We start from the raw sequence: 56,041 nt of genomic DNA on the forward strand, positions 1-56,041 counted from the left end.
TGGTAGTGTGGGGTCTCCCCATGCGAGAGTAGGGAACTGCCAGGCATCAAATAAGAAGAACCCCAGCCTCACGGCTGGGGTTTTTTGCTTTCTGCGCGAAAAAAACACCCAATAAAATGGCAAGTAGCGCTTAAACAGCCTTTTTCTGCGCTAACCACTGCAAGACAAACTCCGCAACTTTCTCAATATCATTAAGATCCAGCACCGGTACAGACAGCGCCAGCTCAACATCGCTCGCAACCGCGATCGTATGTTCATCTATCGTTAACTCATCAATGTCATGCCCACAATCTGCGCGCCAGAGCAGGATCTTAGGCACCGGTTCATGCTTAAAGCCTTCGACAAGCACCAGATCCAGCTTTGTCGCATCCATCCTGCTGACCAGCCAGTTAAGATCCAGCTCAGTTTCATCAGGGGTTTCCGTCATTAATGCCCATCGTTGGCTGCTGGCGACCAGCGTCTGTGCTGCGCCTGCCTTACGTAACTCATAACTATCCTTGCCCGGCGTATCAACATCCATATCATGATGAGTATGCTTGATTAAGCCGGGACGAATGCCTCGTGCGCACAGCGCCGGAATCAGCTTTTTCAACAGTGTCGTCTTACCCGTTCCGCTCCAGGCCGCCACCGCAAGTAATGGTATCATCATCTCTCCTGCCAACGCGCCAGATCGTCAGGCGTATTCACATTGGCGAATGCCGCGCGCCGATCGCTGAAATCTATCGCATGCCCGCCTGCTTCACGCATAAACATCATTACCCTGCGTTCACCTTGTGCCAGCCACGCTTCCAGCTGCGATGAAAGGTCCTGATGAAGCAGAGCAATCACTGGGTGGTCGCGTTCGCCATCATGTACCCACACTGCCGGAGCCTGACCGCGGCCGGCCAGTAAACGCGATAAGAGATCGTCCGGAATATAGGGCGTATCACAGGGACAAAAGAGGAACCATTCGGCTTCGCACTGTTGCAAAGCAGCCAACATCCCTGCAAGCGGGCCCGGGAAGTCACGTAGAGTGTCCTCAATGACCGGCAGGCCGCTGAGGCGATAGGTATCAAGATTGCGGTTGGCGCTGATTGCCACGCTCTTAACCTGGGATGCTAATCGCCCGACGACATGTTGCCAGAGCGGTTTACCGTTAAGCTCCAGCAACCCTTTGTCTTTGCCCGCCATACGCGCGGCTTTGCCGCCAGCCAGCACGACGCCGAGTACTGCACTGCTATCCTTCACCAGTAACGCCTCTTTTATTGTGGGATTGACCCTGCTAACGTGTCGGAACACAAAATAAGGAGCAGATACATGAAATGTAAACGCCTCAACGAAGTTATCGAACTTCTCCAGCCAGCCTGGCAGAAAGAGCCAGAACTCAATTTAATGCAATTTTTACAGAAACTGGCGCAAGAGTCAGGTTATGAGGGCGAACTGGCCGATTTAAGTGATGACATCCTGATCTATCACCTGAAAATGCGCGACTCGGCAAAAGACGCAGCAATCCCTGGCATTCAAAAAGATTACGAAGAGGATTTCAAAACCGCGTTGCTGCGCGCCCGCGGCGTGATTAAAGAGTAAAACCTTGTAAGAGGAGCCACCGAAAACGGCCCAAAATGATATCCTGAATCATTCGTCGTATTTTCGGATCCCAGGATGACCTGTAACGCTTTTACTTTCCAGACGCTTCACCCGGATACCATCATGGATGCGCTTTTCGCGCAGGGGATCCGGGTCGATTCCGGCCTCACTCCGCTTAATAGCTACGAAAACCGTGTTTATCAGTTTCAGGACGAAGATCGCCGCCGCTATGTCGTGAAGTTCTACCGCCCGCAGCGCTGGTCAGCGGAACAGATACGCGAAGAGCATCAGTTTGCGCTCGACCTGCAAGAGAATGATGTGCCGGTCGCTGCACCGCTCGCGTTTAATAATGAAACCTTACTCACCCACCAGGATTTCCTCTTTGCCGTTTTCCCGAGCGTTGGTGGCCGCCAGTTTGAAGCGGACAATCTCGATCAGATGGAGTGGGTTGGCCGCTACCTTGGTCGTCTGCACCAGACCGGCCGTCAAAAGCGTTTTACCCATCGTCCTGACATGGGCGTTAACGAATATTTGCGCGAGCCGCGCCAGCTTTTTGAGACCACCTCGCTAATCCCGGCAAGCTTAAAAGAGGCGTTTTTGCGCGCAGTTGATAAGCTTATCGATGCCGTTATGGCGCAGTGGCATAATCGCGCCAACGTGCTGCGTCTGCATGGGGATTGTCATGCCGGGAATATTCTCTGGCGAGATGGCCCAATGTTTGTCGATTTAGACGATGCGCGTAATGGCCCGGCGGTACAAGATTTATGGATGTTGTTGCACGGTGATAAAGCCGAGCAGCGCATGCAGCTGGAGATGATCGTCGAAGCCTACGAAGAGTTTTGTGAGTTTGATACCGCGGAGCTTGCCCTGATTGAACCGCTGCGCGCCATGCGTCTGGTCTACTATCTGGCGTGGCTTATCCGCCGCTGGGACGATCCCGCGTTTCCCAAAAATTTCCCCTGGTTGAACAGCGAAGATCACTGGCGCAATCAGACGCACATTTTTCTTGAACAGGTGAAGGTTCTGCAAGAACCCCCTTTAGCATTAACCCCCATGTATTAAACGGAGAGAGTTGACCATGAAGAAGATTTGGCTGGCGCTGGCAGGAATGATTCTGGCATTTAGCGCTTCGGCAGCAGACATTACCGAAGGTAAGCAGTACAACACGCTGGATAAGCCGGTCGCCGGTGAACCGCAGGTGCTGGAGTTCTTCTCATTCTATTGCCCGCACTGCTACGACTTTGAGCAGGTCTGGCACGTCTCCGAAGCGGTGAAAAAGAAACTGCCGCAGGGGACAAAAATGACCAAATACCACGTCGAGTTCCTGGGGCCGTTGGGCAAAGAGATGACGCAGGCCTGGGCCGTAGCGATGGCGCTGGGCGTGGAAGATAAAATCAGCTCTCCGATGTTTGAGGCGGTACAAAAAACGCAGACTGTTCAAACCGTTGCTGACATTCGTGACGTATTTATCAAAGCCGGCGTGAAGGGCGAAGAGTATGACGCTGCCTGGAACAGCTTCGTGGTGAAATCACTGGTTGCCCAGCAAGAGAAAGCTGCGGCCGATCTGCAGTTGCAGGGTGTACCCGCAATGTTCGTCAACGGTAAATACCAGATCGATCAACGCGGTATGGACGGCAGCAGCCTTGATGCGTTTGTGAAAAGCTACGCTGATACGGTGAAGTTCCTGGTTGAGAAAAAGTAAAGATAACGCCGGTCACTGACCGGCGTTTTTACAGGTGGCTTTGATGGCGTCTATACGTTCATCTTTAGCGAGCCATAACCCATTCAGCCATTGCTGAAAGCTGCGCTTGAAATTCTTGTCATTAATATAATCGCCATGCAACCCATCGTGAACCGCCAGCAAATCAATACGCACCACGATACGCGTCAATTTGCCGCTGAGCATATCGAAAAAGGGCGTGCGATCGTTCTCCGGGTAGCAAAGGGTCACATCCAGCATTTTGTCGAACTGTTTACCCAGAACGTTTAACGCCATCGCGATACCCGCCGCTTTTGGCGGCAGCAGATGCTTAAACGAAGAGCGTGTCTGACGCCGTTTCTCTTCTGTAAAACGCGATCCTTCAACAAAATTCACCATTGTCGTCGGATGCAGGCGAAACTTCTCACACGAACGGCGCGTTGTCTCAACATCCTTACCCCGTCTTTCAGGATGCCTCAACAGATAACTTCGTGAGTAGCGGCGCATAAAAGGCATATCCAGCGCCCAGCACGCCAGGCCGATAAAGGGCACCCAGGCGAGTTGCTGCTTCAGGAAGTACTTGTTCATCGGGATCTGTTTGCGGAACAGGACACACAGCACCACGATATCTGCCCAGCTGTGGTGGTTACAAATAAGCAGATACCAGTTTCTCTTATTCAACCCCTCCAGCCCCTGAATATCCCATTCCAGCCGGGGATTGAGGCGTAGCAGCCAGTAGAGGCCTTCGCACCAGCAAGCCATCATCACATTACAGAATGCAGAGATCGCCCGCCAAAAACGCGGGATCGGAATAAACAGTTTTATCAGGCCGGCGATAATAATCGGCACGGAGCAAACAACAGTAAGCAGGATGGTTAACAGAACGCTAAAAAAGAGCGTAATAACCGCGGGTAGTCTCGACATGATTAAATATTTCAAAAAGTTAGCAGCAAAATGCTCGCTAAAAGGTGTGCAAGGCGCAGATTTTATCAGAAAAGCAAGAGCGGCAATGGGGAAACCTTATTCAGCGCTTTTGATAGATAGTAAAGAAGAATGCAATGCCCTTTTTCTTCTATCCACACAGAGCAGATTATCACCAAAAAGCAACAGCGATCCTTTTTATCTTCTCAATGTATTGATTTAAATAGGTTTGTATATTTTTACGATCCACGAAAAGCCACAAAAATCCAGCCAATTAAAAACTGTGCACAAACTTATCCACAGGATGTTTCTGCGAGGGATCCCGACGATCGCGAAATCTTTTCCGCCATTTACCGGGAAAAACTCATGTTTTCATCCTGTCTGTGGCATCCTTTAGCGTAAATTGAAAAAACAGGCATGGATATCATGGTTCAGATCCCCGAAAACCCACTCATTCTTGTTGACGGCTCCTCTTACCTCTATCGCGCGTATCATGCGTTTCCACCTCTGACTAACAGCGTTGGGGAACCCACCGGCGCAATGTACGGCGTGTTGAATATGCTGCGCAGCCTGTTGCTGCAGTATCAGCCGACGCATGTCGCAGTGGTGTTTGATGCGAAGGGTAAGACGTTCCGTGATGAGCTGTTCGAACATTACAAATCCCACCGCCCGCCGATGCCGGACGATCTGCGTGCGCAGATTGAGCCGCTGCATGCAATGGTGAAAGCGATGGGTCTGCCGTTGCTGGCGGTGTCGGGTGTTGAAGCGGATGACGTTATCGGCACGCTGGCATGTGAAGCGGACAAAAAAGGGCGCCCGGTGCTGATCAGTACCGGCGACAAAGATATGGCGCAGCTGGTGACGCCGAACGTCACGCTGATCAATACCATGTCCAACACCATTTTGGGGCCGGAAGAGGTCGTTACCAAATATGGCGTACCGCCAGAGCTGATTATCGACTTCCTCGCGCTGATGGGCGACTCCTCCGATAACATCCCGGGCGTACCTGGCGTGGGTGAAAAAACCGCGCAGGCGCTGTTACAAGGGCTGGGCGGTCTCGACTCGCTCTATGCCGCGCCGGAAAAAATTGCCGAACTGAGCTTCCGTGGTGCGAAAACCATGGCGGCGAAGCTGGAGCAGAATAAAGAGGTTGCCTACCTCTCCTACCAGCTGGCGACCATCAAAACCGATGTTCCGCTGGAGCTGACGAGCGAACAGCTTGAAGTTCAGCAACCGGCCACCGAAGAGCTGGTGGAGCTCTTTAAGCGTTACGAATTTAAGCGCTGGACGGCGGATGTCGAAGCCGGAAAATGGCTGCAGGCGAGAGGAAGCAAGCCAGCCGCGAAGCCGCAGGAGACGATTGTGGTAGAAGCGGAGCCCGATATCCCGACGGCTATCCTCTCCGCTGAAAACTACGTCACCATCCTTGATGAAGAGACGTTGCAGAGCTGGATTGGCAAACTGAAAAGCGCGGCGCTGTTTGCCTTCGATACCGAAACGGACAGCCTGGATAACATCAGTGCCAATCTGGTCGGCATCTCCTTTGCTATCGAACCGGGCGTGGCGGCCTATGTACCGGTTGCCCATGACTACCTTGATGCGCCGGATCAGATCCCGCGCGACCGCGCGCTGGAACTGCTGAAACCGCTGCTGGAAGATGAAAAGCTTCTTAAAGTGGGCCAGAACCTGAAATACGATCGCGGCGTGCTGGAAAATTACGGCATCGAACTGCGCGGTATCGCCTTCGACACCATGCTTGAGTCCTACATCCTCAATAGCGTTGTTGGCCGTCACGATATGGACAGCCTCTCTCAGCGCTGGCTGAAGCACAAAACTGTGACCTTCGAAGAGATTGCCGGGAAAGGTAAAAATCAGCTGACCTTCAACCAGATTGCGCTGGAAGAGGCCGGGCATTACGCGGCGGAAGATGCTGATGTCACGCTGCAACTCCATCTGGCGATGTGGCCAGAGCTACAACAGCACGCCGGCCCGCTGAATGTCTTCCAGAATATTGAAATGCCGCTGGTGCCGGTCATTTCGCGTATCGAACGCAACGGCGTCAATATCGATCCGGCTGTGCTGCACAAGCACTCTGAGGAGCTGACCCTGCGCCTGGCGGAGCTGGAGCAAAAAGCACATGAGATCGCGGGCGAAGCGTTTAATCTCTCGTCGACTAAGCAGCTGCAAACTATTCTGTTTGAAAAACAGGGCATTAAACCGCTGAAGAAAACTCCGGGCGGCGCGCCGTCAACCTCAGAAGAGGTGCTGGAAGAGCTGGCGCTGGATTACCCGCTGCCAAAAGTGATCCTGCAATATCGCGGTCTGGCGAAGCTTAAATCGACCTACACCGATAAGCTGCCGCTGATGATCAACCCAAAAACCGGGCGCGTACATACCTCTTACCACCAGGCAGTGACCGCGACCGGGCGCTTGTCCTCTACCGATCCCAACTTGCAAAACATTCCTGTGCGTAATGAAGAGGGACGTCGTATTCGTCAGGCCTTTATCGCGCCGAAAGATTACGTCATCGTCTCTGCCGACTACTCGCAGATCGAACTGCGCATCATGGCGCACCTCTCACGGGATAAGGGCTTGCTGAAAGCGTTTTCTGAAGGTCAGGATATTCACCGCGCAACGGCGGCGGAAGTGTTTGGCCTGCCGCTGGATAGCGTAAGCAATGAACAGCGCCGCAGCGCGAAAGCGATCAACTTTGGTCTGATCTACGGCATGAGCGCCTTTGGTCTCTCGCGCCAGCTCAATATTCCGCGCAAAGAGTCGCAGAAGTATATGGATCTCTACTTCGAGCGCTATCCTGGCGTGCTGGAGTATATGGAGCGTACCCGCGCGCAGGCGAAAGAGAACGGCTATGTTGAAACGCTCGATGGTCGCCGCCTCTATCTGCCGGACATCAAAGCGAGCAACGCTGCCCGCCGTGCGGGTGCCGAGCGCGCGGCGATCAACGCCCCGATGCAGGGCACCGCAGCAGATATCATCAAACGTGCGATGATCGCCGTCGATGCGTGGTTACAGCAAGAGAAGCCGCGCGTGCGGATGATCATGCAGGTACACGATGAACTGGTGTTCGAGGTGCATAAAGAGGATATCGAGGCGGTCACGAAGAAGATCCATGAACTAATGGAGAGCAGTACCCAACTCGATGTGCCGCTGCTGGTGGAAGTGGGAAGCGGGCCAAACTGGGATCAAGCGCACTAAGCGTGCGGCAGGAAAGGGACTTTTCTGTAACTAAGCAACATAACACGGCGTTTTTGTGACAATCATTAGAATTCCGTATGTAAAAGTTGAAAAGAAATTACAAAAAGTCCTTTTTCCAGATCCAAAAAGGGAGTAGAGTTATTCGCGTAGGGTACAGAGGTAAGATGTTCTATCTTTCAGACCTTTTACTTCACGTAATCGGATTTGGCTGAATATTTAGCCGCCCCAGTCAGTAATGACTGGGGCGTTTTTTATTGCGCGAAAGAGAGCAATAAAGCGCAGCGGACGCCGCGCCAGAAGGGTTATTCGCCGGCGTCTTCTGTTGCTGGCGCAATGGATGAGAACCAGCTATCCAGCTTCTCGCGCAGTTTATCCACGCCCTGTTTTTTCAGCGACGAAAACGCTTCAACCTGCACATCGCCGTTAAAGGCAATTGCCGCTTCCCGCACCATCGTAACCTGCGCTTTACGCGCGCCGCTGGCGAGCTTGTCCGCTTTGGTCAGCAGCACCAGCACAGGGATCTCGCTTGCTACCGCCCAGTGGATCATCTGCTGGTCGAGATCTTTTAACGGATGGCGGATATCCATCAGTACGACCAGCCCCTTCAGGCACTGACGTTTCTCCAGATATTCACCCAGCGCGCGCTGCCATTTGATTTTCATCTCTTCCGGCACTTCGGCATAACCGTAGCCGGGCAGGTCGACAAGGCGTTTGCCTTCTACGACTTCGAACAGGTTGATTAGCTGGGTACGGCCCGGCGTTTTAGAGGTGCGCGCCAGGCTCTTTTGATTGGTTAGCGTATTGAGTGCGCTCGATTTTCCGGCGTTGGAGCGGCCAGCGAATGCCACTTCAATGCCGGTATCGGCGGGTAAGTGGCGAATATCAGGCGCACTGGTGACAAAGTGCGTCTGTTGGTAATTCAGGTTAGTCAAAACGGTCGTCTCCATCGTTAAAGCATGCGGGGATTATACCTGAACCCACGTAAAAGACTGTTTTTCTCGCATCATTCCTCTTTGTAGGTGATTGCCGCGCGCTTTGTAGGATATTTGCCCTTTATACGTTGCGAATTTTCGGAGTAGTTGCAGGTTAAAAAATAGCTATAAATAATAAAATCAATAACTTATTTTTATGGAATTCTCTTAATTTATCCTTTGTAAGGGTATTCGTACTTGTCTCTTTCTCTGAGACAGGTAAAGTAACGCCCCGTAGCAGGACGCTTTACAGGAAAGGATAACTCACGGATCGAGGGGTCGGGAGCGCCAGGAGGCGAAGACCAGAGGAAAACGTCAGGAGACGTTCACAAGGAGAGGGACCGCAACACGGAGTGTTGATGCTAATGGAAAAACAGGGCACGTTGACAGCAAACAGGGAACGTAGAGCCCTTTACGGGTCAGGGTCAAGAAAAAAGGCGACAGTTTACACTGCCGCCTTTTTTCTTTGCTTGCTTTCTGCTAGATTCCGCCGCAATTCTATACTGATGAAAAACCACCTAAGACCCCTATGATGAAAAAACCGTCTACCCAACCGCGCGGCAAAGTGCGCCGTAAAACCCGTGAAGAGTTGAACCAGGAAGGCCGCGAACGTAAGCGTGATAAACGGCATCGCGGCAACGCTTCAGGCAGCCGCGCGAACGGTGGCGATAACGCTTCAGGCTCCGGCAAGGGCAAAGCACAGAAAGATCCGCGTATTGGCAGTAAAACACCGATTCCGCTGGGTGTTACCGACACGCCAGTCACTAAGCAGCACAAACCGAAGAGTGAGAAACCTATGCTTTCACCGCAGGCTGAATTAGAGATGCTGGAAACGGATGAGCGCCTGGATGCGCTACTTGAACGTCTTGAAGAGGGTGAAACCCTGAGCGCCGACGAGCAGAAATGGGTTGATGCCAAACTGGATCGTATTGATGAGCTGATGCAGAAGCTGGGCCTCTCTTACGATGATGACGAAGAAGAAGAGGAAGAGGAGCGTAAGGAAGATATGATGCGTCTGCTCAAGGGCGGCAACTAATCCTTTCTTATGGGGCTTCCCGTCCTGCTTATAACCCTTCCGGTTATATGTTATCTGGTGTGGTTATTCGTTAAACTACAGCGGTTGTCGCGGCGCAAACAGTGGCTGCGCAACCGGCTGATAACCCGAAAGGGGATCGGCCCAGGCCGCCGGTATCGCCAGCGGCGTCATCGGAAGGAGTAAGCAATGTCTGAGCACGTCATCGACTGGGATCTGGCCCTGATCCAGAAATATAACTATTCCGGGCCGCGTTATACGTCCTATCCCACCGCGCTTGAGTTTTCTGACGCCTTCGGCGAAGCGGATTTTCACCGCGCCGTGGCGCGTTATCCTGAACGTCCGCTTTCGCTCTACGTTCATATCCCGTTTTGCCACAAGCTCTGCTACTTCTGCGGCTGCAATAAAATTGTTACCCGCCAACAGCATAAAGCCGATCAATACCTCGATGCGCTGGAGCAGGAGATTATCCACCGCGCGCCGCTGTTTAAGGGCCGTCACGTCAGCCAGCTGCACTGGGGCGGCGGTACGCCAACCTATCTCAACAAAGCACAGATCAGCCGCCTGATGGCGCTGCTGCGCGGCAACTTCGCCTTTGATGCCGAGGCGGAGATCTCCATCGAGGTCGACCCGCGCGAAATTGAACTGGATGTGCTCGACCATCTGCGCGGGGAAGGGTTTAACCGCCTTAGCATGGGCGTGCAGGATTTTAATAAAGAGGTGCAGCGGCTGGTTAACCGTGAACAGGATGAATCGTTTATCTTTGCTCTGCTTAACCACGCGCGCGATATCGGCTTTACCTCGACCAATATCGACCTGATCTACGGCCTGCCCAAACAGACGCCGGAGAGTTTTGCCTATACGCTGCAACGCGTCGCTGAACTCAGCCCCGATCGCTTAAGCGTCTTCAACTATGCGCATCTGCCGACGCTCTTTGCTGCCCAGCGTAAAATTAAAGATGCGGATCTGCCTTCGGCGCAGCAGAAGCTCGATATCCTGCAGCAGACCATCTCCTCGCTGACCGCATCCGGGTACCAGTTTATCGGCATGGATCACTTTGCCCGTCCGGATGATGAGCTGGCGATTGCCCAGCGCAACGGCGTGCTGCACCGCAACTTCCAGGGTTACACCACTCAGGGCGACAGCGACCTGCTGGGGCTTGGCGTCTCTGCCATCAGCATGATTGGCGACAGCTATGCGCAAAACCAGAAAGAGCTCAAACACTACTATCAGCAGGTTGATGAGCAGGGAAATGCGCTGTGGCGCGGCATTGCGCTGACCCGCGATGACTGCATTCGCCGGGATGTGATCAAGGGGCTTATCTGCAATTTCCGTCTCTCATTCAGCGATATTGAGCGCGCGTGGGATCTCGATTTCCAGGACTACTTTGCTGAAGATCTGCAACTGCTTGCGCCATTGATCAAAGATGGGCTGGTGGATAGGGATGAGCAGGGGCTTCAGGTAACGGCGAAAGGGCGTCTGTTGATTCGCAATATCTGCATGTGCTTCGATGTCTATCTGCGCCAGAAAGCGCGGCTACAGCAGTTCTCGCGGGTGATTTAACAGGCCTGCAAAAGCACCAGGCCTGTTAAACCGCTAGCTAAACAGCCCGACCAGCGTTGCACAAAGCAGCGCTGCGACAGCCGTTTGTGGCGTATGGCTGGCAGAGGCGCCAGCCGTAACCAGATGAATGAACGATTCCAGCATGATAACCCCCCCCTGAACGCGCAAGATCATACTGCACTGCGACGAACAGTAAAGCACAAAATAGCAGCACTTTTCGCGGGCGGATCGCGCTTTACGTTTACTCCATTCCCAGCTCTTTTAACTTACGCGTAAGGGTATTACGCCCCCAGCCGAGCAGGCGTGCCGCTTCCTGCTTATGCCCCTGAGTGTGGCGCAGTGCGGTGGTCAGCAGGGTACGCTCCATCTCCGGTTGCGCTTCAGAGAGCAGGTTTTGATGACCGGAACGCAGCGCGCGATCGGCCCACTGCGCGAGCAGCGTCGCCCAGCTGTCCGGCAAACTCTGCGACGGGCTATCCGGCACCGTGGCTTCAAACAACTCACTGGGCAGATCCTGAATCAGCACTTCCTGTCCTGCCGCCATTACCGTTAACCAGCGGCAGGTGTTCTCCAGCTGGCGCACGTTGCCCGGCCATGCCAGACGGGTCAATGCCGCTTCGGTTTCCGGATGTAGTAGCTTCGCTTCCACACCCAGTTCACGGGCAGCGTCCTGTAAGAAGTGGCGCGCCAGACGCGGAATATCTTCCCGGCGTTCGCGCAGCGGCGGCAGATGCACACGGATAACATTCAGGCGGTGGAACAGATCCTCCCTGAATTTCCCCTCCTGCACGCGCAGCTCCAGGTTCTGGTGCGTCGCCGCAATAATACGGACATCGACTTTCACCGGCGCGTAGCCGCCCACGCGGTAAAACTGCCCATCGGCGAGCACGCGCAGCAAACGCGTCTGCACATCGAGCGGCATATCGCCAATCTCATCAAGAAACAGCGTGCCGCCGTCGGCCTGCTCAAAACGCCCCTGACGAATGGTGTTAGCGCCGGTAAAGGCTCCTTTCTCGTGGCCAAACAGCTCCGATTCAATCAAATCTTTCGGGATCGCCGCCATATTGAGCGCGATAAACGGCGCTTTGACGCGCGGGCTGTGGCGATGCAGCGCATGGGCAACCAGCTCTTTCCCGGTGCCGGACTCGCCGTTAATCAATACGCTGATCGATGAGCGCGACAGACGGCCAATAATGCGAAACACATCCTGCATCGCCGGCGCTTCGCCGATGATATCGGTGGTCGGGCCGAGAGCCTGCACATTGCGCGGCTGCTGCTGCTCCTGGTAGTGGCTGATAGCGCGTTCAACCAGCGCCACCGCTTCATCAATATCGAACGGTTTAGGCAGGTAGTCGAATGCCCCCTGCTGATAAGCGCTTACCGCTGCATCCAGATCCGAGTGTGCAGTCATAATGATGACCGGAAGCATCGGATGGCGCTGCTTAATCTGTTTTAACAGTGCCAGCCCGTCCATACCGGGCATACGAATATCCGAAAGCAGAACATCCGGCGTTTTGGTGGTCAGCGCATCAAGCACTTCATTGGCACTTTCAAACGTTGTACAACTCAAGCCTGCCCCGGTGAGCGCGCGTTCAAGCACCCAACGGATGGAGCTATCGTCATCCACGATCCAGACTATCCCTCGTTGCATAAACACCTCTACTTCCGAATAGGCAGGAATACCGAGAACTCGGTATGGCCTGGCCAACTGGTAAATTCAATTTTGCCTGAGTGTTGATCAATCAGGCTGCGTGCAATCGATAAGCCAAGCCCGGTGCCACCTTCGCGGCCGCTGACCATCGGGTAAAACAGCGTATCCTGCAAATGCTGCGGTATACCCGGGCCGTTATCCTGCACATCGATTCTTGCTGCCAGGCGATAACGTACGCCGTGCAGCGTTAACTGGAACGCGGTGCGGGTGCGCAGAATAATTTCGCCGCCCTCCGGCCCTAATGCCTGAAGCGCATTGCGCACGATATTCAGTAAAACTTGCTCGATCTGGTCAGGATCGTGCGCCAGCTCCGGCAAGCTGGGATCGTAATCGCGAATTAACGTGACGTTAGCCGGCAGCTCCATCGACACCAGATTCACCACGCGTTCAGCCACTTTATGGATGCTTTCGGTAACGTGCATGCCCGGCTGCTGCGGCCCTAACAGGCGATCGACCAGATTGCGCAGGCGGTCGGCCTGCTCAATGATCACTTTGGTATATTCCAGCAGCGACGGGTCGGGCAGCGCTTTACTCAAAAGCTGTGCCGCGCCGCGCAGGCCGCCAAGAGGGTTTTTGATCTCATGAGCCAGGCCGCGCACCAGATCGCGCGCCGCCACCTGTTGAGCATGCTGAAGCTGCTCCTGGCTTAAACGACGCTGGTTATCCATCGGTGCCATTTCCAGCAGCACCAGCCCGTCCGGCAGGCGTTGCGCCGTCAGGGAGAGAATATGCGAGCGCCCGTCAATGACCAGCGTCACTTCGTTATCGGTAAAGCCCTGGCCTGCATGCAAACTTTCACGCATCAGGTCGATATTGAGGGAGAAGTAGCTCAGCAGTTCCGGCAGCGGGGTGCCGAACAGTTTGCGCGAGCTTTGCGCCAGCAGCTGTTGTGCTGCGGGGTTGGCGTAATGTACCGCCAGGTCGTCATCAACCAGCAGGATGCTGTTGATCAAAGAGTTGAGGATCTGCCCAGCATCGGGCAGCGCGCCGCTTGCCATGTAGCAGTCTCCCGGAGATATGCACCAATTTTGTGCAGTATAGCGTTATAGAAAGAAAAAGCGCGTGAGATCAGGTTGTTGTCGGCGAAAAAAGCCCATCGTGTGATGGGCCAAAGTTTCCACGGCAACTAAAAATTCTCTGGCTGATTTCTCGCCGCCAACTGACTGTGACGAGAAATCGGCCGAGTATTAATAACGTAATTAAACGCTGTAATAGAGTTCGAACTCTACCGGGTGCGGCGTCATGCGAACGCGGTCGTTCTCTTCAATGCGCAGCGCAATGTAAGCGTCGATAGCGTCGTCGGTGAATACGCCGCCAGCGGTCAGGAACTCGCGGTCAGCGTCCAGCGCGTTAAGCGCTTCTTCCAGGGAGCCTGCAACCTGCGGGATCTCTTTCGCCTCTTCCGGCGGCAGATCGTACAGGTTTTTGTCCATTGCTTCGCCCGGGTGGATTTTGTTCTTAATACCATCCAGACCCGCCATCAGCAGCGCGGCAAAGCACAGGTACGGGTTCGCAGCCGGATCCGGGAAGCGCACTTCGATACGACGCGCTTTCGGAGAGGCAACAACCGGAATACGGATAGAGGCAGAACGGTTACGGGCGGAGTAGGCCAGCATAACCGGTGCTTCGTAACCCGGGACCAGACGCTTGTAGGAGTTGGTAGTCGGGTTAGAGAGGGCGTTGATCGCTTTAGCGTGTTTGATTACGCCGCCGATGTAGTACAGCGCCATCTCAGACAGGCCAGCGTATTTGTCGCCAGAGAACAGGTTGGTGCCGTTCTTGGAGAGAGACATGTGGCAGTGCATACCGGAACCGTTATCACCGAACATTGGTTTCGGCATAAAGGTCGCGGTTTTACCGAAGCGGTGCGCAACGTTATGTACCACATATTTGTAAATCTGAATTTCGTCCGCTTTTTTGGTCATGGTGTTGAAGCGGGTTGCCACTTCGTTCTGACCCGCAGTCGCCACTTCATGGTGATGCGCTTCGACGACCAGGCCCATCTCTTCCATCACCAGACACATGGTGGAACGCAGATCCTGAGAGGAGTCTACCGGCGGAACCGGGAAGTAACCGCCTTTCACAGCCGGACGGTGACCTTTGTTACCACCTTCATATTTGGTGGTGGTGTTCCATGCGCCTTCGATATCGTCGATAGCAACGCTGGAACCGGAGATGGAGCTGCCGAAACGCACGTCGTCAAACAGGAAGAATTCCGGCTCTGGCCCGAACAGTACGGTGTCTGCCAGACCGGTGGAGCGCAGGTACTCTTCAGCGCGTTTGGCGATGGAGCGCGGGTCGCGATCGTAGCCCTGCATGGTGCCTGGCTCGAGGATATCGCAGCGAATAATCAGCGTAGACTCTTCGTAGAACGGGTCAATGACAGCGGTAGTGGCGTCCGGCATCAGCACCATGTCGGATTCGTTGATGCCTTTCCAGCCACCAATCGAAGAACCATCAAACATTTTGCCTTCTTCGAAGAAGTCAGCGTTTACCTGATGGGCTGGGATCGTGACGTGCTGTTCTTTACCTTTGGTATCTGTGAAGCGCAGATCGACAAACTTCACTTCGTGCTCATTCAGCATCGTCAAAACGTGTTCAGCGGACATACTTAAACTCTCCCGGGATTGTCATTGTCGTCGTGGTAACGAGGTCTTCTAATTACTACGTAAATCTGGCGTAGTTGCCGTACAATGGATAAGCGAAATCTATGCCAACTTTTAAATCACCCTAAAAAGGCGTTATCATGCTCGGCATAGTGCAAAAGGGCTGCACCATGATGGTTACCTTGCACCAATATAGTGCTTTTATGGAAACATAGGGCACCATATTGGTGCAATTTTCGTTATTTGCCCCTTTTAACGCTCCGTGAAAGCGATCACAAAGCAACTCTGCAATACTTGTTTGCAGGGTATGTTTGTGATCCTGTTTAGTCCTTCGATTAATACGTGTACAATAACGCGCTATTTCTAATGCCTGAGGCAAAGTTGTGATCGAAAATCTGCGTAACATCGCCATCATTGCTCACGTTGACCATGGTAAAACGACCCTGGTTGACAAGCTGCTGCAGCAATCCGGTACGTTCGACGAACGTGCTGAAACTCAAGAGCGTGTGATGGACTCCAACGATTTGGAGAAAGAGCGTGGGATTACCATCCTCGCTAAAAACACCGCTATCAAATGGAATGATTATCGTATCAACATCGTTGATACCCCAGGGCACGCCGACTTCGGTGGTGAAGTTGAGCGTGTAATGTCCATGGTCGATTCCGTGCTGCTGGTGGTTGACGCATTTGACGGCCCGATGCCGCAAACGCGCTTCGTGACCAAAAAAGCATTTGCCCATGGTCTGAAACCTATCGTGGTAATCAACAAAGTTGACCGTCCTGGCGCGCGTCCGGACTGGGTTGTTGATCAGGTCTTCGACCTGTTCGTTAACCTTGACGCGACCGACGAACAGCTGGACTTCCCGATCGTTTACGCTTCTGCGCTGAACGGTATCGCGGGTCTGGACCACGAAAACATGGCTGAAGACATGACCCCGCTGTACCAGGCGATTGTTGAACATGTACCGGCACCGAACGTCGATCTCGACGGCACGCTGCAGATGCAGGTTTCCCAGCTCGATTACAACAACTACGTTGGCGTAATCGGCATCGGCCGTATCAAACGCGGTAAAGTGAAGCCGAACCAGCAGGTCACTATCATCGATAGCGAAGGCAAAACCCGTAACGGTAAAGTTGGCAAAGTGCTGACTCACCTGGGGCTGGAGCGTATTGAGAGTGACGTGGCAGAAGCGGGCGACATCATTGCAATCACCGGTCTGGGCGAGCTGAACATCTCCGACACCATCTGCGATCCGCAGAGTGTTGAAGCGCTGCCGGCGCTCTCCGTTGATGAGCCGACCGTCACCATGTTCTTCAACGTCAACACCTCTCCGTTCTGTGGCAAAGAGGGTAAATACGTTACCTCTCGTCAGATCCTTGACCGCCTGAACAAAGAGCTGGTGCACAACGTTGCGCTGCGCGTTGAAGAGACTCAGGATGCGGATGCGTTCCGTGTTTCTGGTCGTGGTGAGCTGCACCTCTCTGTTCTGATCGAGAACATGCGTCGTGAAGGTTTCGAAATGGCGGTTTCCCGTCCGAAAGTAATCTTCCGCGAAATCGACGGCCGCAAACAAGAGCCGTTCGAGAACGTAACGCTGGACGTTGAAGAGCAGCACCAGGGTTCTGTTATGCAGGCACTGGGCGAGCGTAAAGGCGATCTGAAAAACATGAATCCGGACGGCAAAGGCCGCGTACGTCTCGACTACGTGATCCCAAGCCGCGGTCTGATCGGCTTCCGTTCAGAGTTCATGACCATGACCTCCGGTACCGGTCTGCTGTACTCCACCTTCAGCCACTACGACGATATTCGTCCGGGCGAAGTAGGCCAGCGTAACAACGGCGTGCTGATCTCCAACGGTCAGGGTAAAGCGGTTGCGTTTGCGCTGTTCGGTCTGCAGGATCGCGGTAAGCTGTTCCTCGGTCACGGTGCGGAAGTGTATGAAGGCCAGATCATCGGTATTCACAGCCGCTCTAACGACCTGACGGTAAACTGCCTGACCGGTAAGAAACTGACCAACATGCGTGCGTCCGGTACGGACGAAGCAACGGTTCTGGTTCCGCCGATCAAGATGACCCTGGAGCAGGCGCTCGAGTTCATCGATGATGACGAACTGGTAGAGGTAACACCTCAGTCCATTCGTATCCGTAAACGTCATCTGACCGAGAACGACCGTAAACGCGCCATGCGCGGTGCAAAAGAAGAGTAATTCTCCTCTTTTAGCCCAACAAAAGCCGCTGATTATCAGCGGCTTTTTTTTATCCCGCGATCGCGGGCGTGAAAGGGCCCGCTATTCAAGCGGAAACTTTCCCGCTACAGTTAACTCTCCATGGCAGGCAAGGAGAGGCAAATGCTCTATATCTTTGATTTAGGTAATGTGATTGTCGATATCGACTTCAACCGGGTGCTCGGAGCCTGGAGCGATTTCAGCCGCGTACCACTGGCAACCCTGAAGCAGAACTTTGTCATGGGGGAGGCCTTCCACCGTCATGAACGCGGGGAGATCAGCGATGAGGAGTTCGCCAAAGCCCTGTGTGAAGAGATGGCGCTGCCGTTAAGTTATGAGCAATTCTCCACCGGCTGGCAGGCGGTGTTCGTCGCGCTACGCCCGGACGTTATCGATATCATGCATAAACTGCGCGCGAAAGGAGATCGTGTGGTGGTGCTGTCCAACACCAACCGTCTGCACACGACCTTCTGGCCGGAGCAGTATCCGGAGATCCGCGCCGCCGCCGATCATATCTATCTCTCGCAAGAGATGGGGATGCGTAAACCCGAATCCAGAATTTATCAGCAGGTTCTGACTCTAGAAGGTTTTTCTGCCGAAGATGCCGTCTTTTTCGACGACAATGCTGAAAATATCGCTGGCGCTGAGCGCGTGGGGATTACGTCGATCCTGGTCGCTAACAAGGCCACCATTCCGGACTATTTTTCAAAGCTGCTATGAAAGAAGCCGTAAAACAGCGCGCGAAGAGGAGTGCGCAGTCGCTGCAGGCCTGGTCAAAACTGCTGTGGCGACATATCAACGATGACAATATGACGACGCTGGCGGGGAATCTCGCCTACGTCTCACTGCTGTCGCTGGTGCCGCTGATTGCGGTGATCTTCGCACTGTTCGCTGTTTTCCCGATGTTTTCCGACATCAGCATCCAGCTGCGTCACTTTATTTTTGCCAATTTCATTCCCACAACCGGCGACGTTATCCAGAACTACATTGAGCAGTTCGTCGCTAACTCGACGAAGATGACCGCGGTAGGGGCCTGCGGGCTGGTGGTCACTTCGCTCTTACTGATGTACTCCATCGACAGCGCGCTGAATACCATCTGGCGCAGCACCCGCGTGCGCCCGCATGTCTACTCATTTGCCGTCTACTGGATGATCCTGACCCTCGGCCCGTTGCTGGCCGGGGCAAGTCTGGCAATCAGCTCCTATCTGCTGTCGCTGCGCTGGGCGAGTGAACTCAATAGCGTGATTGATGATGTGCTGCGAATTTTTCCGCTGATCCTCTCCTGGCTCTCGTTCTGGCTGCTCTACAGCATTGTTCCGACTACGCGCGTACCAAACCGTGATGCGGTGCTGGGGGCGTTTGTTGCGGCGGTGCTGTTTGAACTGGGCAAGAAAGGTTTTGGCTTATATATCACCATGTTTCCCTCCTACCAGCTGATTTATGGCGTGCTGGCCGTTATTCCGATCATGTTTCTCTGGGTCTACTGGACCTGGTGTATCGTCTTGCTTGGGGCTGAAATTACTGTCACTCTCGGGGAATACCGCGAACTTAAAAAAGCAGCACAACGAGAAGAAGCAGACCAACCATGATTGCATTAATTCAACGCGTTTCCCGTGCGAGCGTTAGCGTGGCGGGAGAGGTGACGGGTGAAATTGGCCCGGGTCTTCTGGTATTACTGGGCGTCGAGAGGGAAGACGACGAGCAGAAAGCAAACCGCCTGTGTGAAAGAGTGCTGGGATACCGCATCTTTAGCGATGCCGACGGGAAAATGAACCTCAATGTCCAGCAGGCCGGCGGCAGCGTGCTGGTGGTATCGCAGTTTACGCTGGCAGCCGATACGGAGCGCGGCATGCGTCCGGGCTTTTCGCGCGGCGCGGCGCCGGAAAAAGCCGAGGCGCTCTATAACCACTTTGTTGCACACTGCGGTCAGCAAATCGCCACGCAAACCGGGCGTTTCGCTGCCGATATGCAGGTGTCGCTGGTCAATGATGGTCCCGTCACATTCTGGCTACAGATATGAGCCAGCTTGCGGCGCGGCCCCGGGTCACAAGAGAGAATGCAGCTATGTATCATCTTCGCGTACCGCAAACTGAAGAAGAGTTAGAACGTTACTACCAGTTCCGCTGGGAAATGTTACGTAAGCCGTTGCACCAGCCGCAGGGCTCCGAGCGCGACGCCTGGGACGCCATGGCGCATCACCAGATGGTGGTTGATGAAGAGGGTAATATCGTTGCCTCTGGTCGGCTCTATATCAATGCCGATAACGAAGGCTCGATTCGCTTTATGGCGGTGCACCCCTCCGTACAGGATAAAGGCCTCGGCACGCTGATGGCGATGACCCTGGAATCCGTCGCCCGCCAGGAGGGCGTTAAGCGCGTCACCTGTAGCGCCCGCGAAGATGCGGTACCCTTTTTCGCCAAGCTTGGGTTTATCAACGAAGGCGAAATCACCGCGCCGCAAACTACCCCCATCCGCCATTTTCTGATGATCAAACCCATCGCCTCGCTGGATGATATTCTTCATCGCGGCGACTGGTGCGGTCAGCTGCAACAGGCCTGGTATCAGCATATTCCGCTCAGCGAAAAGATGGGCGTGCGCATCCAGCAGTACACCGGGCAGAAATTTATTACCACCATGCCGGAGATCGGCAATCAAAACCCGCACCACACGCTGTTTGCCGGGAGCCTCTTCTCGCTGGCGACGCTGACCGGCTGGGGTCTTATCTGGCTGATGCTGCGCGAACGCCATCTCGGCGGCACAATTATTCTCGCCGACGCCCATATCCGCTACAGCTCGCCCATCAGCGGTAAACCGAGCGCGATTGCCGATCTTGGCTCGCTAAGCGGCGATCTCGACCGCCTGGCGCGCGGGAAAAAAGCGCGCGTGCAGATGCAGGTAGAGCTGTTTGGCGATGATAAGCAGGGCGCGATTTTTGAAGGCATCTATATCGTTCTGCCCGCAAAACCGTTCGGCTCGTTCGAAGAGGGCGGCAACGAAGAGGAGTAGGCGCTGGGCCTGCCGATAGCGCGCGCGAAAGGCGCGCTTTCCCGTATAGCCGGTTACACCCTGGCGATGCGCGACGCCACATCGTGGATTACATCCACTGCCGTGCGGCTGATGCCGGCAAGCTGGAAGAAACCGTGTATCACACCGAGATAACGCGAACAGGAGCAGGCCACGCCCTGTTCGGTCATTCGCTGATAGAGCGACTCACCTTCATCGCACAGCGGGTCAAACTCCGCTGTCACAATATGCGTCGGCGGCAGGCCGTTGAAATCAGTGCGCCACAGCGGGCTGACATCCGGCAGCAGGCGATCGGTCTCGCCAAGATAGTGCGTATAGCCGGAGAGCAGCGCCTCGCGGGTGATCACATAATCTGCGCCATTAAGGGTATAGCTGTCGAACCAGGCGGTTGCATCAAGCATCGGGTAGATGAGGATCAGCTGAGCAGGCTGCCACTCACCTGCGGCTTTTAAGCGCAACGCCGTGACCAGCGCCAGATGTCCGCCTGCGCTATCGCCCGCCAGCGTGATGCGCTGAGGATCGATGCCAAGCTGCTGCGCGTTTTGCCGGATAAGTTCTGCACCCCGCCGGGCATCATCATGTGCCGCTGGCCAGCGGTGTTCCGGCGCAAGCCGGTACTGCACGGCGATAACCCGGCAGCTGCTGTAAAAGGCAAGCTGGCGCAGCTGTTTATCATGGGTATCAAAGCCGCCGCTGACAAAACAGCCGCCGTGATAGTAAATAAGCGCGGGCAGATTATCGGTGGCATTTTGCGGCGAGTAGCAGCGAAAGCGAATGCTCTCCAGCGTGAATTCTCTCACCTCCACACGGGTTTCCGTCTCGCCTGCCAGCGTCGTGCTGGCGAGATACCCCGCGCGCCGGTCATCAATACTCTGCTCGCAGACGGAGGGCCGTCCTGCAGCAATAAAGTCGCTTACCAGTTGGCTAATACCCTGTTCCAGTGCCATTTCGCATTCCTTTGTCTGTATAAATACCCAGGTTTTATAGCCTGGTTTTTGCGAAATGGAAACGGGGTTTTTGGGCTGAAAATGAAAAGTGGAACCCAGCTCGAAAGAACGTTTTTTTTCTCAAAATGACACTTGCCCAGCAAAAATGGCAGCGTATCGTGTGGCTGGAAAATAAACGCATACGATATACTGAGGTGATATATGGATGTTCTCTCTGGAGTGATTATGGGGCGTATTTTGTTGGATTTATCAGATGATGTTATACGCAGGCTCGATAGCTTAAAGCAGCAGCGTAACCTTCCTCGTGCTGAATTATTACGAGAAGCGGTTGAGCAGTATCTTGAAAAGCAGAACACGACAAGCGCTCGCAATGCTTTAGGTCTATGGGGAGGTGAGGGCGAAGATGGTCTTGAATTTGAGAGAAAACTGCGCGAGGAGTGGTGACTATGAGCAACCTTGCGTTATTTGATACCAATATCTTGATTGATCTGTTTAATGGCCGGGAAGAGGCTGCTAACACTTTTGAAGATTACAATGGCAGGATCGCCATCAGCCTGATTAGCTGGATTGAAGTGCTGGTTGGCGCTAAAAAAGTAGGGCAGGAAAATGCGACATGCGCTTTTCTTGATTCGCTTGAGGTCATAGAGATTTCCCATCCCATAGCAGAACGAAGCATTGAGCTGCGCCAGGCGTATCGCATGAAGCTGCCCGATGCCATTATTCTTGCAACAGCTCAGATACATAGCCGTTGCCTCGTTACGCGCAATATCAAAGATTTTGCGTCTGTAACAGGGGTTTTCACCCCATATCAGTAACAGGCCGGGCAAAAATTTACCGCGACCTGCTGATTTTACTCCCCTTCGCCGGGGAATAAGAACGGGTTGATGGAGCTACGGGCGAACCCTTCCTGCTCCATGCGGGCATCGAGGATCAGCGACGCAAGATCGTCGGCTACCGCTTCGACATTCTGGTCTTTTTCCTGATAAAGGATCTTCAGGTAAGTGCCGCAGTCGCCGCAGCTTTCCGCTTTGATTGCCGCCTGCTCGTTATCCAGCGACCAGTAGTGCAGATCGCGGGTTTGCTCGCAGTTGCTGCACTTGACGCGCACCACGTGCCATTCGGTTTCGCACAGGTTGCAGTGCAGGTAGCGCAGCCCCTGGCTGCTGCCGATGTGCACCGTACTGGAAACCGGCATCGATCCGCAGACCGGGCAGAACTGGCGCTGTTCGCCATATTCCGCGCGGGCTTTCCCCGGAATCAGGCTGGCCATCTGCGCCCAGTAGAGCGACAGCGCGGCCCAGATAAAGGGCGCTTTATCGCTGCTGACGGAGGCGAAGTCGGCGGCAAAGAGAGCGCTAGCCATCGCTTCCAGCTCCTGTGCGGAAGCTTTTTCCAGGTTCTCGATCACCGCCAGCGCCGGGCCGCTCATCTCCGGCTTCAGCTCGGCGATCAGCGAATGCAGCAGCTTATGCCAGTGCGTATCGCGCGGCAGGACATGAATATCAAGCGGCGGCTTGCCCTGCGCGGCAGCTTCTTTAAGACGCGCCGTCAGATCGAGTTGTAACGGGTGGTCATACAGCACCACCTCCTGGGCATGGGCGATAAGCGCGGCAAAACGCAGATAATCACCCAGCGGATTACTCTCTGCCAGCGTGCGCAGACGTTCCGCACGGCGGTTATAGAGGTTTTTGAGTCTGGGGAATAACAACGGCGGAATCACTTCCGCCGTGCGTTTTTCGCTCTTCTCCAGCTCATCTTGCGGGATTATGCGAATACTCATTCAGTTGGTTTTTCCGTTGTCTTGCTGCGAACTTCCCGGTACCAGCGCGGGTGATGTTTCTTCGCCCAGGTGCTGGTAACCCAGCCTTCCACCATTGCGGTTATGGTGCCTTTAACCCACAAGGCGGCATAAATGTGCACCATGATAACCACAATTAACGCAACTGCTGCAAATGAATGCACCATCAGCGCTAAGCGGATCACCGGGATGGGAAACGCGGGTGCAAAGTAAGGGCGCCAGATAACCACGCCGCTTGCCAGGAGCAACACCAGGAAGATAATCGCCGCCCAGAACACACACTTCTGACCGAAATTATAGCGCCCGGTGTCACCCACTTCCTCATTGACGACGATCTTACGAATATTCTTCGCCCAAAAGATATCATCCCTATTGATGAGGTTATGGTGCCAATAGCGGAAAAACATGATTATAAACGAGGCAAACATCACCACGCCGACAAACGGATGAAGGATACGCGCCAGCTGCGGCGTCCCGAGAATGTTCATCAACCAGTTGAAGGAGGGGAAGAAAAACCCCAGCCCGCTCACCGACGCCAGCACGAAGCAGAAGGCGGTGATCCAGTGGTTGATGCGCTCGGGTGCCGAATAGCGCACGATGGTGTCACGTTTTCTCATTTGCGCACCTCGTCTTTCTCTTCATGCAGGTTGTCCTCTTCCTCTTCTGCGCGGTTCGGACCGACACCGACATAGTGGAAGATGCTGGCCGCGAAGGTGGCAGCAAAGCCGACCGCCGCAAGTGGTTTCCAGATCCCTTTCCAGAACTTCACGGTTGCGCTGATTTCCGGGTTCTCCGGCAGACCGTGGTACAGATTCGGGTTATTGGCATGGTGCAGCACATACATCACGTGCGTGCCGCCAACACCGGCCGGATCGTACAGACCTGCGTTATCGTAACCACGGGTTTTCAGCTCTGCCACGCGCTCGCCAGCGAGGTTTTTCATATCCTCTTTGGAGCCAAAGTGGATAGCGCCGGTCGGGCAGGTTTTCACGCAGGCCGGTTCCTGGCCCACCGTCACACGGTCAACACACAGCGTACATTTGTAGACGCGGTTGTCTTCCGGGTTCAGGCGCGGCACATCAAACGGGCAGCCAGCGATGCAGTAACCGCAGCCAATGCACTGCTCAGACTGGAAGTCGACAATGCCGTTAGCATACTGAATGATAGCCCCTTCTGACGGACATGCTTTCAGACAGCCAGGATCGGCGCAGTGCATGCAGCCATCTTTACGAATCAGCCACTCCAGTTTGTCGTTCTGCTCCACTTCCGAGAAACGCATCACCGTCCATGATTTGGCGGTCAGATCCGCCGGGTTGTCATACACCCCGACGTTATGCCCCACCTCATCACGCAGGTCGTTCCATTCGGAACAGGCCACCTGACAGGCTTTACAGCCGATACAGGTGGTGACGTCGATAAGCTTCGCCACTTCCTGCTGGTGATCCCGCGCCTGAGGCGCGGGAGTGAAACCGTTAGTCGCGGAACGACGGATGATGTCTTGCGATTGATAAGCCATAAGTCGTCTCCGTTACACCTTTTCCACATTCACCAGGAACGCCTTGAACTCCGGCGTTTGGGTATTCGCATCACCGACAAACGGCGTCAGCGTGTTGGCGATAAAGCCTTTCTTCGCCACGCCTTCGTAACCCCAGTGAATCGGAATACCAATCGTGTCGATATCTTTGCCGTCCACTTTCAGGGTACGAATACGCTTGGTCACCACCGCTTTGGCTTTGATATAGCCACGGTTGGAGGAGACGCGCACGGTATCGCCCTGCGTAATGCCCAGCTTGCCCGCCAGTTTCTCGCCAATCTCCACAAACTGTTCCGGCTGCGCGATGGAGTTCAACAGCGCGTGTTTGGTCCAGTAGTGGAAGTGCTCGGTCAGGCGGTAAGTGGTCCCGACATACGGGAACTTATCGGCTTTACCCATCGCAGCGAGATCGTCTTTAAAGACGCGCGCGGCAGGGTTCGAGACGACGTTCGGGTGCAGCGGGTTGGTGCCCAGCGGCGTTTCAAACGGCTCGTAGTGTTCCGGGAACGGCCCTTCCATCATCTTATCGAGAGCGAAGAGGCGACCCATCCCTTCCGGCTGCATGATAAACGGCCCGACTTCACTGCCAGGTGCGGCGGTGCTGTAGTCCGGAATATCTGCACCCACCCACTTGCCGTTGGCGTAGCTGAGCAGCTTGCGCTTCGGATCCCACGGGTTACCCTGCGGGTCAGCGGAGGCACGGTTGTAGAGAATACGGCGGTTGAGCGGCCACGCCCATGCCCAGCCCAGCGTATTGCCAAGGCCTGACGGATCGGCGTTATCGCGGCGCGCCATCTGGTTGCCATCCGGCGTCCAGCTCCCGGCGAAAATCCAGCAGCCGCTTGAGGTGGTGCCGTCATCGCGCAGGTGCGCAAAGCTGCCAAGCTGGTTGCCTTTCTTCGCCAGCACGTCGCCGCTTACCGGATCGATAATATCGACCAGCGCTTTGCCGTTGCTCTCCATTGCTACTTCTTCCGCCGACGGATTCTCCGGCGTCGAGTAGTTCCAGGTCATGTTCAGAACCTGTTCCGGATTCGCGCCACCCTCTGCGGCATACATCTTACGCAGACGTAAGAAGATCCCGGCCAGGATCTCACCGTCGTTCAGCGCTTCGCCCGGAGCGTCGGCGCCTTTCCAGTGCCACTGCAACCAGCGGCCGGAGTTAACGATGGAGCCGTTCTCTTCAGCAAAGCAGGTCGATGGCAGGCGGAACACTTCGGTCTGGATGGTCGACGGATCGACATCGTTAGACTCGCCGTGGTTCTGCCAGAAGGTCGAGGTTTCCGTATTCAGCGGATCGATGGTCACCAGGAACTTCAGTTTCGACAGAGATGCCACCACCTTGTTCTTGTTCGGGAACGAGGCGACCGGGTTAAAGCCCTGGCAGAGATAGCCGTTGACCTTGCCCTGGCTCATCATCTCGAAGTACTGCAGAACGTCGTAGCCTTTGTCCCACTTCGGCAGCCAGTCAAAGCCCCAGCTGTTCTCCGCCGTCGCTTTGTCGCCAAAGAAGGCTTTCATCATCGAGACGAAGAATTTCGGGTAGTTGCTCCAGTAGTTAACCTGGCCTTCCAGCAGCGGTTTCGGCGTATTGACGGTCAGGTAGGTCTGGAGATCCTTCTGCTTCTCGCTCGGCAGCGTCATATAACCCGGCAGGCTCTGCGACAGCAGGCCAAGATCGGTCAGACCCTGAATATTGGAGTGGCCGCGCAGGGCGTTTACGCCGCCGCCTGCCATCCCCATATTGCCGAGCAGCAGCTGGATCATCGCCATGGTACGGATGTTCTGCGCGCCGACGGAGTGCTGCGTCCAGCCCAGGGCATAGAGGAACGACGCGGTTTTATCGTGCACGCTGGTTTCCGCGATGTACTCGCACACCTTCAGGAAGTCCGCTTTTGGCGTCCCGCAGATATTTTCAACCACTTCTGGCGTATAGCGGGAAACGTGCTGTTTCAGCAGGTTCCACACGCAGCGCGGGTGAGTCAGCGTTTTATCGCGCTTAGCGAAACCCTTCTCATCCAGCTCGTAGTTCCAGGTGGTTTTGTCGTACTTGCGTGTTTCCGCGTCATAGCCGGTGAACAGGCCATCTTCGAAGCCAAAATCTTCACGCACGATCAGGCTGGCGTTGGTATAGGCTTCGGTATATTCGCGGTTATATTTTTCGTTGTTCAGCAGGTACAGCAACACGCCTGACAGGAAAGCGATGTCAGTACCGGAACGAATCGGCGTATAAAAATCCGCAACCGAGGCGGTTCGCGTAAAGCGTGGATCGATAACAATCAGCTTCGCGCCATTGTGGATCTTGGCTTCCATCGCCCAGCGGAATCCCACCGGATGCGCTTCTGCCGCGTTCCCTCCCATCACCACGATGAGATTGGCGTTCTTCATGTCAACCCAGTGGTTGGTCATCGCACCGCGACCAAATGTTGGAGCAAGACTTGCTACCGTTGGTCCGTGTCAGACACGCGCCTGGTTATCGACGGCTAACATGCCGAGGGCGCGGGTAAATTTCTGGGTTAAATAGCCGGTTTCATTACTGGAAGCGGATGCGCACAGCATCCCGGTGCTCAGCCAGCGGTTCACGGTGGTGCCTTCGGCGTTCTGCGCAACATAGTTGGCGTCGCGGTCGGCTTTCATCAGTTTGGCGATGCGCTCAAAGGCATCTTCCCAGGTGATGCGTTGCCACTTATCGGAACCTGGAGCACGGTATTCCGGGTATTTCAGGCGGCTTTCAGAGTGGATGAAATCCACCAGACCTGCCCCTTTCGGGCAGAGCGCGCCTCGGTTTACCGGATGGTCCGGGTCCCCTTCGATATGGAAAATTGACGCTTTGGCGTTTTTTGCACCGTCGCCGAGGCTATACATTAATAGCCCACAGCCCACGGAACAATATGTGCAAGTATTACGGGTTTCGCGGGTGCGCAACAGCTTATATTGCCGTGTCTCCGCGAGTGCAATGTTGGGGGCAAAGCCCAGTGCTGCAGCCGTTGTACCTGCCATACCGCCAGCGCAGATCTTAAAGAACTGCCTTCTGCTGACCTGCATGGGTTACTCCTGGGTTGACATTACTCTTATCGTTTTTTTCTTTGCGGTGAATTTCACAAAGGTTCAGAATTGCCGCATATCCCTCTGCTTAAGAAGGATATGCGCGGAGAATACCACAATGTCGGTACGCTTGTTCGAGGGTAGTTAATACAAAGTGAACATTTTGCATACTAAAAAGCACAAAAATGCAACATCAGTCACAGGCGTACGCGAAGTCGTGCTCTGGAAGCGTGACAATCTGCAGCAGGCCCAGCCAGACATGCTGGCGGAAGAGGTGCCTGTTGCGCTGGTCTACAACGGTATTTCCCACGTAGTGATGATGGCATCGCCAAAAGATCTGGAGGAATTCGCCATCGGCTTCTCCTTATCCGAAGGGATTATTGAAACCCCCGCCGACATTTACGGCATGGAGGTTGTGCCGTCCTGTAACGGGCTGGAGGTGCAGATCGATCTCTCCAGCCGCCGTTTTATGGGGCTGAAAGAGCGTCGCCGCGCGCTGGCGGGGCGCACCGGTTGTGGCGTCTGCGGCGTTGAGCAGCTCAATGATATCGGCAAGCCCATCGCCCCGCTGCCGTTCACCCAGACTTTTGATTTAGCCGCGCTGGATAATGCGCTCGCGCACTTAACCGACGTGCAGCCGATTGGGCAACTGAGCGGCTGTACTCACGCCGCCGCATGGCTGTTGCCTTCCGGCGAGCTGGCGGGGGGGCATGAAGATGTGGGTCGCCATGTGGCGCTGGATAAGCTGCTTGGGCACCGGGCGCGCGCCGGTGAAACGTGGGCCTCCGGCGCGGTGCTGGTCTCCAGCCGCGCCAGTTATGAGATGGTGCAAAAGTCGGCGATGTGCGGCGTCGAAATCCTCTTTGCCGTCTCGGCGGCGACTACGCTGGCGGTAGAAGTGGCAGAGCGTTGTAACCTGACGCTGGTCGGTTTTTGCAAGCCGGGCAGGGCGACAATTTATACCCATCCAGAGCGATTAATGGGTGTTAAATAATCGTCAAAAAAACTGAAAGAGTTTAACAAATCCTTCCGCTTTTTGTTTTGAGGGTAGAGGTCTATCATTACTTTCATCGAGGCACGGCGCCTCAATTAAACAAAACAACGTAAGGGTTTATCTCATGAAAAACATCAAAACTTTTGTTGCAGTTATCGCTCTCGCTTCCTCGTTCGGTACTTTTGCTGCGCAAACCGTGACCGCAACCGACACCACCCTGAGCGGTGCTGAAGCGAAAATCGCCGCCCAGGCACAGCAGGCTGGTGCCTCTTACCAGATCACCGAAGCGTATAACGGTAACCAGGTTCACATGACCGCTGAACTGACCAAATAAGTTAAGCACCATCGTCGAAAGAGCGCCTACGGGCGCTTTTTTCGTTTTAGTGCAGACCCGCCAGACGCAGCAGAGCTGTCACCACCGCTGCCGACAGAATTACCACAATTAACGGCATCTTGCGCCAGGCGAGAAACAGCGCAAACAGCACGCCGCAAACCCGCGCCATCCCGGCGAAGTGATCCCCTTCATAGAGCATTGCGGCCAGCGCCACAGCGAACAAAAGCGTGGTCGCTGCATCCGAAAGCAGCCCCTGCGCGCGTTCCGACAGCGCCAGACGCCCGCCCAGTTTCGCGCCGCCGAGCCGCATCAGATAGGTGCCTACCGAGAGAATGGCGATACCGCCAAGAGTCAGTGCAACGCTTGCCATTATCGCTTCCTCGTCAGTAAACCAAGCAGTGAGAGCAGCACCGGTAACCCCACCGGCGCGAAGGGTACCGTTGCCAGCGAGAGCGCTGCGCCGCTACAGGCGCGTATCAGCGTGGTGCGCTTTTTCAGCGCCGGCAGCACTAATGCCAGCAAAATCGCCGGGAACACTGCGTCCAGACCGATGGTTTCCGGCGCGGGAAGAAAAGCCCCGACCGATGCGCCGATCAGCACGCCAACCGGCCACAGCAGCGCCACGCCCAGCCCGCAGAGCCAGTAGGCGGCTTTGCGCTGTTCCGGGGTGGACTGTGAAAGCCCGAACACCACGCTCTCATCATTCATAATGTGGCAGCCCAATAACCCGGCGGCTCGTTTTCCTACCAGTTCGCGCACCGTCACGCCGAAGGGAATATGGCGGGCATTGACCAGCAGCCCGGCGACCGCAGCCGCCAGCGGGCTACCGCCGCTTGCCACAATCCCGATAAACATAAACTCCGAGGCGCCTGCCAGCACCAGCGTTGAGAGCATCAGCGGTACCCAGAGCGGAAAGCCGTAGGCCATCGCCAGCGAACCATAGGAGACGCCGACAACGCCGACCGCCAGGCAGACCAGCCCAATCGCTCTAACCGTGTCGCGTGTAAGGGAAGAAAAGTGTTGTGTGAACATCGCTTTTTAGCCATATCGAACGTGTATCCATTATAATGAACACCCTGAGACCGTTTTTCAAGACGAACATAACGTTCGATTAAATGAACATTAAGGCCGGTATGACACAACCCATCGCTATTATCGCCAAAAGCCTGGCGCGTGAGCGGCAGCGGACCGGGCTCTCGCTGGCGGAGATCGCCCGCCGCGCCGGGATTGCGAAATCGACGCTCTCGCAGCTGGAAGCGGGCAACGGTAATCCGAGCCTCGAAACCCTGTGGGCACTCTGCGTGGCGCTGGATATTCCGTTTGCCCGCCTGCTGGAGCCGCAAAATCCGCAAACGCAGGTGATTCGCCGCGGTGAAGGCACCAAAGTGGTTGCCGAGCAGGCGCACTACCAGGCGATATTGCTGGCAACCTGCCCGCCCGGCGCGCGGCGCGATATCTATCTGCTGCTGACGCAGCCCGGTGCGGATCGTATCTCCCATCCGCATCCCGCCGGTTCCGTCGAGCACATTATTGTGACGCAGGGACGGGCGCTGGTCGGGCTGACCGAAGCGCCTGAAGAGTTAAACGAAGGGGATTACATCTGTTACCCGGCGGATCGCGAGCATATCTTTAAAGCGCTGGAGCCAGATACGCAGGCGATCCTCGTTGCCGAGCAGAATTGAGCCTTCATCCCCTGCGTGCAGTGAGGGGATGAAGGGAGCGGCTTACGCCAGATAGAACACCTCTTCCAGCTCGGCGCTCACCGGGCTGTTATCGGCATTGGCAGGCATCACGTCGCGCATATGCTTCCACCAGCGTTGACACACCTCGGTGCGGGCGACCGCCTCCCAGCGCGCTTCTGATTCAATCTCCACCGTGGCGAAGAGCAGGTTGCGTGCTTTATCAAGATAGATGGCGTAATGGTGCGCACCCGCCTCTTTCAGCACCGCTTCCAGCTCCGGCCAAATTGGGTTATGGCGACGCGCGTACTCCTCATGCGCATCGGGGTTGACCTGCATAACAAACGCTTTACGGATCATAATGCCTCCAGATAGAGCTCGCGCACCTCATCGCGGCTGGCGCTGCGCGGGTTGCAGGGCGCACACGGATCGGCGAGCGCCTTATCCAGCCACCCTTCGATATCGGCTTCGCGCACGCCCAGCGCGCTAAAGCCGGAAGGAATACCGACTTTGGCACTCAGCGCCCGAATGGCAGCAATCGCCTGCTGGCTTGCCGCCTCCTCGCTCATCTCTTGGGTATCAACGTCCATCGCCTGCGCGATACGGGCGAAGCGCGCCACCGCATGGGGGCGGTTAAAGTTTTCGATGATCGGCAGCAGGATGGCGTTGCAGACGCCGTGCGGCAGATTGTGGGTCGCGCCCGGCTGGTGGGCCAGCGCGTGCACCAGCCCGAGCCCGGCGCTGTTAAAGGCCATCCCGGCCAGATACTGCCCGTAAGCCATCTGTTCGCGTGCCTCAAGGTTATCGCCCTTGGCAACGGCGGTCGGCAACCACTGGTTTATGAGGCGAATCGCCTCCAGCGCGTTGGCATCCGTTAACGGATGCGCGCCCACGGAGACATAGGCTTCGACCGCATGGGTCAGGGCATCCATGCCGGTTGCGGCGGTGACCGCGGCGGGGATCGCCAGCATTACGCTGGCATCGTCGACGGCGATATCGGGGATCAGGTTGGCATCAATAATCACCTCCTTCACCTGGCGCTCGCTGTCGATAATCACTGCGTTGCTGGTCATCTCCGCTGCCGTTCCTGCGGTGGTGTTGATTGCCACCAGCGGCACCCCGGCGTGTTTCACTTTGCCAACGCCGGAGTAAGCGGTCGACGGTCCGGGGTTCGCGGTGAGGATTTTTATCGCTTTCGCGGTATCGATTGGGCTACCGCCGCCGAAGGCGATCAGGTAGTCACAGCCTGCCTGCTGATAGGCGGCAAACCCCTCCTGCACCAGCGCTTCGGTCGGGTTGGGGAAGACGCCATCAAACAGCTGATAGGGCATCTCGTGCGCCTTTAGCGCGGTAAACAGGCTGTCGAGCAGACCGAGTTTCACCAGCTGCCCGTCGGTGACAATCAGCGCCTTACCCCATGCTTTGTCTGCCACCAATTTCACCATATCGCCAATTGCGCCCGCGCCGTGCAGGCTGATTTTCGGCAGTGCCAACATAAAGCTCATCGTATTTCTCCTTGATTTGATTGGATCCTGACCAGCGGCAATGCTCCCTGTCGCCGGTTGAAACTTTTTCCCGCTGGCGCTTTGATGTAAGCCGCCATCCGGCAAGCCATGCCTGCGCTACAGCCGCCTGCGCTGCAACAGGCGGCGGGTGAGGATCGGCAGTGAAATCACCACGATCAGCATCGCGCCAACAATAATTGACATCACGATCCCCGGCACGTTGAGCAGGCTCAGGCCAAAGGTCACCAGCCCCATCAAAAAGGCGGCGATAATCACGCCGACCATGCTGCCGGAGCCGCCGAGAATATTGACGCCGCCGAGCACCGCCATTGTCACTACGGAAAGCTCCCAGCCCAGCGCGATAGTTGGGCGCGTGCTGCCGAGGCGCGAAGTGAGCAGTACTGATGCCAGCCCCGCCATTAACCCCACCAGCGCAAAGAGGATCAGGTTGTGGCGTTTGACATTGATCCCGGCATACCACGCGGCGGTCGGGTTATTGCCGATGGCGTAAGTGCGGCGGCCAAAGTTGGTTTTATGCAGCAGAAAGGCAAACAGCAGCCCGAGCACAATAAAGAGCGCAAACTCGAACGACAGCGCGCCCCAGACGTAGCCCTGGCCGAGCCACGCGAAGCTCTCCGGCCAGCTATTCAGAGCCTGGTCGCCCAGCAGGATGTAGGAGATGCCGCGGTACAAGCTCATGGTGCCGATGGTGATGACAATCGATGAGAGGTTGAAGCGGGTCACCAGAAAGCCGTTGAACAACCCGCACAGCAAGCCGACGCCCAATCCCACGCAGACTAAGAGTGGCGTATCGACGCCCGCCTGTGCGCAAAAGCCCATCGCCGTTGAGCTGAGCGCGATGGTGGCGGCGACCGAGAGATCGATCTCCCTGGCGATAATCAGCATCGCCATCGGCAGCACGATGATCGCCTTCTCAGTGAAGTTGAAGGTGGCGTCTGACAGGTTCCAGATATTAAGAAAGTAGGGCGAGGCGAGGGCGTTGACCACAAACACCGCCAGCGTCACCGCCAGTAAAAACCCCTCCCAGCAGAGCAGACGGCGCAAGAGTGGCGTCGGCGAAGCCGGGCTATTTACTGCTTCAGAAGTGAGGATTTTGCTCATGATTTCACCGCCTGTTTCTGCCGGGCCAGCGCCGCATCGCGCAGGATCAACCGCCCTTTGCGCTTATTGCCACGCTCGTTGAGCAGCACCGCAATCACGATCACCGTGCCGGAGATCGCCATCTGCCAGAAGGGCGAGACGCCAATCACCGGCAGGGCATTGTTGATAACGCCGAGGAACAGCGCGCCAAACAGACAGCCGAGCACGCGCCCGCTGCCGCCCATGGTGCTGATGCCGCCAATCACGCAGGCGGCCACGACTTGTAGCTCAAAGCCGTTGGCGACATCGACATAGGCGACGGCGAAGCGCGAGATCCACAAATAGCCGCAGAACCCGGCCAGCGCGCCGGAGAGGCAGAAGCTGACAAACTGCATCTTTCCGGCGTTGATGCCGGTGTAGTAAGCCGCCGTGGCGTTGCCGCCTGCGGTATAGAGCGCCCGTCCGCTGCGGCTGTAACGCAGGAAGTAGCCGACCAGCAGCAGCGCGGCGATAGCGCACCAGCTCAGCACCGGTAGCCCCAACAGCCCGCTGCGCGGCACGGCAAGAAAATCGGCGCTCATCTGGTTGGCGTTCACCCAGCCGCCGCCGGAGAGGAGAAAGATAATGCCGCGGTAGATGCTCATGGTGCCGAGCGTCACCACAATCGCCGGAATACCCAGTTTCCACACCAGCAGGCCGTTGATAATCCCCATCACCAGCCCGAGCGCGGTTGCCAGCAGCAGCAACGCCCACACCGGCACATCCGGGTGATGGAAGTTAATCAGCGCGACGATCATGCCGGTGAGCGCCAGGTTTGCCGCCATCGACAGATCGATCCCTTTGGTCAGCAGCACCATCATCTGCCCGAGGGCGAGAATAATCAGGATGGCGGTATCGTTGAACATCTCTACCAGGTTGCCGGGGCTGATAAAGGCAGGTACGCGGCTGCCGATTGCCAGCATCAGCAGCACAATTACCCCGCCGAGCAGCGCTTCACGATGTTTAAGCAGTGCGTTCATCATGCGGCCTCCTGCCCGGCACCGCTGGCGGCGCTGACAATGGTTTCTGCCGACGCTTCTCCGGCCCGGTAGTGCGCGACCATCAATCCTTCATGCATGACGATCACCCGATCCGCCATCCCCATCACTTCCGGCAGTTCGGAGGAGACCATAATCACCGCCAGCCCCTGCGCCACCAGTTCGGACATAAACTGGTGCACCGCCGCTTTCGAACCGATATCGATCCCTTTGGTCGGCTCATCGAGAATAATCACCTGCGGCTGGGTGGCGAGCCATTTACCGATCACCACCTTTTGCTGATTACCGCCGGAGAGCGTCTCAACCGCCTGCTTCCAGCTAAAGGCTTTAACCTGCAAGCGGCGGGCGTACTCCTCAGCCAGCGCCCACTCTTTGGCATCGTTTAGCACCCCGTTGGCGTTGAGCGTGCTCAGTTGCGGCAGGCTGATGTTCTGGGCAATCGACAGGGCGCTGATCGCTCCCTGCTGCTGGCGCTCTTCCGGCACGCAGACAATCCCGGCCTGAATCGCATCCGCCGGCTGGCGGAACTGCACCGCTTTGCCGTTAAGGATAATGTCGCCAGAAGCGGGACGCGTTACGCCGCAGAGCGCCTGCATCAGCTCGGTACGCCCGGCACCGACCAGGCCATAAAAGCCGAGGATCTCCCCTTTGCGCAGGCTGAAGTTGATATGGGCGAACTCGGTGGCATGGCAGAGATCCTTCACCTCCAGTACCACCTCGCCCGGCTCGCAGGCGATTTTCGGCCAGCTCTGGCTAATCGCACGCCCGACCATCAACGTCACCATCCGCGCTTCAGTAATCTCCTTAATGGCACCAGATTCGATAAAGACACCGTCGCGCAGAATGGTGTAGTGATCCGCCAGTTCGAAAATTTCATCGAACTTGTGCGAGATAAAGAGGATCGCTTTGCCTTCCTGCTTCAGGCGCTCAACGATGTGGTAGAACTCCAGGATCTCGTGCTGTGAGAGGGCAGCGGTCGGCTCGTCGAGGATCACCACCTGCGCGTCAAAGGCGAGCGCGCGGGCAATCGCCACCATATGGCGCTGGGCAATGCTGAGGGTTTTAAGCGTCGCGCGCGGATCGATCTGCACCTCCAGCCTGGCGAGGAGTGCCCGCGCCTGCTGGTGCATGGCGGGCCAGTCGAGCTTTTTCAGCAGCCCTTTATAGAGATAGTGGCCGACAAAAATATTTTCGGTGACCGATAGCTCGTCGAACAGCACCGTCTCCTGGTGAATGGCGGTAATGCCCACTCTGTGCGCCGCATCGGGCGTTGGCAGAGAGATGGGGATCGCTTTATAGAGGATCTCGCCCTCATCGGGCTGATAAATGCCGGTCATCACTTTGACCAGCGTCGATTTGCCCGCGCCGTTCTCGCCAATCAGGGCGGTTACGTGGCCAGGCCAGAGATCAAGCTGTACGTTCTCAAGTGCGCGCACGCCGGGAAAGCGCTTGCTGATGCCCTTAAGCGACAGCAGTGGGGTGGATGCCGTCATGATAACTCTCCGGTTTTGCCCCCTCCCGTCAGAGAGGGGAAAGGGTCAGAACATCTTCGAGAACTTATCAATATTGCTGGCATCGTAGACGAACGGTTGCGCCATCGCGCCATTGCCGTCGGCATCCAGCGTCACTTTCCCTAAGCGGCCCATGCTGGCTTCCGTTTTCGTCGCCGTCCCTTTCACCAGATCGTTCGCTAAATAGGTGGCGGCATAGCCAAGATCGATCGGGTTCCAGATGGCAAAACTTTTACTGGCACCGGATTTGATGGCGCCCGCCATTTCAGAGGGCAAGCCGAGACCGGTAACGTAGACTTTGCCGATTTTGCCCTGATCCTTCACCGCCTGCGCGGCGGCGACAATGCCGACGGAGGAGGGGGAGACAATCACTTTCAGATCCGGATAAGACTTCAGCAGGCCGACCGCTTCGCGGTAGCTTTTATCGGAGAGGTCGTCGCCATAGGCGACGGTGACCAGATTGACGGAGGGGTACTTCGGCAGCACCTTTTTCATCTCCGCAATCCAGATATTCTGGTTGGTGGAGGTGGGCGTGGCGCTCAGAATGGCGACGTCGCCCTTCTCAACGTTTAACGCTTTCAGCGCATCGGCGGCAAGCTTGACGTTGGTTTCGCCAATCAGCGCGTTGTTGGAGGGGTTAAGGTGGATCTGTCGCCCGGCTTTCGCCACGCCGGAGTCCCACGACACTACTTTGATACCGCGCTGCATCGCTTTTTTCAGCACCGGCACTACCGCGTCCGGATCGTTGGCGGAGATGGCGATCGCATCTACCCCCTGGGCGATCAAGCCGTTCAGCACTTCGATCTGCGCTTCCGCGGTGGTGGTGGTCGGCCCGGTGTAGATCACTTTAACGTCGCCTAACTCTTTCGCTGCCTCCTGCGCGCCGGTGTTGGCGGCTTCAAAAAAACCATTCCCTAACGATTTCGCCACCAGGGCGATTTTCACTTCGGCGATGGCGGAACCGGATAACGCCATCATGACAACGGTGAGGATCAAGCTTGCTTTTGTTTTCATTGCTCGTACTCCACGGATGACACTCCCGTTCGCTTTCGTGTTGCCGAAATCACCAGGGAGTGGTTTTTTGCAGGTGAACAGAGTTCGCCCCGTCTGCGTGAGCGGGGCGCGTTTTTTTAGTGGTACAGGTCTAACGCCGATTGCAGCGGGTTGACGCCGAAGCGTTTGCCCAGTGCGATCAGTTCTTCACGGGTGATGGTCTGTTTCATACCGCCCATCGAATAGACTTTGACTAACACCTCGGCGGATTTTTCTGCGGTGTCGATCAGACCAAAAGCTTCATCCAGCGTCGGGCCGCTGCCGAAAACGCCGTGGAACGGCCACAGCACCAGCGAATGTTTCTGCATGTCGTTGGCGGTGGCACGGCCGATTTCATCGGTGCCCGGCACCATCCACGGCAGAATGCCGACGCCGTCCGGGAAGACCACCAGGCACTCGGTGCTCCCTTCCCACAGCTTGCGGGTAATCAGATCTGAGCTGTTTTCCAGCACGTAGGTCAGGGCGATAAGGTTGGTGGCGTGACAGTGCATGATCACCCGATCTTTGCCGCCGGTCGCCTGGATGCGCTCGCAGTGGGACAAGAAGTGCGCCGGTAGCTCGGAGGTGGGCACCGCTTCGTTAGTCAGCCCCCACAGGATGTGGTAACCGGCGCCGTCGCTGTCGACTTTGACCACGCCGAGGTTGGCCGTTGGATCGAGCTGCACGTTGCGGAAAAATTTGCCGGAGCCAGTGACGATAAACGGCGTGTTGGCGAGCAGCGGCATCGGCTGGCTGAGGGGAATGTAGCGCGGCTGCGGGTGGAAATCTGCTTCATAGGGCGCAATATCCGCATCGTCGAGACGCAGGGTCAGGTTGCCGCCGTTGCGCTCGTCCCAGCCTTTTAGCCAGGCGTCGGTCGTCGCTTTAATCATCCCCTGGACGAACCAGGCGTTAATAATGGTCTGCATGTATGGAGTTCCTGTTGGTTCTGTTGCCGGATGGCGCTGCGCTTATCCGGCCTACGTGAATCGGTTTCTCTGTAATTCGCCATCCGGTACAGCGTTACTGGCGCTGGCGTAATACCGCTTGCTCATACGCCCGCACGCTCTCAAGCCACTGGCTACCGGCGGGGGTGTCGTGGCGCTGGCAATAGATCTCCCACACCGCCTGCCACGGCAGGGATTTCTGCTCTTCGAGCAGCGCAAGGCGCGCGGTGTAATCGCCGTCGGCCTCCAGCTGGCGCAGCTGTTCAACCGGCTCCAGCAGGGCGCGCAGCAGCGCTTTTTTCATATTGCGGGTGCCAATCACCCACGCGGCGATACGGTTGATAGAGGCGTCAAAGAAGTCGAGGCCGATATGCACGCGATCGAACAGCTTGTGGCGAATGATCTCGCTGGCAATGGCCTGGGTTTCGTCATCCAGCAGCACCACGTGATCGCTGTCCCAGCGCACCGGGCGGCTGACGTGCAGCAGCAGGCGCGGCACATAGAGCATGGCGGCGGAGATTTTGTCGGAGATCACCTCCGTCGGGTGGAAGTGGCCCGCATCCAGGCAGAGCGCGGTCTGGCGGCTGGTGGCGTACCCCATATAGAACTCATTCGAGCCGACGGTGTAGCTCTCGGCACCGATGCCGAACAACTTACTCTCCACGGCATCGATATGGTGCGCCGGGTTCAGTTTCTCGCTCATCGCCTCATCCAGTGCCGCCAGCAGACGCTGGCGCGGGGCCAGGCGATCGACGGTGACATCCTTCATGCCGTCCGGCACCCAGATATTCATCACCGACGGCGTGCCGAGCTGCTCGCCAAACGAGGCAGAGACGCGGCGGCTGGCTTTTACATGATCAATCCAGAACTGGCGCACCTCATCATTGGCGTGGGAGAGAGTAAAACCGTCGGCGCTGAGCGGGTGCGAAAAGCAGGAGGGGTTAAAATCGAGCCCCAGCTTGTTGGCTTTCGCCCACGCAACCCAGTTTTTAAAGTGCTCTGGTTTGATCTCGTTACGCGCCACGGGCGCATCGGCTTCGTGATAAATCGCGTGCAGATTAAGGCGTTTAGGGCCGGGGATCAGGCTCAGCGCCTGCTCAAGATCGGCGCGTAATTCGGCGGCGTTGCGCGCTTTACCCGGATAGTTACCGGTGGCCTGAATACCGCCGGTCAGGCTGCCTTCCGGGTTTTCGAACCCGGCCACATCGTCGCCCTGCCAGCAGTGCATCGAGACCGGCAGGCGATCGAGCTGACGCAGCGCCTCCTCGGCGTCGATGCCGACCGCGGCGAAACGCTCTCTGGCAATCTCCCAGGCCTGTTCAAGTTGAGTGGTCATGCGCAAAGCTCCTTTGTCTGTCGTTTTTGCTGAAAACGCGCGACATAGCGGGCGATTTCATTATCAGAATCGGGGGTAAAGGTGAGCAGGGGGTGGTTAGCCGCCACCACCTGACGGAACTGATCGACGTTGGTCAGCTCATCGAGCGTCATTAGCTGTACGCCAATATTGCCGAGCGTTGAGGCTTCAACCGGCCCGGCGACCACCGGCAAACCGCAGGCGTCGGCGCAAAGCTGGTTTAACAACTGGTTCTGGCAGCCGCCGCCAACAATGTGCAGGCGGGTAAAGGGCTTGCCGCGCAGGGTTGCCAGCTCGCTCAGCACATCGGCATAGAGCAGAGCGAGGCTGTCGAAAATGCAGCGTGCCAGTTCCGCCGCGCTCTGCGGCACGGGTTGATCCGCGTCGCGGCAGGCAGCCTGGATCTCGGCGCTCATATTCGCCGGGTTGATAAAACGTTCATCGTTGGGGTTGATGATGAAGCGGCAGACCGCGATCTGTTCGGTAAGGGCGATAAGTGCGGGCAGGTCGCTGATGTTCTGCTCTTTCAGCACCCGCTGTAGCAGCCATAAGCCCATGATATTTTTCAGCACCCGGTAGCGCCCCTCGGCACCGCCCTCATTAGTGATATTGGCGGCGAGCGCGGCGTCGCTGGTGTAGGGCGTTTTGCTCTCAAAGCCCATCAATGACCAGGTGCCGGAAGAGAGATATGCCGCATCGTTATCGGCCAGCGGCGAGGCGATCACCGCGCTGGCGGTATCATGGCTGGCAACGGCGACCACCGGAATGGCGTTGCCCTGCGGGCAGATCCAGTTGCCAATCACATTCCCTGGATGGGTTGGTGTACCAAACCAGCTTGCGGGCACCCCAGCCCAGTCGAGCAGCGTGGCGTCCCAGTTGTCGGTGTTGATATTGACCAGCTGCGTGGTGGTGGCGTTGGTGTACTCCCAGTTGCGCTGCCCGGTCAGGCGGAAGCTGAAATAGTCCGGGATCAGCAGGGCGTGTTCCACCTGCTCTACGGTGTGCGGCTGCTGTTCCGCCAGCGCGCGCAGCTGATAAAGAGTATTGAAGGGGAGAAACTGGATGCCGCTGCGGCGATAGATATCGGCTTTGCCCGGCTGCTGGAAAGCGCGCTGCATAATGCCGTCGGTGCGGCTGTCGCGGTAGGCGATTGGCAGGCCGACGCGTTCGCCCGCGCGGTTAATCAGCACATAATCGACGCCCCAGGTATCAATGCCGATGCTGTCAGGCTGCACGCCGGATTCGCACACCTTTTGCAGCCCGGTGCGGATCTCGGCTTCAAGGAGGTCGATATCCCAGCAGTCGAATCCATCGACTTTTTGTAAGCAGTTAACAAAGCGGTGAATTTCCTGAAGCGTCAGCGCCCGGCTCTGGCGATCGTAACGCGCCAGCATTACCCGTCCGCTGGAGGCACCTAAATCAACCGCGACGCAGTGGCGAAAAGTCATGATGAGGTCCTTCATAGAGTCATTGCGGACAGTCTAAAAAAGGGGGCGTGGGGTCTACCTTCTTGCTACTGACAGTGGCGGAGGGGCGCTGGCAAGAAAGCAAAGATGAACGTGAGAGAGTTCACAAATTCCAGTGATGACGCGGCGTTGCGCCATTGTGACTCTCGCCACATTTCCCGATCTTTCCGGGCGTTTCTTGAAAAACGGGCAGCTTATGCGCGAAATGGCGTCGAAAATTAAAGGTGAGGTTGGCCGCCCTTAATTACTATTTTGAGACTGTTTCTCATTTGCTGGGGCGATCATGACCATACTGCATAGCGTCGATTTCTTTCCGCCAGGTAAATCACCGGTTGCCATTGAGCCGCGGCTGCCGCAGGCGGCTTTCCCTGAGCATCATCATGATTTTCATGAAATTGTAATTGTTGAGCATGGCTCCGGCATTCACGTCTTTAACGGTCAGCCTTACACCATCAGCGGCGGCACGGTCTGCTTTGTGCGCGATCATGACCGTCACCTCTATGAGCACACCGATAATCTCTGCCTGACCAACGTGCTCTACCGCTCGCCGGATGCTTTCCAGTTCCTTGCCGGGTTAAACCAGTTGTTACCGCAGGAGCTGGAGGGGCACTACCCGTCGCACTGGCGGGTGAGCCAGCAGACGCTGGGGCAGGTGCGCGGCATTATCAGCCAGATGGAGGCGCAGGGCGCGGAACTGGAAACTCACGATATTGCTAACCGCGAAATGCTCTTTATGCAGCTGCTGGTGCTGCTGCGCCGTAGCAGCCAGCAGGCGGAGATGGGCAACAGCGATGCGCGGCTTAACCAGTTGCTGCTGTGGCTGGAGGATCACTTCGCGGAGGATATCTGCTGGGCGTCGCTTGCCGAGCGCTTCACGCTCTCGTTGCGCACGCTGCATCGTCAGCTTAAACAGACCACCGGCATGACGCCGCAGCGCTATCTGAACCGCCTGCGGCTGATCAAAGCTCGTCATATGTTGCGCCACAGCGATGAGAGCGTAACGGATATCGCTTTTCGCTGCGGGTTTGGCGACAGTAACCACTTTTCGACCCTTTTTCGCCGCGAGTTTAGCTGGTCCCCGCGCGAGATCCGCCAGGGCCGCGATACGCTGCTTCAGTAACGAGAAGAGAATCACCGATTTTTGGCTGCGCTTTGGCTAATAATGTCAGGTTAGTGCACGCAGAGGTGATGATGTGACAGGCCAGCTTATTCTTCGTCGGGACGACTTTTTTCCGCGCGCCGGTCAGGCGGTGGCGGTGGCGGATCGCTACCCGCAACATGTGTTTGCCGAACACACCCACGAGTTTAATGAGCTGGTGATGGTGTGGCGCGGCAATGGCCTGCATGTGCTCAACAACCGCCCGTACCGCATTACGCGCGGCGATCTCTTCTATATTCGCGCCGAGGATTGCCACTCTTACGCCTCGGTTAACGATCTGGTGTTGCAGAACATCATCTACTGCCCGGAGCGGCTGACGCTCAATCTGGACTGGGCGGCGCTGATTCCGGGCTTTAGCGGCGGGGCGTGGAGCCCGCACTGGCGCATCGGCAGCAGCGGTATGACGCAGGCCCGCCAGGTGATTGCCCAGCTGGAGCATGAGAGCAATAAGAGCGATCCGCTGGCGAATGGAATGGCAGAGATGCTCTTTGCCCAGCTGGTGATGACCTTAAAACGCCACCGCTTCGCTGCCGATAACCTTGCCGCCACCCACAGCGAAGCGCTGCTGGATAAGCTGATCACCGCCCTTTCCGGCAGCCTGAATCGCAGCTTTATGCTTGAACAGTTTTGCGACCAGGAGCAGTGCAGCGAGCGCGCCCTGCGCCAGCAGTTTCGCTCCCAGACCGGCATGACCATCAACCACTATCTGCGCCAGCTGCGCATCTGCCACGCACAATATCTGCTCCAGCACTCGGAGCAGATGATTGGCGACATCGCCATGCAGTGCGGGTTTGAGGACAGTAACTACTTTTCGGTGGTCTTTAGCCGCGAAGTGGGGATGACGCCAGGACAGTGGCGTCATCGCAGTCGCGCCGCTGCCTGATTAGCTCGCCATACCGAGGCCGACAATATTGGCCGCGATAATAATCACCACGCAGCCGAGGCTCAGCACGCTGACCGGCTGGCGTCCGGCGTTTTTCCACTCCTTCAGCACCAGCCCGACAATGCCGCCGCACAGCACGTAGAAACTCATGTGCAGCATCCAGCTGATGTAGTCATACTGCGCCGGAATTCGGGCGTGACCCCAGGCGTAGAAGAAGAATTGCAGATACCACATCAGGCCGCCAAGCGCGGAGAGCAGGATATTGCTGATAATCAACGGCGTTGCCAGTGAGAAGTCCGCTTTGACCGATAAGTTCTTCACTTTTGCCAGGCGGATAAGGCAGAAGCCAAGGTTGACCAAAGCGCCGCCGCCCATGATCACCACATAGCTTGGCAGCGCGGTATAGAGCGGATCAATGCCCAGCGCCGCGGCGGCATCGTGCATCGGTTTGGCGGCGTTCATCGCAAAGGACATCCCGGCTGAGAAGATGCCGCACATGACGGCCAGCGCCAGCCCTTTTTTCAGGTTGAACTCTTCGGCTTTGATGCCCATTTTGCGCTCTTTTAACTGCCCGGCGCGCGTCACAATGCCGACGCCAATCAGGGCAACCAGCACGCCAAGCAGCGTCATCCGGCCCCCTTCGGTATGGATCAGCACGCCAAAAGTGCCGTTGAGCACCGGCGTCATCAGGGTGCCGACAATCAGCGTGATGCCGATAGCAATACCGATGCCCATCGACATGCCGAGATAGCGCATCGTTAAACCGTAATTGATATTGCCAACGCCCCACATCGCGCCGAAGAGAAAGACCGGCAGCAGGGTGGAGGCATTAAACGAGCTGAAATAGGCCCAGAAATCGGGCAGTAACAGTGCGCTGATGCTCCAGGGGAGGACTATCCAGGAGAGGAGGCCGCCTATCGACCACATCGTCTCCCATGACCACTGTTTGACCTTTTTGAACGGGGCATAGAAACAGGCAGCACTGGCCGCGCCTATCAAATGCCACAAAATACCCATCGTAATCGCGTTACTCATTGTGCACTCCTTTTGTTTTTATGGCCGGGACAGAGGTCGCCGACTCGCAGAGTGTAAAAATCAGTAAACGATTTAACCTTGAGACGATTGCCGCGCTGCGCCTGGCGCTGGCAATCAGGGCATGATGGGAATGAGCAGCTTCACAATTTCAAGAACATAACTAAAATAGATAACCTTATAGAAACTACGGCATTGATAAACATTTTCAATATCACGTAATTAACTATAATGATCCAACTGCTTACGCGGCGTTAACAATTAAGCCGCCAGACTAAAAATGGAGATGAAAATGAGCTATACACTGCCCGCTCTGCCGTATGCGTATGATGCCCTTGAGCCTCATTTCGACAAGCAGACGATGGAAATCCATCACACTAAACATCACCAGACCTACGTAAACAACGCTAACGCCGCGCTGGAAAACCTGCCGGAGTTCGCAAGCCTGCCGGTTGAAGAGCTGATCACCAAGCTGGACCAGCTGCCGGCCGACAAGAAAACCGTACTGCGTAACAACGCGGGCGGCCACGCTAACCACAGCCTGTTCTGGAAAGGCCTGAAAGTCGGCACTACCCTGCAGGGCGATCTGAAAGCGGCTATCGAGCGCGATTTCGGTTCCGTGGACAACTTCAAAGCTGAATTTGAAAAAGCGGCTGCAACCCGCTTCGGTTCCGGCTGGGCATGGCTGGTACTGAAAGGCGACAAACTGGCTGTGGTCTCTACCGCAAACCAGGACTCCCCGCTGATGGGTGAAGCGATCTCTGGCGCATCCGGCTTCCCGATCATCGGTCTGGATGTGTGGGAACACGCTTACTACCTGAAATTCCAGAACCGCCGCCCGGACTACATCAAAGAGTTCTGGAACGTGGTGAACTGGGACGAAGCAGCAGCACGTTTCGCCGCTAAAAAATAAGTTCGCACACTTCCCCACGCTTGCGTGAGGTCAACCCCCGTCCGGCTTCGCCGTCGGGGGTTTTTTATTGCCTGCGGTTTACCTTCGCGAGGTGATACTAAACAGCTGGTCGACGATGGCACACTGCGCGTCGCTGAGCGTGCCGCCGACGTTGCGCGAGACGGGCGTCGAGTAGCCAAATTTACGTGATACCACGGTTTTGATGGTGGTGACGAAATCATCCCCGATGGCGTAGATCGCCATAAACTTGCCGATCTCCTGCTGCGCTTTACTCAACCCGTCGAGATCGCCGGTGCGCCAGGCTTCTCTCGCCTGCACAAATAGCTCTGGCATGACGTTATTCAACCCGGAGATCACCCCTGCGCCGCCTGCCAGCAAGTTCGGGATGTAGTACTCGTCGTAGCCGCTCAACACGGCGAAATCGCTACGTACCGCCTGGGTGGCGAGGATCATGTTCCGCGTGTGGGACTGACAATCGACCGTATCTTTGATGCCAGCAAAATCAGGAAACTCGGCGGCCAGGGTGGCGACCAGCTCCGGCGTTAAATCGCAGCCGGTGCGTGCCGGGAAATTATAGGCGAACCACTTGCCCTCAACCGCCTGGCCGATGGCGCGGAAGTAGTGCAATAACTGCCCGCTGGTCTGCCCGTAGTAATAGGGTGGCAGCACCATTACTGCGTCATACCCGACGCGCCTGGCCTCCTGCGCCATGCGCACCACATCGGAAAAGCAGGGGGAGGAGACGTTTGCTACCAGCGTGCCCGGCGTCATCTCCCGCGCTTCGCGGATAAGCATCAAGCGCTCCTCCAGCGAAAACGAAGCAAACTCCCCGATGCTGCCCATTAGCAGCACGACATCGACTTTTGCCGCGTTCAGGCGGGCAATGTGTTGCGCTAAGCCTGCCAGATCGATACTCCCTTCACGATCCATCGGCGTGATGGAAGGGCACCAGACGCCGGAAAATGGAACTGTAGTGGCCACGTCGCTCTCTCCTCGTTTAATGAAATTGCGTTTCAAAACTCAAGGTAAGTGATAACACGGCAGGGCGTCAGACACGCGTATGAATGTCTCATTTTCACCGCTTCGGGTGAGAAAAAAGTGTGCTCTAATAACGCGACCAACAACGGCATTCCGGGAGGGAAGATGCGCCATCAGGTTAACGTTTTCAGGGGCAAGATAAGGGATTATGCGGGCAGCCGACCGAGCGCCATCGCCAAATTGCAGGTGCAGGGGGAACTGACTCTGACCGAAATGGGCCTTGCCGGCGATGAGCAGGCAGAGAAAAGCTACCACGGCGGGGCCGATCGCGCGCTGTGCCACTATCCGCGTGAACACTACACGCACTGGGCGCAAGCCTTCCCGCAACAGGCCGCACTCTTTTGCGCGCCCGCCTTCGGCGAAAACCTCTCTACCGTCGGGCTGACGGAACAGAATGTCTTTATCGGCGATATCTTTCGCTGGGGCGAGACGCTGATTCAGGTGACGCAGCCACGCTCGCCCTGCTTTAAGCTCAACTACCACTTCGGCATTGAGGATATGGCCACGCAGATGCAGGCGAGCGGTCGCATGGGCTGGCTCTACCGGGTGATTGCCGCAGGCAAAGTCGCCGCTGACGCGCCTTTAGAGCTGGTATCAAGGGTAAGCGATGTCAGCGTTCATGAGGCAGCAGCGATCGCCTGGTATCAACCGTTTGATGATGAGCAGTATCAGCGCCTGCTGGCGGCGGCGGGGTTATCGGCAAGCTGGACGCGCACGATGCAGAAGCGGCGCCTGAGCGGCAAGGTTGAGGATAACGCCCGGCGGCTGCGCGGATAAAAAAACGCCCCCTCCGGCAGGAGAGGGCGCGTTATCATGCGCGTCTGTAGAGCGGCAGCCAGAGGGTTAAGCGTAAACCGCCTAACGGGCTGTCGTCCGCTTTCACCCAGCCGCGATGCTGCTGAATTGCCGTTTCGACAATCGCCAGCCCAAGGCCAGTGCCGCCCGATTCGCGGTCGCGCGCTTCGTCGGTGCGGTAGAAGGGACGGAAAATCTGCTCGCGATCTTCTGCGCTGACGCCAGGGCCGTCGTCATCAACGTTGATGGTGATGCCCTCTTTATCCACCGCAAAGCTCACTTCGATTTTGGTGTGGGAGTAGCGCAGCGCGTTGCGGACAATATTCTCCAGCGCACTCTCCAGCGCGTTGGGGTTGCCATACAGCGGCCACGGCCCGGGCGGGAAGGTGACCGTCAGGGATTTGCCCATCTGCTCGGCTTCGAACGCGGCGTTATCCAGCACTTCATGCCACAGCTGATTGGCTTTGACCGTTTCGCTGACCAGCGCGTTTTTCTGCTGGTTGCGCGACATCACCAGCAGATCGTTGATCATGCTGTCCAGCCGCTGCGCCTCGGTTTCAATGCGCTCCAGCTCTTTGCTCTCTCCGCTACGACGACGCAATAGCGCGGTGCCCAGTTGCAGGCGCGTCAGCGGCGTGCGCAGTTCGTGAGAGATGTCCGACAGCAGACGCTGCTGCGCGGTCATCATGCGCTCCAGGGCGCTCACCATCTGGTTAAAACTGGCCCCGGCGGCGAGAAACTCCTGCGGCCCGGCTTCCAGCTCCGGATGCTGGCGCAGGTTGCCTTGCGCCACCTCATCCGCCGCGTTTTTCAACTTACGCGCCGGTTTTGCCAGGCTCCACGCCAGCCACAGCAGCAGCGGTGAACTGATCAGCATGGTAACGATCAGCAGCAGCAGCGGGCGGTCGAACAGCAGGTTGATAAAATCAGATTGCGAGTTGCTGGCAGGACGGATCAGGTAGAGCTGGTAGTTATCTTCCCCGTCGCGAATCGAGAAGGGGCCCACCATTTCGACGCGGCCATACTTTTTCTTCTGCGGATGATCGGAGTTATCGGCCTGGCCGATAAAGTTGCGGATGATCTGCATTTCGCTGCGCTCCGCGCCGATCACGCGCCCTTCGCTGGTGACCAGCAGCAGACGTTGACCGGGCGGCGCCCATTTGTCGATGGCGCGAAACAGCCTGCGCCACCACATCAGATCGTTCGGCGGGTCGTTAGCCAGCTCCGCTTCCACATGCTGTTCAATCATCAGACCCTGGCGCTGCTCGCTGTCGAGCAGCTCCGTCATCTGGCGGGAGTCCAGCTTTGGCACCATCAATACCAGCATCAACACCAGCGCCAGGGTTAACCAGAAGATGGCGAAGATGCGGGCGGTCAAACTTCCTATCATGAAGCGGAGACCATCAGATAACCGCGGCCGCGCAGGGTTTTAAACCACGGATGCCCATCTTTACGCTCCGGCAGTTTGCGGCGCAGGTTGGAGATATGCATGTCGATGGCGCGATCGAACGGCGTCAGGCGTTTACCCAGCACTTCCTGGCTCAGATGTTCACGCGACACTACCTGGCCTAAATGCTGAGCCAGCAGGTAGAGCAGGGTGAATTCGGTGCCGGTAAGCTCCAGCGACTGGCCGTCAAAGCTCGCTTCCTGGCGGCCAGGATTGAGGCTGAGCGCGTCCACTTCCAGCGTCGGCGAACCGCTGTCGCTGTTCTGCTGCTGTTCGCTCCAGTGGGAGCGGCGCAAAATCGCGCGAATACGCGCCACGAGTTCACGATCGTTAAAGGGTTTCGGAAGATAGTCATCCGCGCCCAGCTCAAGGCCGAGAACGCGATCCAGCTCGCTGCCGCGGGCTGTAAGCATGATTACCGGTGTCTGGTGTGTCTGGCGTAGCTCTTTAAGGGTATCAATGCCGTTTTTCTTCGGCATCATCACGTCGAGCAAAAGCAAATCGATGCTGTCATCAAGGAGGTCGAGCGCCTGTTCACCGTCATGGGCAACGAGCACGTTAAAACCTTCCATGTCGAGAAGTTCCTTTAACAAGGAAGTCAGCTCTCGGTCATCATCTACTAAAAGGATTTTATTCATTGTTTAAATACCTCCGAGGCAGAAATTACGTCATCAAGCGTCGCTAATCCATGACTTTACGTTGTTTTACACCCCCTGACGCATGTTTGCAGCCTGAATCGTAGACTGATTTTCGTTCACTCGTGAGACAAATAGGTTACTGGAGTAAATGATGCGCATCGTTACCGCTGCCGTCATGGCCTCAACGCTGACATTAAGCGCTGTTAGCCAGGCTGCTGAAGCCGTAACAGGCGATAACTGGCACCCCACTGAGGGGATTGCACAGCGCAGTGTTCAGAGCCATATGTTCGACGGTATTAATCTGACCGAACATCAGCGCCAGCAGATGCGGGATCTGATGACACAGGCGCGGCACGACCAGCCACCTGTTAATGTTAGCGAAATGGAGACAATGCACAGCCTTGTCACCGCAGATAAATTTGATGAAACCGCTGTACGCGCTCAGGCTGAAAAAATGGCGCAGGAGCAGGTCGCTCGCCAGGTTGAGATGGCGAAAGTCCGCAACCAGATGTACCACCTGCTAACGCCGGAGCAGCAAGCGGTTTTAAACCAGAAGCACCAACAACGGATGGCAAAGCTGCGTAACGTTGCGCAGATGCAAAAAAGCTCCCCGTTGACGGTAATGAGTAGCAGCAGTACCAGGTAACAACCCCTGTTTTTCCTTGCCATAGACACCATCCCTGTCTTCCCCCACATGATGTGGGGGTTTTTTTTGCCCGCAATTCCTGCCCCTATTTTCTCCATTGCTCCTTTTGCTATCCGTTATAATTCCGCCAACGACAAGCAGGAGCGTGTATGAAAGCATCTTATGGACGGCTGGTCACACGGGCGGCAATGGCGGCAACCATCATGGCGTCGCTGCTGCTGGTGATTAAAATTTTCGCCTGGTGGCATACCGGTTCGGTCAGTATTCTGGCGGCGCTGGTCGATTCGCTGGTGGATATCGCCGCGTCGCTCACCAACCTGCTGGTGGTGCGCTATTCGCTGCAACCGGCGGATGAGGAGCATACGTTCGGGCACGGCAAAGCGGAGTCGTTAGCCGCGCTGGCGCAGAGTATGTTTATCTCCGGCTCCGCGCTGTTCCTCTTTTTAACCGGCATTCAGCACCTTGCGCGGCCGGAGCCCTTGCAGAGTGCGGGAATTGGCGTTGCCGTCACGCTGGTGGCGCTGATCAGCACCGTGATTCTGGTCACCTTTCAGCGTTGGGTTGTGCGCAAAACACACAGCCAGGCGGTGCGCGCGGATATGCTTCATTATCAGTCTGATGTTATGATGAACGGCGCTATTCTCATCGCGCTTGGGCTGGCGTGGTATGGCTGGCACCGGGCGGATGCGCTGTTTGCGCTGGGTATCGGCGGCTATATCTTGTACAGTGCGTTGCGTATGGGGTATGAGGCGGTACAGGCGCTGTTGGATCGCGCACTACCCGATGGAGAGCGTCAGGAAATTGTTGATATTGTCACTTCCTGGCCGGGCGTCAGAGGCGCTCACGATCTTCGCACGCGGCAGTCAGGGCCGACCCGCTTTATTCAAATACATCTGGAAATGGACGATCACCTGCCGCTGGTTGAGGCGCACCTTGTCGCTGAACAGGTCGAGCAGGCGATTTTGCGCCGTTTCCCCGGTTCCGATGTGATTATTCATCAGGATCCGTGCTCAGTTGTTCCTCAAGGACGATAAGCCCGCAGAGGCTTTCGTAACGCGTTTTTTAAGTGTGGGTCAGGCAGTGCGGTTGTGTATAAAATACCCCCATTTCGCCTGACCTGAATCAATTCAGCAGTAATGGATTGAGATACTATTTGCAGCATTGTTGTTCGCTCCCCGTGGGAGTTGCTTCGGGCCACAGAATTTTATTTTGCATTCCTAAGTTCAGAGGTAGTCATGATTAAAAAAATCGGTGTGTTGACAAGCGGCGGTGATGCGCCAGGCATGAATGCCGCCATCCGCGGCGTTGTCCGTGCAGCATTAACAGAAGGTCTGGAAGTTGCAGGTATCTACGACGGCTACCTGGGCCTGTATGAAGACCGGATGATCCAGCTCGACCGCTACAGCGTGTCTGACATGATCAACCGCGGCGGTACCTTCCTCGGCTCTGCCCGCTTCCCGGAGTTCCGCGAAGAGCATATCCGTGCCGTGGCTATCGAAAACATGAAAAAGCGCGGCATTGACGCGCTGGTCGTTATCGGCGGCGACGGCTCCTACATGGGCGCAAAGCGCCTGACCGAAATGGGCTTCCCGTGCATCGGTCTGCCGGGCACCATCGATAACGACGTTGCCGGTACCGACTACACCATCGGCTACTTCACTGCGCTGCAAACCGTGGTTGAAGCGATTGACCGCCTGCGCGACACCTCCTCTTCACACCAGCGTATCTCCATCGTTGAAGTGATGGGCCGTTACTGCGGCGATCTGACCCTGGCCGCAGCCATTGCCGGTGGGTGTGAGTTTATCGTTCTGCCGGAAGTGGAGTTCAACCGCGAAGACCTGGTAGCCGAGATCAAAGCCGGTATCGCCAAAGGTAAAAAACACGCGATTGTGGCGATCACCGAGCACATCTGCGATATCGACGAGCTGGCGAAGTACATTGAGAGCGAAACGCAGCGCGAAACTCGCGCGACCGTGCTGGGCCACATCCAGCGTGGCGGTTCGCCGGTGCCTTACGACCGCATTCTTGCCTCCCGCATGGGTTCCTACGCTATCGATCTGCTGCTGCAGGGCTACGGCGGCCGCTGCGTCGGCATCCAGAACGAAAAAATGGTGCATCATGACATCATCGACGCGATTGAAAATATGAAGCGTCCGTTCAAAGGTGACTGGCTGGACTGCGCGAAAAAGCTCTACTAATCTGCACTACGCCCTCGCTGCTGAGGGCGTTTTTTTACCGCAAGATATTCCTCAAAGTTATAGCCAATCTTTTTTTATTCTTTAATCATCGGATCCCTTTCTGGCAGGCTGGTGTCATCAAAATTGACAACCGAAGAGAGCGGGCAATGAATAAATGGGGCGTGGGCTTAACGCTGCTGCTGGCTTCCAGCAGCCTACTGGCAAAAGATATCCAACTGTTGAACGTGTCTTACGATCCGACGCGTGAACTGTACGAGCAGTACAACAAAGCGTTCAGCGCGCACTGGAAACAGGAGACCGGCGACAATGTGGTGATCCGCCAGTCGCACGGCGGCTCCGGCAAACAGGCGACCTCGGTTATCAACGGTATTGACGCCGATGTGGTGACACTGGCGCTGGCCTATGACGTTGACGCGATTGCCGAACGCGGCCGTATCGACAAAAACTGGATCAAACGCCTGCCCGACAACTCTGCACCGTACACCTCGACCATTGTCTTCCTGGTACGCAAAGGCAACCCGAAACAGATCCACGACTGGAACGATCTGGTAAAACCGGGCGTCTCCATTATCACGCCGAACCCGAAAAGCTCCGGCGGCGCACGCTGGAACTACCTGGCGGCCTGGGGCTACGCTCTGCATCAGAACGGCGGCGATCAGGCTAAAGCGCAGGAGTTTGTTAAAGCGCTGTACAAAAATGTCGAAGTGCTCGATTCCGGTGCACGCGGCGCGACCAACACCTTCGTGGAGCGCGGGATTGGCGATGTGCTGATTGCGTGGGAAAACGAAGCGCTGCTGGCGACCAAAGAGCTGGGCAAAGATAAGTTTGAGATCGTCACCCCGAGCGAATCTATCCTCGCCGAGCCGACCGTATCAGTGGTCGATAAAGTCGCGGATAAAAAGGGCACACAGAAAGTGGCCGAAGCCTATCTGAAATATCTCTACTCGCCAGAAGGTCAGGAGATTGCCGCGAAGAACTTCTACCGCCCGCGTGATGCGCAGGTTGCGGCGAAGTACGCCAGCGAATTCCCGAAACTGAAATTGTTCACCATTGATGATGTGTTCGGCGGCTGGAGCAAGGCGCAGAAGGAGCACTTCGCTAACGGCGGCACCTTCGATCAGATCAGCAAACGCTAATTTTCACTGTTAAACCAGCCGGATGGCATCAGTGCTATCCGGCAAATTCAAGGTGTCACTTCGTTTAATTTTTGCGCTATTATGCCGTTTCTTTCAGCAAAGGAAGCGGAAAATGAAAACTGTTAAACGTCTTATTATTGCCCTGCTGGTTCTGATTATTGTTGCAGCCGCAGGTGTATGGATTTGGATGAAGTTCACCAGCAACCCGGACGCGTTGCGCCAAATCGTCTTTCAGCAGTGCCTGCCCAATATGCGTAATCACAACAATCCCGCGCCCTGCGAGCAGGTTAATTTCAAAAACGGCTATGTGTTAATGAAGGACCGCAACGGCCCGTTGCAGTATTTGTTAATGCCCACCTATCTGATTAACGGCACCGAAAGCCCGGTACTGCTTAAGCCTGCGACGCCGAACTTCTTCTGGCAGTCCTGGCAATCACGGGATGTGATGAGCACCCGCCGCGGCAGCCCGATCCCGGATGAAGCGGTCTCGCTGGCGATTAACTCCCGCTCTGGCCGCACGCAGAACCATTTTCATATTCATATCTCCTGCCTGCGTACCGACGTGCGCGAAAAGCTCGATGAGAATGCCGGGCGCATCAGTAGCCAGTGGCTGGCATTCCCCGGCGGGCTGCTTGGGCATGAGTATTTAGCCCGGCGCGTAACGGCGGCAGAGCTGGCGCAGCGCAGCCCCTTCCTGATGCTGGCGGAAGAGGTGCCGGACGCGAAAGCGCATATGGGGCGCTTTGCACTGGCGCTGGCGCAGCAGTCGGACGGCTCGTTTGTGCTGCTGGCGACAGAGCGAAATCTGCTGGCGTTGAACCGCGCATCGGCGGAAGAGATTCAGGATCATCAGTGCGAGATCCTCAAATAACCCCACCATAATTCGCATTTACTCACTCTGCCTGTCCCCGTAGACTTGCTGAAAAAATCTACAGGAGACAGGCATGTCGCTCTGGCTTTCGCACCCTCTGTTCCTTCCCTCTGTCATTGTCGGTATCACCATTATTCTCTGGGCGACGTCGCTGTTGCCGGAGTTCATCACCGCGCTGCTCTTTTTCACCGCTGCGATGATCGCGAAAATCGCGCCGCCGGAGGTGATTTTTGGCGGTTTTGCCTCGTCCGCTTTCTGGCTGGTGTTTAGCGGCTTTGTGCTTGGCGTGGCTATTCGTAAAACGGGGCTGGCGGATCGCGCGGCGCGGGCGCTGTCGGCGAAGATGACCGGCTCCTGGCCGCAGATGGTGGCAAGCGTGGTGCTGCTCAGCTATGCACTGGCGTTTGTTATGCCCTCCAACATGGGGCGAATTGCGCTGTTAATGCCGATTGTCGCAGCGATGGCGGCGCGCGCTGGCATCAATGAGGGCACACGCGCGTGGTATGGCCTGGCGCTGGCGGTGGGTTTCGGCACCTTCCAACTTTCGGCAACCATTCTGCCTGCCAACGTTCCCAACCTGGTGATGAGCGGCGCGGCGGAAGGCTCCTACGGTATCCATCTCAACTATTTGCCTTATCTGCTGCTGCACACGCCGGTGCTGGGGATCCTGAAAGGCGCGATCCTGATTGGCCTGATCTGCTGGCTCTTTCCCGGTAAACCGCAGGCGATGCGCGAAGCGCTGCCTTCTACACCCATGAGCGGGGATGAGAAGCGTCTCGCGTGGCTGCTGGCGGTGGTGCTGACGCTATGGGTAACGGAGAGCTGGCACGGCATTGGCCCGGCGTGGACCGGGCTGGCAGCCGCTTTCGTTACGCTGCTACCGCGCGTTGGCTTTATCTCCGGCGATGAGTTCTCCAGCGGGGTAAATATCCGCACCTGCATCTATGTCGCCGGGATTCTGGGGCTGGCGATCACCGTGACGCAAACCGGTATCGGTAGCGCGGTGGGCGATGCGCTGCTGCATGTGATGCCGCTCGATGCCGAACGCCCGTTCACCAGTTTTCTCGCGCTCACCGGCATTACCACCGCGCTCAATTTTATTATGACCGCCAACGGCGTCCCGGCGCTGTTTACCACGCTGGCGCAAAGCTTTGCCGACGCTACCGGTTTCCCGCTGCTGTCGGTGATTATGATTCAGGTGCTGGGGTATTCGACGCCGCTGTTGCCCTATCAGGCTTCGCCGATTGTGGTGGCGATGGCGCTCGGTAAAGTGCCTGCGCGCGCGGGGATGCTGCTCTGTCTGGCGCTGGCGCTGGTGAGTTATCTGCTGTTGCTGCCGCTTGATTACGCGTGGTTTAAAGTACTGGGGAAATTGTAGAAGAGACCCTCTCCCGGGCGGGAGAGGGTAACAGCAGCATTACGCCTGTTTAGCGGCTTCAGCAGCTTTAACGATCACTGCGAAGGCGTCGGCTTTCAGGGAAGCACCGCCAACCAGCGCGCCGTCGATATCCGGCTGGGCAAAGAGTTCTGCCGCGTTGCTGGCGTTAACAGAACCGCCGTACTGGATGATCACTTGCTCAGCCACTTTCGCGTCGGCTTTAGCAATGTGGTCACGGATAAATTTGTGCACGGCCTGAGCCTGCGCCGGGGTAGCGGATTTGCCGGTACCGATCGCCCAAACGGGTTCGTACGCGATAACCACGCCTTCGAACGCGCTCGCGCCCTGCGTTTTCAGTACGGCGTCGATCTGGCGAGCGCACACTTCTTCGGTTTTACCCGCTTCGTTTTCCGCTTCGGTTTCACCGATGCACAGCACCGGAACCAGACCCTGCTCTTTCAGCACGGCGAATTTTTTCGCGATCAGCTCATCGGATTCAGCGTGGTAAGTACGACGCTCAGAGTGGCCGATGATGATGTATTTAGCGCCGATATCTTTCAGCATTTCAGCGGAGGTTTCGCCGGTGAACGCGCCAGAGAGGTTGGTATCAACGTTCTGCGCGCCGAGGATGATGTGGCTGCCGTCAGCGGCGTGTTTTGCCAGATCCAGGTAGAGGTTCGGCGGCGCAATCGCCACGCCGCAGCCTGAAACGCCCGCCAGTTCGGTACGCAGGTTGGCAATCAGTTCGTTTACCATGTGGCGGCTGCCGTTCAACTTCCAGTTACCCATCACTAAAGGATGTCGCATTTTTACTCTCCACGCGCTTGGCGAATTAATGAAAATGGCCGCCCATCAGGGCAGCATGGTCTGAGAAACAGTATAGAGATCCCTCCCCTGAAAGGCTTTGCTTTTTGTCATTTATTGTTCCCTTCCAGAGGTTCAGATAGCGTCAGCTTAATCGGTTCAACCGCGAAGGTTAGCCCCTTTTCGCCGTTGTCTGCCACCACATAGCGTACCGCGCCTTCCGTCTCAGCGTAGTAAGCCTTGTTTTTGCCGTTGGTCAGCAGTTTTTGTACTTTTTGCATGCTTTG

At 56.4% G+C, this 56,041-nt stretch carries 56 protein-coding genes and 1 pseudogene (1 of these 57 cut by a window edge); 27 read left to right on the forward strand and 30 right to left on the reverse strand.

All coding sequences use genetic code 11. The annotated features are described in order from the left end of the window. Positions 1–130: 130 nt before the first annotated feature. Positions 131–646, reverse strand: a complete 516-nt coding sequence (gene mobB, locus IAE50_RS15940) for a molybdopterin-guanine dinucleotide biosynthesis protein MobB (RefSeq protein WP_200135258.1) — start codon at positions 644–646, stop codon at positions 131–133. Further along, complete coding sequence (mobA, locus tag IAE50_RS15945) at positions 646–1,230, reverse strand: molybdenum cofactor guanylyltransferase MobA (protein ID WP_200580721.1); 585 nt, start codon at positions 1,228–1,230, stop codon at positions 646–648. Before mobA ends, mobB begins: the two co-directional genes overlap by 1 nt. A gap of 66 nt (positions 1,231–1,296) precedes the next feature. Between mobA and IAE50_RS15950 the strand changes: the two genes are divergently transcribed. From IAE50_RS15950 to dsbA, 3 genes are all read left to right on the forward strand, one after another. Then, positions 1,297–1,566, forward strand: coding sequence for a YihD family protein (locus IAE50_RS15950; protein ID WP_023479302.1), 270 nt, complete (start codon positions 1,297–1,299; stop codon positions 1,564–1,566). Between the two features lie 75 nt (positions 1,567–1,641). Beyond that, positions 1,642–2,628 carry a serine/threonine protein kinase gene (locus IAE50_RS15955; protein WP_200580695.1) on the forward strand — a complete coding sequence of 329 codons (987 nt, stop codon included), beginning with the start codon at positions 1,642–1,644 and terminating at the stop codon, positions 2,626–2,628. Between the two features lie 16 nt (positions 2,629–2,644). Beyond that, positions 2,645–3,268: a thiol:disulfide interchange protein DsbA gene (dsbA, locus tag IAE50_RS15960; protein ID WP_042716840.1), complete on the forward strand. Its 624-nt coding sequence runs from the start codon at positions 2,645–2,647 to the stop codon at positions 3,266–3,268. Between the two features lie 12 nt (positions 3,269–3,280). Here dsbA and IAE50_RS15965 read toward each other — a convergent pair whose 3' ends face one another. Then, positions 3,281–4,189: an acyltransferase gene (locus IAE50_RS15965; RefSeq protein WP_200580696.1), complete on the reverse strand. Its 909-nt coding sequence runs from the start codon at positions 4,187–4,189 to the stop codon at positions 3,281–3,283. Between IAE50_RS15965 and IAE50_RS15970 the strand changes: the two genes are divergently transcribed. Together IAE50_RS15970 and polA are read left to right on the forward strand one after the other, a co-directional pair. Beyond that, the gene (locus IAE50_RS15970; RefSeq protein ID WP_200580697.1) at positions 4,188–4,409 is read left to right on the forward strand and encodes a hypothetical protein; all 222 of its coding nucleotides are present in this window, start codon (positions 4,188–4,190) and stop codon (positions 4,407–4,409) included. The genes IAE50_RS15965 and IAE50_RS15970 overlap by 2 nt on opposite strands. Positions 4,410–4,612: 203 nt before the next feature. Then, positions 4,613–7,399: a DNA polymerase I gene (polA, locus tag IAE50_RS15975; protein WP_200135225.1), complete on the forward strand. Its 2,787-nt coding sequence runs from the start codon at positions 4,613–4,615 to the stop codon at positions 7,397–7,399. A 302-nt stretch (positions 7,400–7,701) separates the two neighbouring features. On the opposite strand, the gene yihA is transcribed toward polA, so the two are convergent. Next, entirely contained in the window at positions 7,702–8,331 is a 630-nt protein-coding gene (gene yihA / locus IAE50_RS15980) for a ribosome biogenesis GTP-binding protein YihA/YsxC (protein ID WP_023479300.1), read from the reverse strand. 571 nt (positions 8,332–8,902) lie between these two features. On the opposite strand from yihA, the gene yihI reads away from it, so the two are divergent. Beyond that, on the forward strand, positions 8,903–9,406 hold the full coding sequence (gene yihI, locus IAE50_RS15985; protein ID WP_042712325.1) for a Der GTPase-activating protein YihI: 504 nt from the start codon (positions 8,903–8,905) through the stop codon (positions 9,404–9,406). A 186-nt stretch (positions 9,407–9,592) separates the two neighbouring features. After that, complete coding sequence (gene hemN / locus IAE50_RS15990) at positions 9,593–10,966, forward strand: oxygen-independent coproporphyrinogen III oxidase (protein ID WP_200580698.1); 1,374 nt, start codon at positions 9,593–9,595, stop codon at positions 10,964–10,966. A gap of 33 nt (positions 10,967–10,999) precedes the next feature. Here the strand turns inward: hemN and IAE50_RS15995 are convergent, their stop codons facing one another. The 4 genes from IAE50_RS15995 to glnA all read right to left on the reverse strand — a co-directional run bounded on the left by IAE50_RS15995 (position 11,000) and on the right by glnA (position 15,286). Then, the gene (locus IAE50_RS15995) at positions 11,000–11,110 is read right to left on the reverse strand and encodes a YshB family small membrane protein (protein WP_094192975.1); all 111 of its coding nucleotides are present in this window, start codon (positions 11,108–11,110) and stop codon (positions 11,000–11,002) included. A 97-nt stretch (positions 11,111–11,207) separates the two neighbouring features. Next, a complete protein-coding gene (glnG, locus tag IAE50_RS16000; protein ID WP_023479374.1) occupies positions 11,208–12,617 on the reverse strand; it encodes a nitrogen regulation protein NR(I) in 1,410 nt (469 codons plus the stop codon). A gap of 8 nt (positions 12,618–12,625) precedes the next feature. After that, on the reverse strand, positions 12,626–13,675 hold the full coding sequence (gene glnL, locus IAE50_RS16005) for a nitrogen regulation protein NR(II) (protein WP_023479377.1): 1,050 nt from the start codon (positions 13,673–13,675) through the stop codon (positions 12,626–12,628). Positions 13,676–13,876: 201 nt separating this feature from the next. Next, positions 13,877–15,286, reverse strand: coding sequence for a glutamate--ammonia ligase (gene glnA, locus IAE50_RS16010; protein ID WP_023479289.1), 1,410 nt, complete (start codon positions 15,284–15,286; stop codon positions 13,877–13,879). Positions 15,287–15,666: 380 nt separating this feature from the next. Between glnA and typA the strand changes: the two genes are divergently transcribed. The 5 genes from typA (at position 15,667) to fabY (ending at position 20,514) form a co-directional block, all read left to right on the forward strand. Continuing rightward, entirely contained in the window at positions 15,667–17,490 is a 1,824-nt protein-coding gene (gene typA / locus IAE50_RS16015) for a ribosome-dependent GTPase TypA (RefSeq protein WP_042712320.1), read from the forward strand. 141 nt (positions 17,491–17,631) lie between these two features. After that, positions 17,632–18,228 (forward strand): glucose-1-phosphatase, encoded by a 597-nt coding sequence (gene yihX, locus IAE50_RS16020; RefSeq protein WP_054804144.1) that lies wholly within the window; start codon positions 17,632–17,634, stop codon positions 18,226–18,228. Next, complete coding sequence (locus IAE50_RS16025; RefSeq protein WP_076768859.1) at positions 18,225–19,097, forward strand: virulence factor BrkB family protein; 873 nt, start codon at positions 18,225–18,227, stop codon at positions 19,095–19,097. Before yihX ends, IAE50_RS16025 begins: the two co-directional genes overlap by 4 nt. Next, a complete protein-coding gene (gene dtd, locus IAE50_RS16030) occupies positions 19,094–19,528 on the forward strand; it encodes a D-aminoacyl-tRNA deacylase (RefSeq protein ID WP_023479361.1) in 435 nt (144 codons plus the stop codon). The genes IAE50_RS16025 and dtd overlap by 4 nt, the downstream gene beginning before the upstream one ends. A 44-nt stretch (positions 19,529–19,572) precedes the next feature. After that, a complete protein-coding gene (gene fabY / locus IAE50_RS16035; RefSeq protein ID WP_023479318.1) occupies positions 19,573–20,514 on the forward strand; it encodes a fatty acid biosynthesis protein FabY in 942 nt (313 codons plus the stop codon). 53 nt (positions 20,515–20,567) lie between these two features. Here the strand turns inward: fabY and IAE50_RS16040 are convergent, their stop codons facing one another. Further along, entirely contained in the window at positions 20,568–21,479 is a 912-nt protein-coding gene (locus IAE50_RS16040) for an alpha/beta hydrolase (RefSeq protein WP_200135227.1), read from the reverse strand. Positions 21,480–21,680: 201 nt separating this feature from the next. On the opposite strand from IAE50_RS16040, the gene IAE50_RS16045 reads away from it, so the two are divergent. Then, the gene (locus IAE50_RS16045; protein WP_042712315.1) at positions 21,681–21,923 is read left to right on the forward strand and encodes a CopG family transcriptional regulator; all 243 of its coding nucleotides are present in this window, start codon (positions 21,681–21,683) and stop codon (positions 21,921–21,923) included. Between the two features lie 2 nt (positions 21,924–21,925). Next, positions 21,926–22,294 carry a type II toxin-antitoxin system VapC family toxin gene (locus IAE50_RS16050; RefSeq protein ID WP_200580699.1) on the forward strand — a complete coding sequence of 123 codons (369 nt, stop codon included), beginning with the start codon at positions 21,926–21,928 and terminating at the stop codon, positions 22,292–22,294. 35 nt (positions 22,295–22,329) lie between these two features. On the opposite strand, the gene fdhE is transcribed toward IAE50_RS16050, so the two are convergent. Genes fdhE through fdnG form a run of 4 tightly spaced genes read right to left on the reverse strand, consistent with a single transcriptional unit; the run spans position 22,330 to position 27,856 of the window. After that, the gene (gene fdhE / locus IAE50_RS16055) at positions 22,330–23,259 is read right to left on the reverse strand and encodes a formate dehydrogenase accessory protein FdhE (RefSeq protein ID WP_023479362.1); all 930 of its coding nucleotides are present in this window, start codon (positions 23,257–23,259) and stop codon (positions 22,330–22,332) included. Further along, positions 23,256–23,894 (reverse strand): formate dehydrogenase cytochrome b556 subunit, encoded by a 639-nt coding sequence (gene fdoI, locus IAE50_RS16060; RefSeq protein ID WP_023479367.1) that lies wholly within the window; start codon positions 23,892–23,894, stop codon positions 23,256–23,258. Before fdoI ends, fdhE begins: the two co-directional genes overlap by 4 nt. Further along, entirely contained in the window at positions 23,891–24,793 is a 903-nt protein-coding gene (fdxH, locus tag IAE50_RS16065) for a formate dehydrogenase subunit beta (protein WP_023479333.1), read from the reverse strand. The genes fdoI and fdxH overlap by 4 nt, the downstream gene beginning before the upstream one ends. A 12-nt stretch (positions 24,794–24,805) precedes the next feature. Next, on the reverse strand, positions 24,806–27,856 hold the full coding sequence (gene fdnG / locus IAE50_RS16070; protein ID WP_200135229.1) for a formate dehydrogenase-N subunit alpha: 3,051 nt from the start codon (positions 27,854–27,856) through the stop codon (positions 24,806–24,808). 154 nt (positions 27,857–28,010) lie between these two features. Here fdnG and fdhD point away from each other — a divergent pair, with 154 nt between their 5' ends. Beyond that, a complete protein-coding gene (gene fdhD / locus IAE50_RS16075) occupies positions 28,011–28,850 on the forward strand; it encodes a formate dehydrogenase accessory sulfurtransferase FdhD (protein ID WP_200580700.1) in 840 nt (279 codons plus the stop codon). Between the two features lie 124 nt (positions 28,851–28,974). After that, on the forward strand, positions 28,975–29,184 hold the full coding sequence (locus tag IAE50_RS16080) for a YdgH/BhsA/McbA-like domain containing protein (RefSeq protein WP_124971010.1): 210 nt from the start codon (positions 28,975–28,977) through the stop codon (positions 29,182–29,184). 46 nt (positions 29,185–29,230) lie between these two features. Here the strand turns inward: IAE50_RS16080 and IAE50_RS16085 are convergent, their stop codons facing one another. Together IAE50_RS16085 and IAE50_RS16090 are read right to left on the reverse strand one after the other, a co-directional pair. Further along, positions 29,231–29,554, reverse strand: a complete 324-nt coding sequence (locus tag IAE50_RS16085) for an AzlD domain-containing protein (protein WP_042712304.1) — start codon at positions 29,552–29,554, stop codon at positions 29,231–29,233. Further along, the gene (locus IAE50_RS16090; RefSeq protein WP_128483935.1) at positions 29,554–30,216 is read right to left on the reverse strand and encodes an AzlC family ABC transporter permease; all 663 of its coding nucleotides are present in this window, start codon (positions 30,214–30,216) and stop codon (positions 29,554–29,556) included. Before IAE50_RS16090 ends, IAE50_RS16085 begins: the two co-directional genes overlap by 1 nt. Positions 30,217–30,317: 101 nt before the next feature. Between IAE50_RS16090 and IAE50_RS16095 the strand changes: the two genes are divergently transcribed. Next, positions 30,318–30,866, forward strand: coding sequence for a helix-turn-helix domain-containing protein (locus tag IAE50_RS16095; RefSeq protein ID WP_023479331.1), 549 nt, complete (start codon positions 30,318–30,320; stop codon positions 30,864–30,866). A gap of 42 nt (positions 30,867–30,908) precedes the next feature. On the opposite strand, the gene rhaM is transcribed toward IAE50_RS16095, so the two are convergent. From rhaM to rhaB, 9 genes are all read right to left on the reverse strand, one after another. Next, positions 30,909–31,223 carry an L-rhamnose mutarotase gene (gene rhaM, locus IAE50_RS16100; RefSeq protein WP_054804141.1) on the reverse strand — a complete coding sequence of 105 codons (315 nt, stop codon included), beginning with the start codon at positions 31,221–31,223 and terminating at the stop codon, positions 30,909–30,911. Continuing rightward, complete coding sequence (gene fucO, locus IAE50_RS16105; RefSeq protein WP_200135233.1) at positions 31,220–32,368, reverse strand: lactaldehyde reductase; 1,149 nt, start codon at positions 32,366–32,368, stop codon at positions 31,220–31,222. The genes rhaM and fucO overlap by 4 nt, the downstream gene beginning before the upstream one ends. A 117-nt stretch (positions 32,369–32,485) precedes the next feature. Next, complete coding sequence (locus tag IAE50_RS16110) at positions 32,486–33,490, reverse strand: ABC transporter permease (protein WP_200135234.1); 1,005 nt, start codon at positions 33,488–33,490, stop codon at positions 32,486–32,488. After that, positions 33,487–34,491 (reverse strand): ABC transporter permease, encoded by a 1,005-nt coding sequence (locus IAE50_RS16115; RefSeq protein WP_094422599.1) that lies wholly within the window; start codon positions 34,489–34,491, stop codon positions 33,487–33,489. The genes IAE50_RS16110 and IAE50_RS16115 overlap by 4 nt, the downstream gene beginning before the upstream one ends. Then, positions 34,488–35,999, reverse strand: a complete 1,512-nt coding sequence (locus IAE50_RS16120) for a sugar ABC transporter ATP-binding protein (RefSeq protein WP_200580701.1) — start codon at positions 35,997–35,999, stop codon at positions 34,488–34,490. Before IAE50_RS16120 ends, IAE50_RS16115 begins: the two co-directional genes overlap by 4 nt. A 45-nt stretch (positions 36,000–36,044) precedes the next feature. Further along, positions 36,045–37,031, reverse strand: a complete 987-nt coding sequence (gene rhaS / locus IAE50_RS16125) for a rhamnose ABC transporter substrate-binding protein (RefSeq protein WP_023479368.1) — start codon at positions 37,029–37,031, stop codon at positions 36,045–36,047. A 116-nt stretch (positions 37,032–37,147) separates the two neighbouring features. Next, complete coding sequence (gene rhaD, locus IAE50_RS16130) at positions 37,148–37,978, reverse strand: rhamnulose-1-phosphate aldolase (RefSeq protein WP_023479304.1); 831 nt, start codon at positions 37,976–37,978, stop codon at positions 37,148–37,150. A gap of 94 nt (positions 37,979–38,072) precedes the next feature. Then, positions 38,073–39,332 carry an L-rhamnose isomerase gene (locus IAE50_RS16135; RefSeq protein ID WP_042712295.1) on the reverse strand — a complete coding sequence of 420 codons (1,260 nt, stop codon included), beginning with the start codon at positions 39,330–39,332 and terminating at the stop codon, positions 38,073–38,075. Next, complete coding sequence (gene rhaB / locus IAE50_RS16140) at positions 39,329–40,798, reverse strand: rhamnulokinase (RefSeq protein ID WP_200580702.1); 1,470 nt, start codon at positions 40,796–40,798, stop codon at positions 39,329–39,331. The genes IAE50_RS16135 and rhaB overlap by 4 nt, the downstream gene beginning before the upstream one ends. 301 nt (positions 40,799–41,099) lie before the next feature. On the opposite strand from rhaB, the gene rhaS (IAE50_RS16145) reads away from it, so the two are divergent. Beyond that, a complete protein-coding gene (rhaS, locus tag IAE50_RS16145) occupies positions 41,100–41,936 on the forward strand; it encodes an HTH-type transcriptional activator RhaS (protein ID WP_200580703.1) in 837 nt (278 codons plus the stop codon). Positions 41,937–42,009: 73 nt separating this feature from the next. Next, positions 42,010–42,858 (forward strand): HTH-type transcriptional activator RhaR, encoded by an 849-nt coding sequence (gene rhaR / locus IAE50_RS16150; protein ID WP_200580704.1) that lies wholly within the window; start codon positions 42,010–42,012, stop codon positions 42,856–42,858. Here rhaR and rhaT read toward each other — a convergent pair whose 3' ends face one another. Beyond that, the gene (gene rhaT / locus IAE50_RS16155; protein ID WP_200580705.1) at positions 42,859–43,893 is read right to left on the reverse strand and encodes an L-rhamnose/proton symporter RhaT; all 1,035 of its coding nucleotides are present in this window, start codon (positions 43,891–43,893) and stop codon (positions 42,859–42,861) included. 289 nt (positions 43,894–44,182) lie between these two features. On the opposite strand from rhaT, the gene sodA reads away from it, so the two are divergent. After that, positions 44,183–44,803: a superoxide dismutase [Mn] gene (gene sodA / locus IAE50_RS16160; RefSeq protein WP_042712334.1), complete on the forward strand. Its 621-nt coding sequence runs from the start codon at positions 44,183–44,185 to the stop codon at positions 44,801–44,803. Positions 44,804–44,881: 78 nt separating this feature from the next. Here the strand turns inward: sodA and IAE50_RS16165 are convergent, their stop codons facing one another. Further along, entirely contained in the window at positions 44,882–45,784 is a 903-nt protein-coding gene (locus IAE50_RS16165) for a dihydrodipicolinate synthase family protein (protein ID WP_200580706.1), read from the reverse strand. 162 nt (positions 45,785–45,946) lie between these two features. Here IAE50_RS16165 and yiiM point away from each other — a divergent pair. Beyond that, positions 45,947–46,688, forward strand: a pseudogene (yiiM, locus tag IAE50_RS16170) (6-hydroxyaminopurine reductase). Here yiiM and cpxA read toward each other — a convergent pair. Beyond that, positions 46,653–48,026 (reverse strand): envelope stress sensor histidine kinase CpxA, encoded by a 1,374-nt coding sequence (cpxA, locus tag IAE50_RS16175; protein ID WP_023479308.1) that lies wholly within the window; start codon positions 48,024–48,026, stop codon positions 46,653–46,655. The pseudogene yiiM and the gene cpxA overlap by 36 nt on opposite strands. After that, positions 48,023–48,721, reverse strand: coding sequence for an envelope stress response regulator transcription factor CpxR (gene cpxR / locus IAE50_RS16180; protein ID WP_034812606.1), 699 nt, complete (start codon positions 48,719–48,721; stop codon positions 48,023–48,025). Before cpxR ends, cpxA begins: the two co-directional genes overlap by 4 nt. Positions 48,722–48,872: 151 nt before the next feature. On the opposite strand from cpxR, the gene cpxP reads away from it, so the two are divergent. From cpxP to IAE50_RS16210, 6 genes are all read left to right on the forward strand, one after another. Further along, complete coding sequence (cpxP, locus tag IAE50_RS16185) at positions 48,873–49,367, forward strand: cell-envelope stress modulator CpxP (protein WP_023479354.1); 495 nt, start codon at positions 48,873–48,875, stop codon at positions 49,365–49,367. Between the two features lie 149 nt (positions 49,368–49,516). Next, a complete protein-coding gene (gene fieF / locus IAE50_RS16190; RefSeq protein WP_094422585.1) occupies positions 49,517–50,401 on the forward strand; it encodes a CDF family cation-efflux transporter FieF in 885 nt (294 codons plus the stop codon). Between the two features lie 201 nt (positions 50,402–50,602). Beyond that, positions 50,603–51,565 carry a 6-phosphofructokinase gene (gene pfkA, locus IAE50_RS16195; RefSeq protein WP_023479317.1) on the forward strand — a complete coding sequence of 321 codons (963 nt, stop codon included), beginning with the start codon at positions 50,603–50,605 and terminating at the stop codon, positions 51,563–51,565. A 146-nt stretch (positions 51,566–51,711) separates the two neighbouring features. Beyond that, complete coding sequence (locus IAE50_RS16200) at positions 51,712–52,701, forward strand: sulfate ABC transporter substrate-binding protein (RefSeq protein WP_200580708.1); 990 nt, start codon at positions 51,712–51,714, stop codon at positions 52,699–52,701. Positions 52,702–52,813: 112 nt separating this feature from the next. Continuing rightward, positions 52,814–53,572 carry a CDP-diacylglycerol diphosphatase gene (locus IAE50_RS16205; RefSeq protein ID WP_200580709.1) on the forward strand — a complete coding sequence of 253 codons (759 nt, stop codon included), beginning with the start codon at positions 52,814–52,816 and terminating at the stop codon, positions 53,570–53,572. Positions 53,573–53,645: 73 nt separating this feature from the next. Further along, positions 53,646–54,950, forward strand: a complete 1,305-nt coding sequence (locus IAE50_RS16210) for an SLC13 family permease (protein WP_054804132.1) — start codon at positions 53,646–53,648, stop codon at positions 54,948–54,950. A gap of 39 nt (positions 54,951–54,989) precedes the next feature. Here the strand turns inward: IAE50_RS16210 and tpiA are convergent, their stop codons facing one another. Continuing rightward, on the reverse strand, positions 54,990–55,757 hold the full coding sequence (gene tpiA / locus IAE50_RS16215; protein ID WP_023479339.1) for a triose-phosphate isomerase: 768 nt from the start codon (positions 55,755–55,757) through the stop codon (positions 54,990–54,992). Between the two features lie 107 nt (positions 55,758–55,864). Continuing rightward, on the reverse strand, positions 55,865–56,041 hold the 3' end of the coding sequence (locus IAE50_RS16220) for a DUF1454 family protein (RefSeq protein ID WP_042717036.1). It continues 423 nt past the right edge of the window; 177 of the gene's 600 nt are visible here — the last part of the coding sequence; its start codon lies off the right edge, out of view; it ends in the stop codon at positions 55,865–55,867.

It is taken from the genome of Kosakonia sp. S42 (assembly GCF_016624785.1).
GTDB classification, from domain to species: Bacteria; Pseudomonadota; Gammaproteobacteria; order Enterobacterales; family Enterobacteriaceae; genus Kosakonia; species Kosakonia cowanii.

Excerpts from the sequence above, each read along its gene's own strand:
- mobB (WP_200135258.1), bottom strand. The coding sequence starts at position 646 with ATGATACCATTACTTGCGGTGGCGGCCTGGAGCGGAACGGGTAAGACG.
- IAE50_RS15950 (WP_023479302.1), top strand. The coding sequence starts at position 1,297 with ATGAAATGTAAACGCCTCAACGAAGTTATCGAACTTCTCCAGCCAGCC.
- IAE50_RS15955 (WP_200580695.1), top strand. The coding sequence starts at position 1,642 with ATGACCTGTAACGCTTTTACTTTCCAGACGCTTCACCCGGATACCATC.
- dsbA (WP_042716840.1), top strand. The coding sequence starts at position 2,645 with ATGAAGAAGATTTGGCTGGCGCTGGCAGGAATGATTCTGGCATTTAGC.
- IAE50_RS15970 (WP_200580697.1), top strand. The coding sequence starts at position 4,188 with ATGATTAAATATTTCAAAAAGTTAGCAGCAAAATGCTCGCTAAAAGGT.
- IAE50_RS15965 (WP_200580696.1), bottom strand. The coding sequence starts at position 4,189 with ATGTCGAGACTACCCGCGGTTATTACGCTCTTTTTTAGCGTTCTGTTA.
- polA (WP_200135225.1), top strand. The coding sequence starts at position 4,613 with ATGGTTCAGATCCCCGAAAACCCACTCATTCTTGTTGACGGCTCCTCT.
- yihI (WP_042712325.1), top strand. The coding sequence starts at position 8,903 with ATGAAAAAACCGTCTACCCAACCGCGCGGCAAAGTGCGCCGTAAAACC.
- hemN (WP_200580698.1), top strand. The coding sequence starts at position 9,593 with ATGTCTGAGCACGTCATCGACTGGGATCTGGCCCTGATCCAGAAATAT.
- IAE50_RS15995 (WP_094192975.1), bottom strand. The coding sequence starts at position 11,110 with ATGCTGGAATCGTTCATTCATCTGGTTACGGCTGGCGCCTCTGCCAGC.
- glnG (WP_023479374.1), bottom strand. The coding sequence starts at position 12,617 with ATGCAACGAGGGATAGTCTGGATCGTGGATGACGATAGCTCCATCCGT.
- glnL (WP_023479377.1), bottom strand. The coding sequence starts at position 13,675 with ATGGCAAGCGGCGCGCTGCCCGATGCTGGGCAGATCCTCAACTCTTTG.
- glnA (WP_023479289.1), bottom strand. The coding sequence starts at position 15,286 with ATGTCCGCTGAACACGTTTTGACGATGCTGAATGAGCACGAAGTGAAG.
- yihX (WP_054804144.1), top strand. The coding sequence starts at position 17,632 with ATGCTCTATATCTTTGATTTAGGTAATGTGATTGTCGATATCGACTTC.
- IAE50_RS16025 (WP_076768859.1), top strand. The coding sequence starts at position 18,225 with ATGAAAGAAGCCGTAAAACAGCGCGCGAAGAGGAGTGCGCAGTCGCTG.
- dtd (WP_023479361.1), top strand. The coding sequence starts at position 19,094 with ATGATTGCATTAATTCAACGCGTTTCCCGTGCGAGCGTTAGCGTGGCG.
- fabY (WP_023479318.1), top strand. The coding sequence starts at position 19,573 with ATGTATCATCTTCGCGTACCGCAAACTGAAGAAGAGTTAGAACGTTAC.
- IAE50_RS16040 (WP_200135227.1), bottom strand. The coding sequence starts at position 21,479 with ATGGCACTGGAACAGGGTATTAGCCAACTGGTAAGCGACTTTATTGCT.
- IAE50_RS16045 (WP_042712315.1), top strand. The coding sequence starts at position 21,681 with ATGGATGTTCTCTCTGGAGTGATTATGGGGCGTATTTTGTTGGATTTA.
- IAE50_RS16050 (WP_200580699.1), top strand. The coding sequence starts at position 21,926 with ATGAGCAACCTTGCGTTATTTGATACCAATATCTTGATTGATCTGTTT.
- fdhE (WP_023479362.1), bottom strand. The coding sequence starts at position 23,259 with ATGAGTATTCGCATAATCCCGCAAGATGAGCTGGAGAAGAGCGAAAAA.
- fdoI (WP_023479367.1), bottom strand. The coding sequence starts at position 23,894 with ATGAGAAAACGTGACACCATCGTGCGCTATTCGGCACCCGAGCGCATC.
- fdxH (WP_023479333.1), bottom strand. The coding sequence starts at position 24,793 with ATGGCTTATCAATCGCAAGACATCATCCGTCGTTCCGCGACTAACGGT.
- IAE50_RS16080 (WP_124971010.1), top strand. The coding sequence starts at position 28,975 with ATGAAAAACATCAAAACTTTTGTTGCAGTTATCGCTCTCGCTTCCTCG.
- IAE50_RS16085 (WP_042712304.1), bottom strand. The coding sequence starts at position 29,554 with ATGGCAAGCGTTGCACTGACTCTTGGCGGTATCGCCATTCTCTCGGTA.
- IAE50_RS16090 (WP_128483935.1), bottom strand. The coding sequence starts at position 30,216 with ATGTTCACACAACACTTTTCTTCCCTTACACGCGACACGGTTAGAGCG.
- IAE50_RS16095 (WP_023479331.1), top strand. The coding sequence starts at position 30,318 with ATGACACAACCCATCGCTATTATCGCCAAAAGCCTGGCGCGTGAGCGG.
- rhaM (WP_054804141.1), bottom strand. The coding sequence starts at position 31,223 with ATGATCCGTAAAGCGTTTGTTATGCAGGTCAACCCCGATGCGCATGAG.
- fucO (WP_200135233.1), bottom strand. The coding sequence starts at position 32,368 with ATGAGCTTTATGTTGGCACTGCCGAAAATCAGCCTGCACGGCGCGGGC.
- IAE50_RS16110 (WP_200135234.1), bottom strand. The coding sequence starts at position 33,490 with ATGAGCAAAATCCTCACTTCTGAAGCAGTAAATAGCCCGGCTTCGCCG.
- IAE50_RS16115 (WP_094422599.1), bottom strand. The coding sequence starts at position 34,491 with ATGATGAACGCACTGCTTAAACATCGTGAAGCGCTGCTCGGCGGGGTA.
- IAE50_RS16120 (WP_200580701.1), bottom strand. The coding sequence starts at position 35,999 with ATGACGGCATCCACCCCACTGCTGTCGCTTAAGGGCATCAGCAAGCGC.
- rhaS (WP_023479368.1), bottom strand. The coding sequence starts at position 37,031 with ATGAAAACAAAAGCAAGCTTGATCCTCACCGTTGTCATGATGGCGTTA.
- rhaD (WP_023479304.1), bottom strand. The coding sequence starts at position 37,978 with ATGCAGACCATTATTAACGCCTGGTTCGTCCAGGGGATGATTAAAGCG.
- IAE50_RS16135 (WP_042712295.1), bottom strand. The coding sequence starts at position 39,332 with ATGACCACTCAACTTGAACAGGCCTGGGAGATTGCCAGAGAGCGTTTC.
- rhaB (WP_200580702.1), bottom strand. The coding sequence starts at position 40,798 with ATGACTTTTCGCCACTGCGTCGCGGTTGATTTAGGTGCCTCCAGCGGA.
- rhaS (WP_200580703.1), top strand. The coding sequence starts at position 41,100 with ATGACCATACTGCATAGCGTCGATTTCTTTCCGCCAGGTAAATCACCG.
- rhaT (WP_200580705.1), bottom strand. The coding sequence starts at position 43,893 with ATGAGTAACGCGATTACGATGGGTATTTTGTGGCATTTGATAGGCGCG.
- sodA (WP_042712334.1), top strand. The coding sequence starts at position 44,183 with ATGAGCTATACACTGCCCGCTCTGCCGTATGCGTATGATGCCCTTGAG.
- cpxA (WP_023479308.1), bottom strand. The coding sequence starts at position 48,026 with ATGATAGGAAGTTTGACCGCCCGCATCTTCGCCATCTTCTGGTTAACC.
- cpxR (WP_034812606.1), bottom strand. The coding sequence starts at position 48,721 with ATGAATAAAATCCTTTTAGTAGATGATGACCGAGAGCTGACTTCCTTG.
- cpxP (WP_023479354.1), top strand. The coding sequence starts at position 48,873 with ATGCGCATCGTTACCGCTGCCGTCATGGCCTCAACGCTGACATTAAGC.
- fieF (WP_094422585.1), top strand. The coding sequence starts at position 49,517 with ATGAAAGCATCTTATGGACGGCTGGTCACACGGGCGGCAATGGCGGCA.
- pfkA (WP_023479317.1), top strand. The coding sequence starts at position 50,603 with ATGATTAAAAAAATCGGTGTGTTGACAAGCGGCGGTGATGCGCCAGGC.
- IAE50_RS16200 (WP_200580708.1), top strand. The coding sequence starts at position 51,712 with ATGAATAAATGGGGCGTGGGCTTAACGCTGCTGCTGGCTTCCAGCAGC.
- IAE50_RS16205 (WP_200580709.1), top strand. The coding sequence starts at position 52,814 with ATGAAAACTGTTAAACGTCTTATTATTGCCCTGCTGGTTCTGATTATT.
- IAE50_RS16210 (WP_054804132.1), top strand. The coding sequence starts at position 53,646 with ATGTCGCTCTGGCTTTCGCACCCTCTGTTCCTTCCCTCTGTCATTGTC.
- tpiA (WP_023479339.1), bottom strand. The coding sequence starts at position 55,757 with ATGCGACATCCTTTAGTGATGGGTAACTGGAAGTTGAACGGCAGCCGC.